The 56,123-nt window shown below is 73.3% G+C and carries 56 protein-coding genes (2 of these 56 running past the window's edge); 11 read left to right on the plus strand and 45 right to left on the minus strand.

The annotated features are described in order from the left end of the window. Nucleotides 1-1,000: the 5' portion of a heme/hemin ABC transporter substrate-binding protein gene (locus ACQP2H_RS18700; RefSeq protein WP_357534206.1), read on the minus strand. The gene continues 17 nt to the left of window position 1, outside the view; the window shows 1,000 of its 1,017 coding nt (coding positions 1-1,000); the start codon lies at nt 998-1,000; its stop codon lies off the left edge, out of view. After that, nucleotides 997-1,836 (minus strand): hypothetical protein, encoded by an 840-nt coding sequence (locus ACQP2H_RS18705; RefSeq protein WP_433228241.1) that lies wholly within the window; start codon nt 1,834-1,836, stop codon nt 997-999. The genes ACQP2H_RS18700 and ACQP2H_RS18705 overlap by 4 nt, the downstream gene beginning before the upstream one ends. A 195-nt stretch (nt 1,837-2,031) precedes the next feature. Between ACQP2H_RS18705 and ACQP2H_RS18710 the strand changes: the two genes are divergently transcribed. From ACQP2H_RS18710 to ACQP2H_RS18720, 3 genes are all read left to right on the plus strand, one after another. Next, nucleotides 2,032-3,540 carry an HtaA domain-containing protein gene (locus tag ACQP2H_RS18710; protein WP_433228242.1) on the plus strand — a complete coding sequence of 503 codons (1,509 nt, stop codon included), beginning with the start codon at nt 2,032-2,034 and terminating at the stop codon, nt 3,538-3,540. 71 nt (nt 3,541-3,611) lie between these two features. Then, the gene (locus ACQP2H_RS18715) at nt 3,612-4,763 is read left to right on the plus strand and encodes a WxL protein peptidoglycan domain-containing protein (RefSeq protein WP_433228243.1); all 1,152 of its coding nucleotides are present in this window, start codon (nt 3,612-3,614) and stop codon (nt 4,761-4,763) included. A gap of 109 nt (nt 4,764-4,872) precedes the next feature. Next, complete coding sequence (locus ACQP2H_RS18720) at nt 4,873-5,625, plus strand: hypothetical protein (RefSeq protein WP_433228245.1); 753 nt, start codon at nt 4,873-4,875, stop codon at nt 5,623-5,625. Nucleotides 5,626-5,820: 195 nt separating this feature from the next. Here the strand turns inward: ACQP2H_RS18720 and ACQP2H_RS18725 are convergent, their stop codons facing one another. From ACQP2H_RS18725 to ACQP2H_RS18760, 8 genes are all read right to left on the minus strand, one after another. Continuing rightward, complete coding sequence (locus tag ACQP2H_RS18725; protein ID WP_433228247.1) at nt 5,821-6,729, minus strand: TIGR03619 family F420-dependent LLM class oxidoreductase; 909 nt, start codon at nt 6,727-6,729, stop codon at nt 5,821-5,823. Continuing rightward, entirely contained in the window at nt 6,726-7,148 is a 423-nt protein-coding gene (locus ACQP2H_RS18730) for a MerR family transcriptional regulator (protein ID WP_219463012.1), read from the minus strand. The genes ACQP2H_RS18725 and ACQP2H_RS18730 overlap by 4 nt, the downstream gene beginning before the upstream one ends. A 103-nt stretch (nt 7,149-7,251) precedes the next feature. Continuing rightward, nucleotides 7,252-7,812: a hypothetical protein gene (locus tag ACQP2H_RS18735; protein WP_219463014.1), complete on the minus strand. Its 561-nt coding sequence runs from the start codon at nt 7,810-7,812 to the stop codon at nt 7,252-7,254. Nucleotides 7,813-7,841: 29 nt separating this feature from the next. After that, the gene (locus tag ACQP2H_RS18740) at nt 7,842-9,032 is read right to left on the minus strand and encodes a S1 family peptidase (protein WP_433228249.1); all 1,191 of its coding nucleotides are present in this window, start codon (nt 9,030-9,032) and stop codon (nt 7,842-7,844) included. Between the two features lie 379 nt (nt 9,033-9,411). Further along, complete coding sequence (locus ACQP2H_RS18745) at nt 9,412-10,305, minus strand: VOC family protein (protein WP_208570000.1); 894 nt, start codon at nt 10,303-10,305, stop codon at nt 9,412-9,414. Beyond that, nucleotides 10,302-10,631: a Dabb family protein gene (locus ACQP2H_RS18750; RefSeq protein WP_088647650.1), complete on the minus strand. Its 330-nt coding sequence runs from the start codon at nt 10,629-10,631 to the stop codon at nt 10,302-10,304. The genes ACQP2H_RS18745 and ACQP2H_RS18750 overlap by 4 nt, the downstream gene beginning before the upstream one ends. A 10-nt stretch (nt 10,632-10,641) precedes the next feature. Next, a complete protein-coding gene (locus ACQP2H_RS18755; RefSeq protein ID WP_219463020.1) occupies nt 10,642-11,178 on the minus strand; it encodes an aromatic-ring-hydroxylating dioxygenase subunit beta in 537 nt (178 codons plus the stop codon). Continuing rightward, nucleotides 11,175-12,548 (minus strand): aromatic ring-hydroxylating oxygenase subunit alpha, encoded by a 1,374-nt coding sequence (locus ACQP2H_RS18760; protein WP_208570002.1) that lies wholly within the window; start codon nt 12,546-12,548, stop codon nt 11,175-11,177. The genes ACQP2H_RS18755 and ACQP2H_RS18760 overlap by 4 nt, the downstream gene beginning before the upstream one ends. Nucleotides 12,549-12,857: 309 nt before the next feature. Between ACQP2H_RS18760 and ACQP2H_RS18765 the strand changes: the two genes are divergently transcribed. Further along, nucleotides 12,858-13,967 carry an acetamidase/formamidase family protein gene (locus ACQP2H_RS18765; RefSeq protein WP_433228252.1) on the plus strand — a complete coding sequence of 370 codons (1,110 nt, stop codon included), beginning with the start codon at nt 12,858-12,860 and terminating at the stop codon, nt 13,965-13,967. Nucleotides 13,968-14,214: 247 nt separating this feature from the next. On the opposite strand, the gene ACQP2H_RS18770 is transcribed toward ACQP2H_RS18765, so the two are convergent. The 7 genes from ACQP2H_RS18770 to fdxA are packed head-to-tail and all read right to left on the minus strand — an operon-like array spanning nt 14,215 to nt 19,844. Further along, entirely contained in the window at nt 14,215-15,114 is a 900-nt protein-coding gene (locus tag ACQP2H_RS18770) for a ribokinase (protein WP_219463024.1), read from the minus strand. Between the two features lie 5 nt (nt 15,115-15,119). Then, nucleotides 15,120-15,494, minus strand: a complete 375-nt coding sequence (locus ACQP2H_RS18775; protein ID WP_208570005.1) for a cupin domain-containing protein — start codon at nt 15,492-15,494, stop codon at nt 15,120-15,122. Between the two features lie 17 nt (nt 15,495-15,511). After that, on the minus strand, nt 15,512-16,465 hold the full coding sequence (locus tag ACQP2H_RS18780) for an HpcH/HpaI aldolase family protein (protein WP_433228255.1): 954 nt from the start codon (nt 16,463-16,465) through the stop codon (nt 15,512-15,514). 7 nt (nt 16,466-16,472) lie between these two features. After that, a complete protein-coding gene (locus tag ACQP2H_RS18785) occupies nt 16,473-17,639 on the minus strand; it encodes a hypothetical protein (RefSeq protein WP_219463029.1) in 1,167 nt (388 codons plus the stop codon). Next, a complete protein-coding gene (locus tag ACQP2H_RS18790; protein WP_219463030.1) occupies nt 17,636-18,556 on the minus strand; it encodes a fumarylacetoacetate hydrolase family protein in 921 nt (306 codons plus the stop codon). The genes ACQP2H_RS18785 and ACQP2H_RS18790 overlap by 4 nt, the downstream gene beginning before the upstream one ends. After that, a complete protein-coding gene (locus tag ACQP2H_RS18795) occupies nt 18,553-19,533 on the minus strand; it encodes an NAD(P)/FAD-dependent oxidoreductase (RefSeq protein ID WP_208570009.1) in 981 nt (326 codons plus the stop codon). The genes ACQP2H_RS18790 and ACQP2H_RS18795 overlap by 4 nt, the downstream gene beginning before the upstream one ends. Then, complete coding sequence (fdxA, locus tag ACQP2H_RS18800; RefSeq protein WP_219463032.1) at nt 19,533-19,844, minus strand: ferredoxin; 312 nt, start codon at nt 19,842-19,844, stop codon at nt 19,533-19,535. Before fdxA ends, ACQP2H_RS18795 begins: the two co-directional genes overlap by 1 nt. Before the next feature lie 212 nt (nt 19,845-20,056). Between fdxA and ACQP2H_RS18805 the strand changes: the two genes are divergently transcribed. Both ACQP2H_RS18805 and ACQP2H_RS18810 read left to right on the plus strand, forming a co-directional pair. Next, nucleotides 20,057-21,388 (plus strand): hypothetical protein, encoded by a 1,332-nt coding sequence (locus ACQP2H_RS18805; protein WP_433228258.1) that lies wholly within the window; start codon nt 20,057-20,059, stop codon nt 21,386-21,388. 49 nt (nt 21,389-21,437) lie between these two features. Continuing rightward, complete coding sequence (locus ACQP2H_RS18810; protein WP_208570012.1) at nt 21,438-22,247, plus strand: IclR family transcriptional regulator; 810 nt, start codon at nt 21,438-21,440, stop codon at nt 22,245-22,247. A 21-nt stretch (nt 22,248-22,268) separates the two neighbouring features. On the opposite strand, the gene ACQP2H_RS18815 is transcribed toward ACQP2H_RS18810, so the two are convergent. The 3 genes from ACQP2H_RS18815 to ACQP2H_RS18825 all read right to left on the minus strand — a co-directional run bounded on the left by ACQP2H_RS18815 (nt 22,269) and on the right by ACQP2H_RS18825 (nt 23,979). Next, nucleotides 22,269-23,024: an IclR family transcriptional regulator gene (locus tag ACQP2H_RS18815; RefSeq protein ID WP_433228260.1), complete on the minus strand. Its 756-nt coding sequence runs from the start codon at nt 23,022-23,024 to the stop codon at nt 22,269-22,271. 101 nt (nt 23,025-23,125) lie between these two features. Beyond that, nucleotides 23,126-23,578 carry a nuclear transport factor 2 family protein gene (locus ACQP2H_RS18820; protein WP_433228262.1) on the minus strand — a complete coding sequence of 151 codons (453 nt, stop codon included), beginning with the start codon at nt 23,576-23,578 and terminating at the stop codon, nt 23,126-23,128. Beyond that, nucleotides 23,566-23,979: a VOC family protein gene (locus tag ACQP2H_RS18825; RefSeq protein WP_240762839.1), complete on the minus strand. Its 414-nt coding sequence runs from the start codon at nt 23,977-23,979 to the stop codon at nt 23,566-23,568. The genes ACQP2H_RS18820 and ACQP2H_RS18825 overlap by 13 nt, the downstream gene beginning before the upstream one ends. Before the next feature lie 222 nt (nt 23,980-24,201). On the opposite strand from ACQP2H_RS18825, the gene ACQP2H_RS18830 reads away from it, so the two are divergent. Then, complete coding sequence (locus ACQP2H_RS18830; protein WP_433228264.1) at nt 24,202-25,230, plus strand: aldo/keto reductase; 1,029 nt, start codon at nt 24,202-24,204, stop codon at nt 25,228-25,230. A 337-nt stretch (nt 25,231-25,567) separates the two neighbouring features. On the opposite strand, the gene ACQP2H_RS18835 is transcribed toward ACQP2H_RS18830, so the two are convergent. The 12 genes from ACQP2H_RS18835 to ACQP2H_RS18890 form a co-directional block, all read right to left on the minus strand. Continuing rightward, a complete protein-coding gene (locus tag ACQP2H_RS18835; RefSeq protein WP_433228266.1) occupies nt 25,568-26,170 on the minus strand; it encodes a response regulator in 603 nt (200 codons plus the stop codon). Further along, nucleotides 26,167-27,405 (minus strand): sensor histidine kinase, encoded by a 1,239-nt coding sequence (locus tag ACQP2H_RS18840; protein WP_433228267.1) that lies wholly within the window; start codon nt 27,403-27,405, stop codon nt 26,167-26,169. Before ACQP2H_RS18840 ends, ACQP2H_RS18835 begins: the two co-directional genes overlap by 4 nt. 4 nt (nt 27,406-27,409) lie before the next feature. Beyond that, entirely contained in the window at nt 27,410-28,354 is a 945-nt protein-coding gene (locus ACQP2H_RS18845) for an alpha/beta fold hydrolase (protein WP_433228269.1), read from the minus strand. A 279-nt stretch (nt 28,355-28,633) separates the two neighbouring features. After that, a complete protein-coding gene (locus ACQP2H_RS18850) occupies nt 28,634-29,548 on the minus strand; it encodes an ABC transporter permease (protein WP_208570019.1) in 915 nt (304 codons plus the stop codon). Further along, nucleotides 29,545-30,933, minus strand: coding sequence for an ABC transporter permease (locus ACQP2H_RS18855; RefSeq protein ID WP_433228271.1), 1,389 nt, complete (start codon nt 30,931-30,933; stop codon nt 29,545-29,547). Before ACQP2H_RS18855 ends, ACQP2H_RS18850 begins: the two co-directional genes overlap by 4 nt. Then, entirely contained in the window at nt 30,933-32,525 is a 1,593-nt protein-coding gene (locus ACQP2H_RS18860; protein ID WP_308290808.1) for an ABC transporter ATP-binding protein, read from the minus strand. Before ACQP2H_RS18860 ends, ACQP2H_RS18855 begins: the two co-directional genes overlap by 1 nt. Nucleotides 32,526-32,562: 37 nt before the next feature. After that, nucleotides 32,563-33,642, minus strand: a complete 1,080-nt coding sequence (locus ACQP2H_RS18865) for a BMP family ABC transporter substrate-binding protein (protein ID WP_255597632.1) — start codon at nt 33,640-33,642, stop codon at nt 32,563-32,565. Next, entirely contained in the window at nt 33,639-35,114 is a 1,476-nt protein-coding gene (locus ACQP2H_RS18870; protein WP_433228272.1) for an amidohydrolase family protein, read from the minus strand. Before ACQP2H_RS18870 ends, ACQP2H_RS18865 begins: the two co-directional genes overlap by 4 nt. Further along, nucleotides 35,111-36,133 (minus strand): alcohol dehydrogenase catalytic domain-containing protein, encoded by a 1,023-nt coding sequence (locus tag ACQP2H_RS18875; protein WP_219463058.1) that lies wholly within the window; start codon nt 36,131-36,133, stop codon nt 35,111-35,113. Before ACQP2H_RS18875 ends, ACQP2H_RS18870 begins: the two co-directional genes overlap by 4 nt. A 173-nt stretch (nt 36,134-36,306) precedes the next feature. Continuing rightward, nucleotides 36,307-37,290, minus strand: a complete 984-nt coding sequence (locus ACQP2H_RS18880) for a PucR family transcriptional regulator (protein WP_433228274.1) — start codon at nt 37,288-37,290, stop codon at nt 36,307-36,309. Continuing rightward, complete coding sequence (locus ACQP2H_RS18885; protein WP_433228275.1) at nt 37,191-37,622, minus strand: hypothetical protein; 432 nt, start codon at nt 37,620-37,622, stop codon at nt 37,191-37,193. The genes ACQP2H_RS18880 and ACQP2H_RS18885 overlap by 100 nt, the downstream gene beginning before the upstream one ends. Next, complete coding sequence (locus tag ACQP2H_RS18890; RefSeq protein WP_357534169.1) at nt 37,619-39,088, minus strand: aldehyde dehydrogenase family protein; 1,470 nt, start codon at nt 39,086-39,088, stop codon at nt 37,619-37,621. Before ACQP2H_RS18890 ends, ACQP2H_RS18885 begins: the two co-directional genes overlap by 4 nt. A gap of 73 nt (nt 39,089-39,161) precedes the next feature. On the opposite strand from ACQP2H_RS18890, the gene ACQP2H_RS18895 reads away from it, so the two are divergent. Both ACQP2H_RS18895 and ACQP2H_RS18900 read left to right on the plus strand, forming a co-directional pair. Beyond that, the gene (locus ACQP2H_RS18895; protein WP_219463063.1) at nt 39,162-40,244 is read left to right on the plus strand and encodes an NAD(P)-dependent alcohol dehydrogenase; all 1,083 of its coding nucleotides are present in this window, start codon (nt 39,162-39,164) and stop codon (nt 40,242-40,244) included. Nucleotides 40,245-40,386: 142 nt separating this feature from the next. Beyond that, nucleotides 40,387-42,648: a cytochrome P450/oxidoreductase gene (locus ACQP2H_RS18900; RefSeq protein ID WP_219463066.1), complete on the plus strand. Its 2,262-nt coding sequence runs from the start codon at nt 40,387-40,389 to the stop codon at nt 42,646-42,648. Between the two features lie 133 nt (nt 42,649-42,781). Here ACQP2H_RS18900 and ACQP2H_RS18905 read toward each other — a convergent pair whose 3' ends face one another. Next, nucleotides 42,782-43,426 carry a TetR/AcrR family transcriptional regulator gene (locus ACQP2H_RS18905; protein ID WP_219463068.1) on the minus strand — a complete coding sequence of 215 codons (645 nt, stop codon included), beginning with the start codon at nt 43,424-43,426 and terminating at the stop codon, nt 42,782-42,784. A gap of 94 nt (nt 43,427-43,520) precedes the next feature. Between ACQP2H_RS18905 and ACQP2H_RS18910 the strand changes: the two genes are divergently transcribed. After that, the gene (locus tag ACQP2H_RS18910; protein ID WP_357534165.1) at nt 43,521-44,303 is read left to right on the plus strand and encodes a DUF4386 domain-containing protein; all 783 of its coding nucleotides are present in this window, start codon (nt 43,521-43,523) and stop codon (nt 44,301-44,303) included. Further along, nucleotides 44,243-44,728 carry a DUF4386 family protein gene (locus ACQP2H_RS18915; RefSeq protein ID WP_363823712.1) on the plus strand — a complete coding sequence of 162 codons (486 nt, stop codon included), beginning with the start codon at nt 44,243-44,245 and terminating at the stop codon, nt 44,726-44,728. Before ACQP2H_RS18910 ends, ACQP2H_RS18915 begins: the two co-directional genes overlap by 61 nt. A 15-nt stretch (nt 44,729-44,743) precedes the next feature. Here the strand turns inward: ACQP2H_RS18915 and ACQP2H_RS18920 are convergent, their stop codons facing one another. The 12 genes from ACQP2H_RS18920 to ACQP2H_RS18975 all read right to left on the minus strand — a co-directional run. Beyond that, nucleotides 44,744-45,811 (minus strand): TauD/TfdA family dioxygenase, encoded by a 1,068-nt coding sequence (locus ACQP2H_RS18920; RefSeq protein ID WP_219463071.1) that lies wholly within the window; start codon nt 45,809-45,811, stop codon nt 44,744-44,746. Between the two features lie 129 nt (nt 45,812-45,940). Next, a complete protein-coding gene (locus tag ACQP2H_RS18925; protein ID WP_255554102.1) occupies nt 45,941-46,066 on the minus strand; it encodes a hypothetical protein in 126 nt (41 codons plus the stop codon). An 86-nt stretch (nt 46,067-46,152) separates the two neighbouring features. After that, nucleotides 46,153-46,422 (minus strand): hypothetical protein, encoded by a 270-nt coding sequence (locus ACQP2H_RS18930; protein WP_219463073.1) that lies wholly within the window; start codon nt 46,420-46,422, stop codon nt 46,153-46,155. A gap of 77 nt (nt 46,423-46,499) precedes the next feature. Beyond that, complete coding sequence (locus tag ACQP2H_RS18935) at nt 46,500-47,645, minus strand: RNA polymerase sigma factor (RefSeq protein ID WP_433228277.1); 1,146 nt, start codon at nt 47,643-47,645, stop codon at nt 46,500-46,502. 3 nt (nt 47,646-47,648) lie between these two features. Then, nucleotides 47,649-48,056, minus strand: a complete 408-nt coding sequence (locus tag ACQP2H_RS18940; RefSeq protein ID WP_433228279.1) for a YciI family protein — start codon at nt 48,054-48,056, stop codon at nt 47,649-47,651. A gap of 140 nt (nt 48,057-48,196) precedes the next feature. After that, nucleotides 48,197-49,477: a sensor histidine kinase gene (locus ACQP2H_RS18945; RefSeq protein ID WP_433228281.1), complete on the minus strand. Its 1,281-nt coding sequence runs from the start codon at nt 49,475-49,477 to the stop codon at nt 48,197-48,199. Beyond that, nucleotides 49,477-50,118: a response regulator transcription factor gene (locus ACQP2H_RS18950; protein WP_433228283.1), complete on the minus strand. Its 642-nt coding sequence runs from the start codon at nt 50,116-50,118 to the stop codon at nt 49,477-49,479. The genes ACQP2H_RS18945 and ACQP2H_RS18950 overlap by 1 nt, the downstream gene beginning before the upstream one ends. A gap of 80 nt (nt 50,119-50,198) precedes the next feature. Next, nucleotides 50,199-51,464, minus strand: coding sequence for a cation:proton antiporter (locus tag ACQP2H_RS18955; RefSeq protein ID WP_433228285.1), 1,266 nt, complete (start codon nt 51,462-51,464; stop codon nt 50,199-50,201). Continuing rightward, entirely contained in the window at nt 51,461-52,798 is a 1,338-nt protein-coding gene (locus tag ACQP2H_RS18960; protein WP_433228288.1) for a cytochrome P450, read from the minus strand. The genes ACQP2H_RS18955 and ACQP2H_RS18960 overlap by 4 nt, the downstream gene beginning before the upstream one ends. Next, the gene (locus ACQP2H_RS18965) at nt 52,795-53,856 is read right to left on the minus strand and encodes an alpha-hydroxy acid oxidase (RefSeq protein ID WP_357534157.1); all 1,062 of its coding nucleotides are present in this window, start codon (nt 53,854-53,856) and stop codon (nt 52,795-52,797) included. Before ACQP2H_RS18965 ends, ACQP2H_RS18960 begins: the two co-directional genes overlap by 4 nt. Before the next feature lies 1 nt (nt 53,857). Continuing rightward, complete coding sequence (locus ACQP2H_RS18970) at nt 53,858-55,420, minus strand: FAD-dependent oxidoreductase (protein WP_374197507.1); 1,563 nt, start codon at nt 55,418-55,420, stop codon at nt 53,858-53,860. Further along, nucleotides 55,410-56,123: the final stretch of an aromatic amino acid ammonia-lyase gene (locus ACQP2H_RS18975; RefSeq protein WP_433228291.1), read on the minus strand. The gene runs 804 nt beyond the window's last position; only the last 714 of its 1,518 coding nucleotides appear in the window; the start codon falls outside the window, past its right edge; it ends in the stop codon at nt 55,410-55,412. Before ACQP2H_RS18975 ends, ACQP2H_RS18970 begins: the two co-directional genes overlap by 11 nt.

Genomic DNA, 56,123 nt, shown 5'->3' on the forward strand with positions numbered 1-56,123 from the left:
AGTGCAGCGCGTCGGCCAGGGCCCGCACCACCCGCCCGGATCGGGTGCCGAAGGTAAGCAGGACGCCGTCGTCCATGTCGACGACCCGACGGGCGGCCCCGGCCGGGGTCTGCCCCACCCCGGGGAGCTTGAGCAGGCCGTCGACGCCGCCGACGGACTTCAGCCCACCGCTCATCACCAGCAGCACGTCCGGGGCCGCGTTGATCAGGCCCTCGCTGGTCAGCGGGCGGAACTTCGCCAGGCCGATCGCGGTGCCGGCGTCCACTCCCCCGGCCGCCTCGATCATCGCGTCGGAGCCGGCGCCCCGCCCGCCGATCAGGTAGACCCCGGCGGTGCCGCGCAGATAGAGGAAGGCGACGCGGGGGGCCGGGCCGTCGGGCACTGCGGCGCGGGCGGCGGCGATCTCGGCCTCGATCCGGGTGACCAGCCGGTCGCCGGCCGCGCCGACGCCGAGCGCCGCCGCGATGGCCCGCACGTGCGCGGGGACGGCGTCGAGGCTCTGCTCGGCGGCGACCAGGACCACCGGGATGCCGGCGGCGCGCAGCTGCCGCAGCGTCTCGGGTGGACCGATGCTGTCGTCGGCGAGGATCACCGTGGGGGCAAGGGCGAGCACCGCCTCGGCGGACAGGTCGTGTCCGGCCGGGGTGACCACCGGCAGGTGCGCGGCGGCGGGGAAGGTGGTGGAGGTGTCCCGGCCGACGACGTTGCCGCCGAGCCCGAGGCTGAACACGATCTCGGCGATCGACCCGTAGAGGTTGACCGGCAGGATGCGGGTGGCATCGGTGACCGTGCTGGCGACGCCGTCGGTGGAGGTGACGGTCACCGGCAGGGCCGGGGTCGGCGGCGGGACCAGCGGGGTGACGTCGGTGTCGGGCAGCGTGGCGGTGACCGGGCCGCAGGACGTCGGTGCGGTCGGCTGCGCCTGCGCCGTCGGGTCGGTGCAGGCGGTCAGGCCACCGACGAGCAGCAGCAGGACGAGCGGCAGCGCGCGTCGGGTCACGACGTGGCCCGGCGACGACGACGGCGCAGGCCGGCGAGCAGCGCCACCCCGAGCACGGGTACGACCAGCACGGCGAGCCACCAGCGTCCGGTGTCGGAGGCGGCGCTGACCCGGGTCACCTGCGCCTGGTCGGTCTGCCCGACCCGGCCCGCCTGGTCGGTCCCGCCACCGGCCCCGGCGGGGACGCTCCCGTCGGCGGTCGCCGCCGGGCCCGCGCCGGTGGGCGCGGCGGCCCCGCCGGTCGGTGCCGCCGCCGGTGGGGTGGTCCGACCGGTGCCGCCGCCGACGCCGGTGGTCGCCGGGGCAGCGGCGGTGGTGGTACGCGCCGGAGTGGGCGCGGCGGCGAAGGTGATCGGCACCCGGACGTCCTGGGAACGGTCGGCGGTGCGGGTGTGGTCGGTCCGGGAGGCGACCACGCACCGGCGGACGGTGCAGTCCACGTCGCCGATGCGGGTGGCCACGGTGAGGCTGACCCGGAACGAGCCTCCGGTGCCGTACGGCACGGCCAGGCCCTCCCCGTAGGAGGGTGGGTTGGAGGAGATCCAGTGCGAGGCGCCGGTGCTGCCGGTGGTGTCGGCTCCGCCGCCGCACGGGCTGGGGGCGACGCCGGCTCCGTTGTCCACGCAGAACGCGACATAGATGCCCTTGGTGACGTCGTATCCGCTGCCGGTGACGGTCACCGTGGCCCCGTTGCGGCCCACCCCGGCGCTCGGGGTGACGGTGAGGGTCTGCCCGGTGGCGCCCCGACCGGTGCCGGCGTGGGCCGACATCGGCAGCAGGCCGACACCGACAGTGATCAGGACGGCGGTCAGGACGGCGCGACGCAGTGCTCGCATCAGGCTCCCCACATGACTGATCGGGCCGGCTGACACACCGACCGTAGCTAAGGTTTGCCTAACCTAAGCGAGAGATCCGCAGTTCACAAGGGGTTCTTCGGGTCAAGATCTTCAACCCACCGCCCACTGTGCTGCGGTAGTTAGGTTTGCCTAACCTCAACCACTGTCCGTATTGGGGACAACAGAGGGAGCAGCATGGTCAGATCCAGCACCGGCACCGGTCGGTGGCGGTCGGCGCGGTGGGCGGCGGTCGCCCTGCTCGGCGCATCGGCCGCACTCGTCGGGGTCAGCCCCGCCCAGGCCGCCGGGGCGGACATCCGCTCCGGCAGCCTGACCTGGGGATTCAAGGCATCGTTCCGCGCCTACCTGAACACCGGCAACGGCAACCCGCCGATCGCGGCCAGCGAGGGCGCCAGCATCAACAGCGACGGCACCTTCACCTTCCCGGCGAAGGGCGGGACGCACGACGCCGGCACCGGGGCCATCGACGCCCGGTACGGCGGGAAGATCGTCTTCTCGTACCCGGCGCACTTCTTCACCATCTCGTTGGCCAACCCGACGGTCGTCGTGACCGGTGGCACCGCCGCCGTCACCGCGGACGTCGACCTCACCACCACGGCGGCCGAGCCGGTCTCGGTCCGCCAGGCCACCATCGCCACCATCGCCGTCACCGACGGCAACCCCGGTGGCAGCGGCGGCACGGTGACCGCGACCGACCTGGCGGCGACGCTGACCGCCGAGGGCGCCTCGGCGTTCAACGGCTTCTACTCCGCCGGCTCCGCACTCGACCCGCTGTCGTTCACCTTCTCCACCGGTGGCGGCGGCGAACCGGCCGGCCCGGCGGTCGGCGTCACCCCGGCCACCGGGCTCGATCCGGCCGGGGCGACGATCACGGTCACCGGCAGCGGTTTCGACCCGGAGGCCAACGGGGCGGCGGGGATCTACGTCTCCTTCGGCCGCAAGGTCGACGAGCACTGGACGAACGCCGGCGTCCTCCAGGTCACCAAGTGGGTCAACAAGTCCAACGAGCCGACCGAGGCCCGCGACCGGCTCAACGCCGACGGCACGTTCCGCACCACCCTGCCGATCAGCGCGGTCTACACCGACCGCACCGGCACGTCCGTCGACTGCACGAAGGTCCAGTGCTATGTGATCACCTTCGCCGCCCGGGGCGCAGCCGACCGGAGCCAGGACACCTTCACCCCGGTGACGTTCAGCCGTACCCCGGCCGGTGGCGGCGACGCCAGCCAGCAGATCACCACCACCGTCACCGGTGGTGCGCTGACCCTCGGCGTGACCGGTTCCTCGGTCGCCCTGCCGGCGGTCAGCAACGGGCAGGTCACCACCGGGGCGCTGAACGCCGCCACCGTGGCCGACCTGCGCGGCACCAACGCCGGCTGGAGCCTGGTCGGGCAGGTCGCCGACTTCGCCTCGGCCAGCGGCGGCACCATCGCCGCGGACAACCTCGGCTGGACGCCGAGCGCCACCGTCGGCGTCGACGGCCTCGCCGGGACCCCCGGCGTGGTCACCCCGGGCGCACCCGCCGCGCCCGGTGCCGGCCTGGGCACGGCACGTGCGCTGTGCACCTCGGCCACCGGCGCGAGCAACGGCACCTTCACCTGTGGCGCCGAACTCCAGCTCGGGGTTCCGGCGTCCGCTGCGGCGGGCGACTACAGCGCGGTGCTGACCCTCACCCTCTCCTGATTCGGCAACACCCCGGTGGGACGGGCTCGCCACCCGCCCCACCGGGCCCGATCACCCTTGCGGAGCCCGGCATGTCCCTGCGTACCACCCTGATCCGGGCGAGCGCCGTGCTCGCCGCCGCGCTGTTCGTGGCGACGGCCCCGCCCGCGCCGGCCCCCGCCGCGCCCGCCCCGTCGCCCGGCCCGGCAGCCGGGGCCGGGGAGACCGGCGCGGCGCGCTGGGCCGTCCAGCCGTCCAGCGCCAAGGGCCCGACCGGGCGCAACTACTTCATCTACGACCTGGCCCCGGGCAGCACCCTGACCGACCACGTCGGCATCACCAACCTCGGCGACCGCCCGGTCACCTTCGACGTGTACGGCACCGACGCCTACACCTCCACCGACGGCGCGTTCGCCCTGCTGCCGGCGGACCGGCCGGCCACCGACGTGGGCTCCTGGATCAGGGTCGACCGGCGCGAATGGACGATTCCGGCGGGCAAGCGGGTCGACATCCCGTTCCGGCTCACCGTGCCGGCCAACGCCACCCCGGGCGACCACACCGGCGGGGTGATCGGTGCCGTCGCCCGGGTCCGGACCACCGCCGACGGGCAGCGGGTGCTGGTCGACCAGCGCCTGGCCGCCCGGGTCTACCTGCGGGTCAACGGCCCGGTCCGGCCGGCCGTCACCGTCGAGGCGGTCGACGTCTCCTACGCCAACCCGGTCAACCCGTTCGCCGGTGGCGACGTGGTGGTCCGCTACCGGCTGCGCAACGACGGCAACGTCCGGCTCGGCGGCAGCGCCACGGTGACCGTACGCGCGCCGTTCGGCAGGGAACAGGCCCGCACCTCCCCCACCGACCTGCCGGAGCTGCTGCCCGGGGCCACCTTCACCGTCACCGAGCGGATCACCGGCGTACCCCCGCTGCTGCGGCTGACCGCCGAGGTCGACATCGCGGCCACCAGCACGGACACCGCCCTGCCGCCGGTGGTCCGTACCGCCGGGGTGTGGGCTGCGCCGTGGCTGCTGCTGGCCCTGCTCGCCGGGGCGGCCGGCTGGGCCGGGCTACGGTGGTGGCGACGGAAGGCCGCTGCCGCCGGTCGACTGTCCACCCCGGACCCCGCCCCCGGTCAGCAGGACCCTGCCGACACCCCGCGACCGGCCGCGACCGCCTCCGCCGCGTCCGGCGCTGCCGCCGGGCCGACCCCGGGTGTCGACGCACGTCCCGACGCCCCGCCCGCCCGATGACCGGGCCGCTGCGTGCCGTCGCCCTGCTGGCCGTGGCCGCCGCGCTGGCTCCGGCCCCGGGACACCCGCCCCGGCCGGCACCCCGGCGGGCGGCGGTCCCGGCGTCACCGTGCCGGCAGGGATGCTGCGGGTCGGGCAGCGGATGCTGGTCGGCCTCGACGGCTGGCCGGCCGGCACAGTGCAGGCCGAGGTGTGCGGCAACGCGGCCCGGCGCGGCGCGCTCGACTGCGCGACCGGGGCCGCCACCCACGGGCAGGTGCCGCCGTCCGGCCGGGCCACCCTGCCGGTGCTGTTGGTCGCCCCGCCGGTGGCCTGCCCGTGCGTGCTGCGGGTCCGGACGCCGACGGGCACGGCCACCGCCGTCGCCGACCTGACGTTGGCCGGGGTGACCGCCCCGGCCGCCGCGCCCATCGCCCCGCCCGAGCTGACCCTGGTGGCGTTGCGTGCCGTCGACCGGTCCGGGCCGCGCGGCTGGTTCGGCCTGCCGGGCGAACTCGCGGTCCGGATCACCGTGCACAACACCGGCCCGCAGGAGATCACCGACCCGGCGTTCGCACTGACCGTCGGGCCACCCGGCCGGGCCCGGACCATCGTGGCCGCCCCGGCGCTGGGCACCATCGCCGCCGGGCAGACCCGGGAGTACCACGTCCCGGTGCCCACCGACGCGGCCCCGTTCGGCCGGTACGAGGTGGACGGCCGGATCGCGGTGCCCGGTCGGCCGCTCGCGTTCACCGTGGCGGCTACCCGGCGGCCCTGGGGTCTCCCGGTCGCCGCCGCCGTCCTCACGGTCGTGCTGCTGCTCACCCGGCCGGCACGACGCCCGACGCCCGACGCGACACCGGCGGATCCAGTCGACGAATAGCCGTTCGCGCAGGGTGCCTGGCCTGGGGTGGGGCCGTGCCCGCCGCCCCCGTACCCGTCGTACCCGGCCCGGATCTCGATTCGACCTTCGCCGCGCTCGGTCGACTGTCGTCCCACCGCCCTGAGGCGACGGGCCCCGCCCCGCCAGAGCCGGCACGCCGGGCGGGACCGACTCCGGTCGCCCGCCGAACGGCGGCTAGCGCGGGCCCGACCCGCTCGTGCGTCGCACCCGGGGCAGAATCTCGCCGGCGAGCCACTCCAACGCCGCATCCAGCAGGCGACCGTCGATCGGCATCCACAGCGAGCACATCGACACCCCCGCATCGCCGAGCCGGACCAGGTCCTCGACGATCGCCTCGGTGCTGGCGTCGGTGCCGCCGAGCAGCCGGCCCGGCGCGGGCCGGACCGCCGGCATTCCCGGCGGTACCAGGAACCCGACCGTGCTGATCTCGATCGTCGCCGGGTCACGTCCCGTGCCGTCGGCCAGTTCCTCGATCCGACGCCGGAAGTAGCGGGCCTCCTCGTGGTCGAGGCCGGAACCGTGCCAGCCCTCCCCGAACCGCAGTGCCCGCCGGATCGCCGCGTCGCTGTGCCCACCCACCCAGACCGGTGGCCCGCCGGACCGGTACGGGAGAACACCGATGCGGGTGTCACGCAGGCCGGCGAACCTGTCGTCCAGGTCTGCGGTGGTGCCGGCCCACAGGGCCTTCATGACCTCCAGGCTCTCGTCGGTCCGCCGGCCACGTAGCCGCAGCGGCACCCCCAGCGCGGTGAACTCCTGCGGGTTCCATCCGGTGCCGACGGCGACCGCCAGCCGCCCCGCCGACACGACGTCCAGCGTCGCGAGCTGGTTGGCCAGCACCACAGGTTGGTAGTAGGGCAGGACCAGAACGCTCGTCGCGATCCCCAGACGGGTCGTCGCCCCGGCGACCGCCGCCAGCAGGACCACCGGGTCGAAGCCGACGCCGTGCGGGTTCTCCAGCACGTGGTTGGCCATCAGGACGTAGTCCAGGCCGATCCGCTCGGCGTCCTGCGCCGCCCGGAGCACGGCGGCACCCGCGTCGCCCGGCCACGCCTGCGGTTCGAGGGAGAGTCCGAATCTCATCGTGACCACTCGTCGGTCACGGTTTCCCCGCCGCAGGCCATCGCCGACCTGGTCGCCAGGAGCTGCCGGGCGAGCCGCCCGCGCAGGTCCTGGAGAGCGGCGATCCGCCGGTCCAGGGCACCGAGCCGGTCGGTGGCGACCCGGAGCGCGTCGGGGCACCGGGGCAGGGTGCTCAACGGCTCGTCGAGGCACCCCTCATCGATCGAGAGCCGGATGTCCTCGATGGTGAGGCCGGAGTCGAGCAGCTCGTGGATGTTCCGGACCCGGACCACCGCCGACTCGTCGTACTCCCGATAACCGTTGGCGGCACGGCCCGGGGCGATCAGGCGCTGCTGCTCGTAGTACCGCACCGAACGGGCGCTGACGCCGCAGCGGCGCGCGAATTCTCCGATCCGCATGTCACTGGTCCCCTTACGCACCCGGCGATGCTAAAACCCTGACATTGATGTCACGGTCAAGTCATCACGTGCGGGCGTCACGGGGCCGACGCCACGCGCGCCGGCCCCGCCGTGGTCGACCTGCTCAGTTACTGAAGAAGGTGCACTGGAACGCCATGTCGTCCACCCGTACGGGGCCGCTGCCACCCAGCAGGGAGACCCGGACGAACACCTGGCTCGGGCCGTTCGCGTAGCTGGCCACGTCGTGCCGCCGCCAGACGGTGTCGGTGATCCGGACGGTGCGCAGCGCGAGGTAGGTCCAGCTCGCCGGATCGATCACCTCGACGTTGAGCACCGCCGGCCCGCTGACCGCCTGGACGAAGAACCCGCCGCCGCAGGTGGTGTTGTGCCCGGCGGTACGCGGCCGTACGGTGAGCAGCTTGCCCACCCCGGACCAGCCGCCGGCCGACGTGGTGAGAATGGCGTTGTTGGCACCGGAGCGGGCCTTCCCCGCGCCCAGCTCGAAGGCTCCGCTCCCGGCGCCGGAGCGGTGGAACTCCCACACCGCTGCCGGGCTGCTCTCGAACCCGTCGGTGTGCTGCCAGAGGTCCGCCTGGGCGGGGCCGACGGCCACGGTGAGGGCCACCGTCGTCGCCATGACGGCCGCGGCGGTGACGCGTGCGGCGCGGGTGAATGCGTTTCTCATCGCGGTCTCCTTGTGCTCGTCGCCGCTCGTCACGGCGCGCCGTAGATGACGACCTGGTACGTGGTGATCGCCTCTCCCACCGGCTGGTGCCAGGTACGGGGCGAGGAGTTGCACTGGCTGCCGTTGCGGTTGGCGTGCGAGTTCAGCCCGTACCCGGTGTTGGTGGCGAAGAGCGGCCCTCCGCTGTCGCCGCCGAGGGTGCAGATGTTGGTCTCGATCATCTGGCGTACGGTGCCGCCCGCGCCGTTGACCGTCACGTTGGTCTTGAGCACGGAGCCGCACCGGAAGCCGGTGGTCCGGCCCGAGTTGCAGACCGACAGCCCGCTCACGGCCGTCGCCCAACCGTGGATGCTGCGGCTGGTGTTGTTCCACAGGTTGATGGTGCCGGTGGCCCAGACCGACGGACCGTTCATCCAGATGAGACCGAAGTCGTTCTCCGGATAGTGGCTCTCCAGCGTCGGCCCGACGTCCTGCCCGTTGGGCAGCGTCCAGTGTGGGAAGCCCTGGGTGCAGTGGCCGGCCGTGATGATGTAGTTGAAGGTGTAGTCGGTGGCGGTGAAGCCGACCGAACAGCCGCCCATCGCGTCCCCGCTGGAGATCCCGACGTTCGGCTGGATCCGGCCGGTGCTGGTCTCGAACCGGACCGCCGAGCCGAACCTGCGCGCCGCCGAGCGTTGCACGGCGTTCCTCGCCCCCGACGCCGGCAGGCTCACCACCACCTGGTTGGTCTGCGGGTCCACCCCCCACGTCGTGTCGGGTTCACTCGCCGCGGCCTCCAGCGCGCGCTGGATGCCCTGGAGTTGCCGTTCGCCGCGGGCGACGAGGCGTGCCTTGGCGCCGGCGGCGGTCACCTTCGCGGCAGCCGCCGCGTCGGTGACCGTGACGACGAGGTTGCCGTCGGACAGGTACGCGCCGCCGGAGCTGGCACCCAGCTCGGTGGTCAACCGGTTGGCGAGTCGCACGTTGGCGTTCTCGACGCTGATCAGCTTCTCGGCGGCCGCACGGCTGATGCCGCGCTGCTCGGCGATCGCCTCGGCCATGTCCGGGGCCCCGCCCGCCCGGCCCCGGTCGGCGACGCCGCCGATGGAAGCCGGGGTTGCCCGGCCGTCGGTGCGGGACAGATCCACCCCGCCCCCGGGCCGGGCCGGACGGTCACCGGCCGGTCCGGCCGCTGCGGCCGTCGGGACGAAGGCCACCGACGTCACGGCGGCGAGTGCCACGGCGAGCAGGGCCCTGCGGCCTGGTCTTCTCAATTCCGGGTAACTGACGGCACGTTCTGACATTCACCGCTCCCATCGCGAGGGGACTGGTCGGCCGGGTCAGGAGCCGAACGCCCCCGGACCGGGACGGCAAGCCTCGCAACAGGCAGCAGGCTGCGAGCGGGATGCTGGACGCGACTGGACACACCCGGACACCGGGCATGAGCCCGAAAAGGCCCCGACCCGGGGACAAACCCGGGTCGGGGCCTTTCGTGTTCGTGTCCACCGCGGCTCGGACCCCGAACCCGCGGATCAGGAGGTCGAAGTTCCCTCGCCCCGCTGCACCGCGCCGACCGGTCGGGCGGGTGTGCGGCCCCGCCCGCCGGTCACGGGCGAGGGGTCAGAAGCGCGCCCAGTCGTCGGCGGCGGGCCGCCACACGTCGATGTTGCGCGGGTCGACCGCCATCCGGCGGGCCCGGTGGGTCTCGTGCTCCTCGGGGGTGAACACCCGGTGCCTGTCGCACAGCTCGTAGCGCGGCCCGTGCCGGGTGTCGTGCATGTAGAAGGCGATCGACGTCGAGGCCGAGTGGTTGACCAGGTCCGAGGCGATCGGGACCTTCTTGTACTGGGCCCGCGCCCGGCCGCGCATCACGTGGTCGAAGCTCTTCATCATGAAGCACAGGTGCGCGACGTAGAACTCGTTGTTGCGCTGGATCGCCAGGCTGTGGTGGTAGCGGTCCTCGCTGCGCAGGAAGACCGTGACGTCGCCGACGTGGTCGGACTCCTGGAAGCCGAGCACCTTGGTGTAGAACGCCAACGTCTCGTCGTACTTGTCGGTGGCGAGGAAGGGGTGCACCAGGTCCAGCGGGCGCAGCTCGATCAGCGGCGGCTCGGCGTACTCCTGGAACTCGGTGAACAGCTCGACGATCAGCCCGTTGGGGTCGCGGACGGCGAAGCCCCGCTGGACCAGGCCCTTGACCCGGTCGGCCAGCTCGAAGACCTCGTGCCCGGCGGCGGTGACCCGCTCGCGCAGGTCGTCGAGGACGGCGTCGTTCTCGACGCTGAACCCGACCGCCGTGGTCCAGGACTCGGTGCGCTGCGGCGCGGCGACCAGCTCGATGCTGTGGTGTTCGAGGTCGGCGCGCAGGAACGCGTACTCGTCGTCGTGCTGCTCCAGTTGCAGCCCGACGTGGTACTGGAGGAACTCGATGGAGGCGGCCAGGTCCGGCACCTCGATCCGGGCGTACTCCATGCCGTAGGGCCCACGGCGGCGGGCGGTGGCCTCGGTGGTCATCTGTGACCCCTCTCGATGGGCTGGGCGTCCCCGGCGGTGGGGAGACTGACGATGGCCTGACGCTCGATGACCGGCCGCCAGCGTTCCCGGACGAACCGCTCGTGCGAGTCGCTGTGCAGGTAGTCGAGCAGGTCCTGCTCGGTGGGGAACTCCACGACGAAGCCGTGGGTCATGCTGGTGTCGCGGGTGCTGACGTTGACCCCGCTGCGCCAGTTACGCATCGCGGGATACCGGCTCGGAAAGGTCTCCAGCTCGGCCAGGACGGACTCGGCCGCGCCGGGCGGCAGGTCGTCGCGGAACCGGAAGACCAGCATGTGGGTGATCATGGCGGCCGGCTCAGAGGATGAAGCTGAGTCGGGCGCCGGGATCCATCGACTCCATCACCGGCACGGCCCGGCGCAGCCGGAACCGCAGCCCGTCCGGGTCGACCTTGAGCACGTGCTCGTACCGGCCGACGTAGGTGTAGGCGCCGTTGTCGCGGTAGCGGTGGATGAGGAAGTTGGCGCTGATCCAGACGGTCTCCGCGCCGGCCTCCAGCAGCAGCACGTTGGAGATCATCCGGTGGGTCCGCGAGTGCGGGTTCTCGGCGTGCGCCTTGCGGCTCTTGAGCCGCTTGACCCGGGCCTGGATCAGCTCGTAGTCGTCGGCGACGAAGTACCCGGCGGTGGTGGCGTCCCAACCGGCCCAGTCGGTGGTCGGCACCTCCAGCCGGCCACCCGGCTCGATCAGGGTGAGCCACTCGTCGAGTCGCCACTCGTCGAGCAGTTGCGCCTCCCGGTAGAGGAAGTCCTCCACCTCGGCCCGGGTCACCTCGCGCGACTCCACCTTGACCACTCCCCCACGGCTCCCGGCCGTCGTTGACAACGCGCTCACTTGCCCGCACCCCCCGCGGCGGGTCCGGCGGCGGGCGTACCGGCCGGCGGGTCGCCGGCCACGCTGGTGCCCGCCCCGACGACCTCGGCCCAGCGCCGCCAGAAGCTGCGCATCGCGCCCTCGTCGATGGAGCGGCCCTGGTTGCCCTGCTTCTCGTTGGCCATGCCCCGGGACATGTCGCTCCAGTCGTGCGCGGGGTCGACCGAGTCGGCGGTCGCGGTGATGCCGCGCTGCACCGCCTCGTACGCCTCGATGTCGTCGGGGGTGGCCAGGCCGCCCGGTCCGACGAAGCTGACCATCGTCTTGATCCGCAGCGCGCGGACCGACTCCGGCTCGCCGACCTCGACGAACTGCCAGGCCCGCACGTCGGTGCGGTCGGCGGCGACGGGTTCGAGCTGCCGGATGGTCAGCGCCTCCAGGTCGAACAGCAGCAGGTTGGGGAAGACGAACAGGATGCGGCTGGCGTCGGCCACCTCGGCGGCGAGTTCGGGGCCGAGGCGGGCCTCCAGCTCGCGGCGCTTGGTGACGGTGCGGGTCTTCTCCTCGTCGCCGAAGCGGGGCTCCCACACCATGCCGATCCGGCCGTTGTGCCCGGTGAGCACGAGCAGCCCGTGGCCGCCGCCGAGGTCGTAGGCGTACTGGTCGTCGTCGGTGACGGCGAAGCCGGTCTCGCGCAGGTAGCCGACGAAGGTGTTGTGGGTGGGGGCGAAGTGGTAGCCGTCCATCGCGTTCTCGACGGCCAGCTTCCAGTTGCCCTTCACGCTGTAGAGCTGCACGCCCGGCAGGGTGGTCATGCCGTGCTCGCCGATCTTGGCGGTCAGCGACATGTAGTGCGCGGCCGGTCCGAGGTGGGTCAGCAGGTCCGGCACGTCCGGGTCGAAGGCGACGAAGACGAAGCCCTCGTGGATCTGGAGCCGGGGCACCTGCCGCAGGGCCATCGAGGCCCTGAAGGCGGGGTCGTCGGGGTACGCGTCGTCACCGGGCAGCGCGGCCAGCTCGCCCGAGTTGCTGAACGCCCAGGCGTGGTAGAAGCACTGGAAGAACTTCGTGTTGCCCTCGCTGTGCCGGCACAGCACGGTGCCCCGGTGGGTGCAGGCGTTGAAGAAGGCCCGCACCTGGCCGTCGGCGTCCCGGCAGAAGATCAGCGGTCGACCGCCGAGGGTACGGGTCTTGAAGTCGCCCGCCTTCGGGATCTCGGTCTCGTGACCGAGATAGAGCCAGGTGTGATTCCAGATCCGGTCGACCTCGGTCCGGAAGACCTCCGGATCGCGGTACGCCGAGCGGTGCACCCGGAACCGCAGCGCCTCCCAGTCCTCGTCGATCATCGCGCCGGTTGCACCGAGCGGACGTACCGGCGTCTGCTGCGCCATCACCTCACCGCCTTCTACGTCATGCGAGACAGCATCTCGCTACACGATGCTGCTACTCCGCCATGGCAACTGTCAAGAGCAGGGAAGACTCCGGCACCGGGTTACTCGCTGTTAATACGAACGCAACACGTACCTGCTGATTCGCCGGCCACGATGCCCCACATCCGACTCGGCCCGGCCGATCCGCCCCACGGCGATCACCGGCCCCGGATGCGGCCCGCGCACCCCGTCGCCGGCCGCCGGCCACCCGCACCGGGCAGCGCCGTCCCGTCGCACCGCCAGCCGGTGTCACCCCTCCCGGAGGATGTCATGCTCCAGCCGCACGATGGCCCGATCGGTGGAACCCACTACCTGCCCAGCACCCCGGACACCTGCCTGTGGGGCCGGCTGCCCAACCGGCGGCACGAACCCGTGCTGCGGGTCGGCTCCGGGGAGACCGTGACCATCGACACGCTCAGCCACGAGGGGATCCTGGAGGACCAGGGGCGCGATCCGGTCGGCTACCTCAAGCAGTTCGACGTACCCAGCGACCGGGTGCTCGCCGACGCCCGCGACCTGGCCGCCTCCGACGTCGCCCACGACTACGACGCCGACGGCCCGCACGTGGTCACCGGCCCGATCGCGGTGGCCGGGGCCGAACCCGGCGACCTGCTCCGGATCGAGGTGCTCGACCTGCTCGTCCGCGCCCCGTACGGCTTCATCAGCAGCCGGCACGGCTACGGCGCGCTGCCCGGGGAGTACCCGCTCACCCCGACCGACACCGGCCCGGACGGCGACGGCCCCCGGGAGTACGGCACCGTCAGCCACTTCACCGAGGTGATCCACCACGGCGGCCGGCTGTTCGGCACCCTGCCGTACGGCGACGGCCGCGCGGCCCGCTTCCCGCTCGCACCGTTCCTCGGCCTGATGGGCGTCGCCGTCGACACCGACGAGCCGGTCCACTCGGTACCACCCGGCGCGTTCGGCGGCAACCTCGACATCAACGAGTTGCAGGTCGGCTCGGCCCTCTACCTGCCGGTGCAGCTGCCCGGGGCGGGTTTCTACGCCGGTGACCCGCACTACGCCCAGGGCGACGGCGAGGTGGCGCTGACCGCCCTGGAGGCACCGCTGCGGGCCACCCTGCGGCTGTCGGTGATCCCCCGTGCGCAGGCCGGCCTGCTGCTCGGTGGGGTCGACGGGCCGTTCGGCGAGACCGCCACCCACTGGCTGCCGGTCGGCCTGCACGCCGACCTCGACGAGGCGATGCGGCGGGCCGTCCGGGCCGCCGTCGACTTCCTCGTCCGCACCCAGGGCATGCCCCCGCAGACCGCCCTGGCCTACCTCAGCGCCGCCGCCGACTTCGAGGTCAGCCAGGTCGTCGACGGGGTGAAGGGCATCCACTGCCTGATCCGCAAGGCCGACTTCCCGGCCCACTTCTGACCGACGGCCCCTGCTGACCGACGGCACGGGTCCCGGCCGGTGGCACCGCGCCACCGGCCGGGACGACCGGGAGGGGTCACCAGCGGGCCCGGGTCACCGCACGGTGCACCGGCGAGGCCCACAGCGGCACCGCCGCCACGCCGTCGCCCCCGACCGGGACAGACCGGGGGCGACGCGCAGCCGGCCGGAGCCGGGCCGCTCCGTCGCCGGAAACAGCACGACGGGCGGCAGGATCAGGGAGAACAGGTCAGGCGGCCGTGGGCACCTCGGCTCGGCGGGGCGCGGCGGCCATCGCCCCCGCCCGGGTGACGGTGACCGCCGCCGCCCGGCTCGCCCACCGGGCCGCCTCGTCGATCGCCGCGCCGTCGAGCAGCGCGTCGGCCAGGGCGGCACAGAAGGTGTCCCCGGCACCGGTGGCGTCCACCGCGTCGACCTGCTCCGCCGGCACCAGCCACTGCCGGTCGGTGGTCACCACCAGCGCGCCGTCGCCGCCGAGGGTCACCACCACCGGCCCCCGGGTGCCCAGCGAGCGGGCCATCGCGGCCAACCCGTCGACCCCGACGTCCGGCGTCGGCGCACCGGCCAGGGCGGCCAGCTCACCCCGGTTGGGCACCAGCACGTCGACCCGGGCCAGGGTCGCCGGGTCGACCGGGCGGGCCGGGGCCGGGTTGAGCACCACCAGGCCCTCCGCCAGGCGTACCGCCTCGGCCACCACCGCGGCGTCGACCTCCTGTTGCAGCAACACCGCCCGCGCCGACCCGAGCAGGTCACGCAGGGGCGCGAGGTGCTCGGGCGCGAGCCACATGTTCGCCCCCGAACTCACCGCGATGGTGCTGTCGCCGTCGGCGGTGACCAGGACGATCGCCTGCCCGGTCGGCCGGGGAGCGCGCAGCACCGACTCGGTGGTCACCCCCTCGGCGGCGATCAGCCCGAGCAGCCAGTCCCCGTCGGCGTCGATGCCGACCGCGCCGACCATCGCCACCCGGCGACCCAGCCGGGCGGCGGCGACCGCCTGGTTGGCGCCCTTGCCGCCGCCGGTACGCCGGTGGTCGGCCGCGCCGAGCACGGTCTGACCGGGGGCGGGCAGCTCGTGCAGCGGCACCACCACGTCCACGTTGAGGCTGCCCACCACGACGATGTCGGTCATCGCGGTCAGCCCTGCCCCGGACGCCAGGCGTGCGGCAGGAAGTCCGCCCGGGGCGGGGCGAAGACGTCCACGTTGATGCACGGGCCCTCGGTCGGTTCGATGTAGTGCTCCGCGCCCCGCGGCACGAGCAGCAGCGAGCCCGGCCCCATCGGGTGCGGCACGCCGTCGACGTAGTAGTTGCACCGGCCGCCGAGGATCAGCACCAACTGGTCGAAGTCGTCGTGGTGGTGCGGGTTGAGGTCCATCCCGACGGCCAGCTCGTGCCAGGCGAAGAGGACCTCGTCGGTGGCGTACACCTTGCGGCGTACCCCGGGCCGGACCTCGGTGGCCGGGATGTCGTCCCAGTTGACCGAGATGCCGTACAGCTGCGGATTGAGCATGTGAACGCGTCCCCTTCTCAGGCGGGTCGGGCAGGTGCGGCGAGCCGACGCAGGCCGGCCCCGAGCAGTTGCAGGTCCGAGCCGACGACGAGGTACCGCGCGTCGGTCAGGCCGCAGCCATCCAGCGTTTCGGCGGAGCGCTCGGCGACCCAACCGCCGAGGGCGACCCCGGTCGCGCGGGCCGCGTCGGCGATGTCCCCGGTGCGCCGCAGCAGCGGCCCCCGGTCGTCGGTGGTCGACAGGCCCAGGCTCACCGCCAGGTCGGTGGTCCCGACGAAGCCGACGTCCACCCCGGTCAGCAGGGCGGGCAGCGGGTCGTCGGTGGTCGCCGTCTCGATCTGCGCCACCAGTACGGGCGGGTGCTCGGCCTCCGCCGCCAGGTACCGGTCGAGGCCGTCACCGCCGTACCCCGCCGACGGGTGCGCCAGGCTGATGCTGCGCCGCCCGTGCGGGGCGTACCGGCTGGCCGCGCGCAGCGCCTCGACGTCGGCCCGGCGACGCACGGTCGACAGCTGCACCCCGACGGCCCCGGCCTCCAGCAGCCGGTTGACCTGGCCGGGGTCGACGGCCGGGACCCGGACCAGCGCCGGCAGGCCGGCCAGGGCGGCGAGCCGGAGCTGGTCGGTGGCGGTGCGCTCGTCCAGCCCGGAGTGCTCCAGGTCGACCACGACGAAGTCGAGGCCGGCGCGGGCGGCCAGGGCGATCACGTCGGCCCCGGGCAGCTTGACGAAGGTGCCGACGAGCTGCCCGCCGTCGCGCAGCGTGCCCCGCAGCCGGGCCCGGGCGGCGTGCACGCCGGTGGGCGGCGTCGTCCCGGCGGACGCCGCCCCCGCTGCTGGCGGCCCGGCGGACGCCGGTGGCGTCGACCCGCCGGACGCCGGTGGCATCGACCCGGCGGACGCCGAACCCGGTGGCGTCGACCCGGCGAACACCTGCGCACGCCCCGGCGGGGTCGGCTCGACGGCGGACATCAGCGGGTCACGCCCCGGTGGCGGGCAGGCCGCGCCACGGCACGGTCGGCACCTGCTCACCGGCGAGCAGTACCACGGCCGGGTCCAGCCGGGGCGCGGTGATCTTGTTGCCGGCGGCGTCGGGCAGCACCGCCTCCTCGGCCTCGGCCAGCACGGTGACGTGGGCCGGGCCGCCCTCGACCAGGCTGCCGTAGCCCTCGGCCTCCAGGCCGGTCAGCCGGGCCGGTGCGGAGGTCACCCGGGGCACCAGCTGCTCCAGGGTCATCCCCATCGCGCGCAACTTGGCCATGCTGGTGACCAGGTCGAACACCGGGCCGCGCCAGTTGCGGGCGCTGGTGTCGGAGGTGACCACGTCGGGCAGGAAGCCCTGCTCGATCGCCGGGCGGGCGACGGCGAAGCTGAGATTGCTCTTGCCGTGGGCGGACTCGAACAGCACCCCGCGCTCCCGGGCGGCGTACACCTCGGGCAGCACGGTGCCGTCGTTGAGGATGCCGTACGGCTTGCCGGTGTAGCAGTGCGCCACGACGTCGCCAGGGCGCAGCAGGGGCAGGATCACCGGCAGCGGCTCCGGCGTCTCCCCGATGTGGATCATGAGCGGCAGGCCGGCCTCGGCGGCGAGCGCCAGGGACCGCTTGAGCAGCGGACGCCAGTCCATCCCGACGACGTCCTCGGAGAGCCGGATCTTGAAACCGCGCACCCGGTGCGGGTTCGCCTCGGCCACCGCCAGCGCGTCCTCCGGGACCAGCGTGCCCGGGTTGATCAGCTCACCGAACCGGAAGTCGATCAGGCCGAGGACCGAGACGTTGAGGAAGTTGACCAGCCGCATCCGGGCCGGGACGGCGACGTACTTCTCGAACGCGGCGAAGGTGGACGCGCCGACCGTGCCGGCGTCGCAGGCGGCGACGACGCCCCGGTGCAGGTGCGCCTCGTCCGGCGGGGCACCGACCTTGGAGACCTCGGCGAAGATGTGGGTGTGCGCCTCGACCAGGCCGGGCAGCACGTACTGCCCGGTGCAGTCGATCACCCGGTCGGCGTCGGCGGCGAGGCCGGGCGCGATCCGGGCCACCCGGTCGCCGGTGACCGCGACGTCGGCTACCCGACTGGCCCCGGTCTCGCCGTCGAACACCTGGCCGCCGGCCAGCACCAGGTCGTATCGGTCGGAATTCTCACTCATGACATCGGGCTCTCTGTGCGAAGCGAGTAGGTCGACGCGCTGACGGCGGCCGGCGCGGGATGGTCCGGGCCCTCGGCACGGAACCGGGTACGCAGGGGCAGCACCCCGGCGACGGTGACCTCGACCTGGTCGCCGGGGCTCAGGAAGCAGCCCCGGTCCTGGCCGGTGCCGGTCGGGGTGCCGGTGAGCACCACGTCACCGGGCTCCAGCACCACGTAACTGGTGATCCAGGCGAGCAGGTCGGGCACCGGGAAGATCAGGTCGGCGGTGCTGGCCTGCTGGCGCAGCTCCCCGTTGACGGTGGTGCGTACCCCGATGGCCTCCCGGTCGGCGACCGCGCCGAGGCCGAGCACCGAGGCGCCCAGGGCGCCGAAGCCGGGGAAGCTCTTGGCCAGGGTGGGGTTGCCGGTGGCGGCCATCACGTCCCGGGCGGTCAGGTCGTTGGCGGCGGTGATCGCGGCGAGGTGCGCCCAGACCTGCCCGGCCGGGGTGTGGTGCATCCGCGTACCGACGACCAGGGCGACCTCACCCTCGTAGTCGGACTGTTCGCTGACCGAGCCGGGCAGCGGCACGGTGTCCCCCGGGCCGGAGCCGGCGCTTGGCGACTTGAGATAGAGCACCGGTCGGGTGGGCAGCGCCCGTCCGGTGGTCCGGGCCTTGCAGTGGTAGTTCAGCCCGACCCCCCACACCGCCCGGGTGCCGGACAGCGGGGCGCGCAGGTCGCCGACGAGGGTCTCCAGCGGCAGCCGCCGCCGGACCCGGGCCTCGACGGCCGGGGTGAAGCCGAGTCCGGCGCGCAGCATGGCCGCCACGTCCGGGTACGGCAGGTCGAGCAGCTCGACGTCGTCACCGACGATCCGGCCCAGCCCGTACCGGGTGACCACCAGGTGCGCGTCGGCGGGCCCCGGGGCGGTCATGCCGCGTCCGAGGAGTGGCCGGGAACGGTGCCGAGCGCCGGGTTGACCAGCGGAGCCAGGTTGTTGACGGCGGCGGCGGCCTCACCGAAGCCGACCGAGATGAGGCGTACCTTGCCGTCGTAGTCGGTGATGTCGCCGGCGGCGAAGACCCGGGGCAGGTTGGTGCGCATCGACCGGTCCACCGCGATGTGCCGGCGACGCATCTCCAGCCCCCACTGCTCCATCGCGCTGAGGTCGGCGATGAAGCCGAGCGCGGCCACCACCGCCTGGGCGGGCAGCGTCTGGCGGCCCTCGCCGCGCACCTCGGCGATCTGCACCGCCTCGATGTGCTGCTCCCCGTCGATCCCGCAGACCTCGTACGGGGTGAGCACCCGCACGGTCGAGTCGTGCAGCTGGGTGACGCTGTGCTCGTGGGCACGGAACTGCGGTCGCCGGTGCACCAGGGTGACGCTGCTGGCGTACGGCTCCAGGGCCAGCGCCCAGTCGACGGCGGAGTCGCCGCCGCCGACCACCACGACCTCCTGCCCGGCGAGTTCCTCGAGCCGGGGTACGAAGTAGCGCAGCCCCCGGCCGAGGTGACCGCTGCCGACCGGCAGCTCGCGGGGGGTGAAGGTGCCGATGCCGGCGGTCAGCAGCACGGCGGCCGCCCGGACCTCGGTGCCGGTGTCGGTGCCGATCAGCACGTGGTCCTCGGCGCAGGTCAGCTCGATGGCGCTCTGCCCGAGCAGGAAGGTCGGCTTGGCGGTGGCGGCCTGGGTGAGCAGGGCGTCGACGAGTTCCTGGCCCCGAACGGCGGGCAGTCCGGCGATGTCGTAGATCGCCTTCTCGGGGTAGAGGGCGGCGATCTGCCCGCCGGCCTCGGGCAGCGAGTCGATCACCGCCACGCTCATCCCGCGGAAGCCGGCGTAGTAGGTGGCGTAGAGCCCGGCCGGGCCGGCGCCGACGATCGCGAGGTCGACCTCGTGCCGCTCGGCCATCAGCTGGCGCTTTCCGCGACGGCCGGGTGGTCGTGGCCGACCCGGCCGATCTTGCGGGCGCCGCCCGGGGTGCCGATCTCGGAGAAGAACTCGGCGTTGATCGGGCCGAACCGGGCCCGGTCGGCGGGCAGGTCGTCGAAGTGGAAGATCGAGGTGACCGGGCAGACCGGCTCGCAGCGCCCGCAGTCGACGCACTCGTCCGGGTTGATGTACATCATCCGGTCGCCCTCGTAGATGCAGTCCACCGGGCATTCCTCGACGCAGGACCGATCCTGTACGTCCACACATTCGTCGGTGACCACGTAGGCCATCGGTCCTCCTGCGGTTGGGTCGGCCGGCCACATCCGAGCCGACGCGGCAGGTCGGGGCGCGCAGCCGATCCGGCGTGCCGGGCCCGTTCCGCGACGTCGCCGGATGCGGGGGCGATGTCGTTTGGTGTCAGGCCACGCTAGAGACCTGGCCCAGAGTATGTCAACATACGAGACGTCATCTTGAATGAAGTCACGCAGGCGGGAGGAACCGGATGGACGACGAGGTGCCGGCGACCCTGCGCCACGCCGCCGAACGGGCGGTCGACGAGGCCACCCTGCTCGACGCCCTGGCGGCGCTCACCGCGCAGCCGACCCCGTACGGCCGGGAACGGGCCACCGCGCACCGCGTCGCCGACTGGGCCGCCACCCGCTGGCCCGAGCTGTCCTGGCGGGTCGACCCGGTGCCGCGCACGGCGACCACGCCGGACAGCGCCAACCTGGTCGGCGGCTCCGACCTCGGCGACCGCCCCGAGTTGTTGATCTACTCGCACCTGGACACCTCGCTGACCGGTGCCACCGACTTCGACGCCCCGATCACCGGCCGACGGACCCCCGCCCCCGCGCTGGAGCTGTCCGGCCCGGCCCGCGAGGTGGTCAGCGGCTTCGGTCTCGGGGTGGCCCGGGCGGCCGCCGCCGCCGCCCTGGTCGGTTACGCCGCCGCCGCCGAGGCCTGCCGGGCCGCCGGCCGGCCGCACCGGCTGACCCTGCTGCTCGCCGCCACCGGCACCCACCGCGACGATCCCACCGCCGGGCCGGACGACGGGGTCGCGCCGGCCCCCACCGTCGGTGGGGTGCTCCACCACCTGGACGACCGGCCACTGCCGGCCGCCGCGATCGTGGCCAAGACCAGCCCGGGCATCCTCACCGCCGAGCCCGGGGCGATGTTCCTGCGGGTACGGCTGACCAGCGGGTTCCATCCCGCCCTGTTCCGGGACACCGCCACGCCCCCCGGCGGGCTGCTCGTCCACCTGGGCGTGCTCGTCGAGGCGCTGGAGGAATTCCGGCAAGCACACCTGGCCCGTCGGGCCGACCCGGACGCACCGGTCGGCGCGGAGTTGGGCATCGGGGCGGTCCGGGCCGGCCAACCGGGCAAACCCGACCTGCTGCCCGGGGTGGTCGACATCCACCTCTACCTGACCACGGTGCCCGGCGACGACCCGCGGCAGATCACCGACGCGCTGCGGGCGACCCTGACCCGGCGGCTGCGCGACACTCCCCTCGCCGGCTGCGGGGTGACGGTGACCGGCCACCCGGCCCACCCGTCCGCCGCCACCGCAGCGGACGCACCGATCTGCCGGCACGCCGGGAAAGCCTGGCTCGCCGCGTTCGGCCGGCCGGCCCCACCGGTGCGCGGCTGGACCGGCTCGACCGACGGGGTGGTGCTGCGGCGACGGGGGGTGCCTACGGTACGGCTGGGGCCACCGGCGCTCCCGCCCGATCCGACCGATCCGCGACGGGAAAGGTATGCGGTGCCGGAACTGATGCGCTTCGCCCGGTTGTACGCCGACATCGCGCTACGCCACCAGCAGGCATCGACAGGCTGACGTGTCATATGCCATGATACTGTCTCACTCTGCGCACAAAGGAATCCAGATGGCGGACGATGCCCCTTCGCCGGTCAAGAGCGCTGATCCCAGCTCACCGGCGATCCAGACCGTGCAGCGCGCGGCGGTCATCCTCAACGCGTTCACGGCGGCACGTCCGCGCCTGAGCCTCAACGAACTCACCGCCAGCCTCGGCACCAGCAAGGCCACCGCGCACCGCTACACCAAGGCGCTGCGGGAGAGCAACCTGCTGCGCTACGACGAGCGGGAGGGACTCTACTCCCTCGGGCCGCAGATCCTGACCCTCTCCGCCGCCGCCCGCGCGGCGATGCCGGTCATCAGCATCGCCGGCCCGCGCATGCAGCAACTGGTCCGCGAGATCGACGAGACCGTCGTGCTCAGCGTCTGGGACGGCGACACCGCCGTGGTGGTCCGCGCCGACGACAACACCGACCGGGTCATCCGGGTCAGCGTGCGCACCGGCTCCCGGCTGTCGCGCACCGAGTCCGCCCAGGGCCGGGTGTTCTGCGCCTTCCTCCCCGAGGCCGACGTCCCGGGGCTGGCCGCCGAGATCGCCGCCTCCGCCGAGCTGCGCCGGGAGGTCGACAAGATCCGACGCACCGGCATCTCGGCCAACACGCCCTCGGCCAACGGGGTCCGCAGCATCGCCGCGCCGATCTTCCGGGGCAGCACCCTGATCGCCGCCATGGCCATCGTCGGCACCACCACCTCGGTGCCCGAGGGCACCGACAGCGCGCTCGCCATCGCCCTGCAACGCGTCGCCGCCCTGGTCACCGCCGAGCTGGGCAGTGGCGGCAACGGCCACCACCCCCCGGTCGGCAGCAACGGTCACCGCTGACGGGCGGGCAGACCCCGGGCGTCAGCTCGCGCCGAGCGCCTCGGACAACTCCCGCGCCACCAGCCGAACGCTGTCCGCCGCAGCCGCCTCCACCGCGCCGGACAGCGTCGTGCTGGTCCCCAGCACGGCCAGGGCAGCCACCACCTGGGTACGCTCGAACACCGGCGCGGCCAGCACGCGTACCCCGAAATCCTCCGGGGAGTTGGCGGCGAAACCGTCCCGGCGGACCTGCTCGACGACCGCCCGCAGCCCCGCCGACAGCCGCAACTGGCGGGCCACCGCAGGCGCCTCGGCGGCCGACAGGTAGGCACAGAACACCCGACCCTGCGCCGAGCGCAGCAGATCCAACGGCGAGCCGGTACGCACACTCAACCGCACGTCACCGCTGGTGTTGTCCATGCAGCGGACCACCGTCGGCACCTCGCCGTTCCACACGCTCAGCACCGAGGTCTGGTTGGTCAGCCGGGTGAGCCGGTCCAGGTACGGCTCGGCGGCGGTGACGATGGGCAGCGCCGCACGGGCGGCGGCCTCCATCGCCAGCACCTGCGGCCCGAGCGTGTAGGTGGCGGTGGCCACGTCGAAGCGCAGCAGGTTGGCCGCCCGCAGCGCGCGGGCGTACCGGTGCGCGGTGGCCCGGCTGATCGCCAGGTCGGCGGTCAACTCAGCCAGGCTGAGCCGGGGCCGCTCGACGGAGAACGCCTGGAGGATCGTGGCGGCCCGCTGCACCGTCTGGATCGCCGGCGCGTCACCGGCCGACTCGTCGACTCCGCCCGTCACCGCGTCACCTCGCACTCGCCGTCCACCGAAAGGCGAACTCTACCGAGCACGGACCGGATCCGGCGACACGGACACCACCGCACGCCGGATCCGGAAGCCGGCTACGCCGGGCCGCCCGCCCCCGAACCGGGGACGGGCGGCGGTTCGGGTGCGCCCGCGAGCTGACGGTGCACCTCGCCGCTGTCCCAGTAGTCGACCCGGTGGGCGATCAGGCCGTCGGCGTCGACCCGGAACCGGAACACGCCACGGATGCGCACCGGTGCCCGGCCGGCCGAGGCCAGCCGGAACGACATCCGGTACGCCACCGCCGCCCGGTCGCCGTCGACCAGCAGCTCCTCCACCTCGTAGCGCAGGTCGACGAACTCGGCCAGGAAGCCGTCGAGCCGGGCCCGGTAGCGGGCCCGGCCGACCACCGTCCGGCCGAGGGCGGCGGTGTGCTCGTTGACGAAGTCGGCGCTGACGCAGCCGGCCACGGCATCGGCGTCGTGGGCGTTCAGCGCCGCCAGATACCGCTGGACGGCGGCGCGGGTGGACGCTGCGGTCAGCTCCCCCACCGACGCCGCACGGTGTCGAAGACCTGCTGGTCGTGGGAGATCTCGATGACGTTGCCGTCGGGGTCCTTCAGCGCGCAGATGTAGCCGACCGGCGGCGGCATCTGGCGCGGCTCCCAGTGCAGGCAACCCAGCTCGCGGGCCCGCCCGGCGATCTCGTCGACGTCCGACCGCTGCGGCACCTCGATGCCGATGTGCGCGAACGGGTGCAGCAGACCGAGCTGGCCGCCCTTGTCCTTGTTGAACGAGACCAGCACCAGCACGAACGGGGTCTCGACCTGCTTGTCGTTGGAGAGCCAGACGCTCTCCCCGTCGGCGTCGGCGAACCGCTCCACGACCACCAGCGGGGTGAGTGTGGTGTAGAACGAGATCGCCTTGTCGAGGTCGCCGGTAGGCAACGCCACATGCGTCCATCGGGCTTGGGTCAGGCCGGTCGCCACTGTTACCTCCACCGTACCGAAATGTCCATCACTATCGCGTTCACCAGCCTATTCACTGTTCGGCGGCGGGGTCGATGTGCCGGGGACACAAAGCCGGCGCGTCCGCTTCGACGCGCCGGGACGGTGCCGGCGGCCGGCCGACGTGCCAGCGTGGGGGCACATCGCGTACGGGAGGTCGATCGGATCATGCAGTACCGCAGACTGGGCGGGACCGGGGTCGAGGTGAGCACCCTCTGCCTCGGCACCATGATGTTCGGCGCCTGGGGCAACACCGACGAGCAGGAGTGCCACCGGATCGTCGCCGAGGCGCTCGACGCCGGGATCAACCTGGTCGACACCGCCGACGTGTACGCCCACGGCGAGTCCGAGGAGATCCTCGGCCGGGCGCTGCGCGGCCGGCGCGACGACGTGGTGCTGGCCACCAAGTTCCACGAGCCGATGGGGGACGACCGTAACCGGCGCGGCAACTCCCGCCGCTGGATCCGGCAGGCGGTGGAGGGCAGCCTGCGCCGGCTGGGCACCGACTGGATCGACCTCTACCAGGTGCACCGGCCCGATCCGCTGACCGACGTCGACGAGACCCTCGGCGCGCTGTCCGACCTGGTCCGGGAGGGCAAGGTACGGATGATCGGCACCTCGGCGTTCCCCGCCGAGCAGATCGTCGAGGCGCAGTGGGTGGCCGAGCGTCGACAGCGGGAACGCTTCACCACCGAACAGCTGGGCTACTCCATCCTGACCCGGGGCGTCGAGGCCGCCGCCCTGCCCACCAGCACCCGGCACCGGCTCGGCGTACTGGTGTTCAGCCCGCTCAACGGCGGCTGGCTGACCGGCAAGTACCGGTCGACGGCCGTACCCGCCGACTCCCGCGCCGGGCGCAACGGCGACCACTTCGACTTCCGCGACGCCGCCGCCCGGGACCGCAAACTCGCCCTGGTCGACGAGCTGGCCACGCTCGCCGACGAGAGCGGCCTCACGCTGATCGAGCTGGCGCTCGGCTTCGTGCTGAGCCACCCGGCGGTCACCAGCGCCATCATCGGGCCGCGCACCCTGACCCAGCTCCGCAGCCAACTGCCCGCCGGGGAGCCCGCCGGGCTGCCGGCCGACGTGCTGGACCGGATCGACGCGCTGGTCCAGCCGGGTCACGACGTCAACCCGGCCGACGCCGGCTACCGGGTGCCGGCGCTGACCGACCCGACCCTGCGCCGCCGCCCCTGACGTCCCCACCGACACCCGCTGGGGCGGTCGGCGGAGGTTGCCGCACGGGCAGTCGGCGGAGCCGCCGCCGGGGCGGTCAGCGAGGCGGTCAGCGGGGTCTGCGCCCCAAGATCGCGCTCGAACCCGGTTGTAGTGGCCTCGCCCGGAGGCCACTACAACCAGGAACTAGCACGATCTTGCCCGTCGGCCACGGGCAGCGGGCAGCCAGCAGCAGCAGTGGGGTCACGTGATCGACTCAGTGTCGCCGATGTTGCGGTGTCGACGGCGCTTCGATACCGCTATATCGGCGAAACAGCGACAGCAAAGGCGACGAGCGAAAAGCAGAGGCGACGGGTGCTCAGATCCACCCCTGCTCCCAGGCGATCGTGGCGGCGGCGGTGCGCGAATCGACGTCCAGTTTCGCCATCGCGGACGAGATGTGGTTGCGGACGGTGCCGTGGGCCAGGCCGAGCTGCCGCGCGATGTTCTTGGTGGGCAGGCCGTCCCGGGTCAGCCTCAGCACGTCGATCTCCCGGGGCGTCAGCGGGCTCTCCTGCTCGGTCAGTGCCGACGCGGCGAGGCGGGCGTCGATGTAGCGCTCCCCGGCGGCGACCGACCGGATGATCCTGGCCAGCTCCGACGCCGGGGTGGACTTCGGCACGAAGCCGTGCACCCCGGCGCTCAGCGCACGCTTCAGCGTCCCCGGTCGGGCATGTCGGGTGACGATGACGGCCTGCGTCGCGACGAGACCCAGCAGTCGTCGGGCGGCGTCGACCCCGTCGAGTCCGGGCATTTCGAGATCGAGCAGGGTCAGGTCGGGCCGGTGGGCGACGGCAGCCGCGACGGCGGCCTCGCCGTCGGCGACGTCCGCGACGACCTCGATGTCGGCCTCCAGGGAGAGCAACGCCACCAGCGCGCCCCGGATGAGTTCCTCGTCGTCGGCGATCACGATCCGGATCACCGGCGGGTCCCCCGTCGTCTCCCCGGCGGGGTCGGCTCCTGCGCAGCGGGCCCCGGCGCGTCGGCGGCGGGCACCGGGATGCGGACGGTCAGCGTGAAGGTGTCGTCCTCGCGGGTGGTCTCGACCGTCCCGCGTTGGGCCGCGACGCGTTGGGTGAGGCCGGCCAGGCCCGTTCCGTCCGGACGCGGCACGCCCGCGGCGTTGTTGGTGACGGTCAGCCGGTACTCCGCCGCGACCCGGACGAGTGCGATGGTGGCTTCGGTCGCCCGGCTGTGTCGGAGCACGTTCGTCACCGCCTCCCTGATCGCGACGGCGAACACCGCGCCGAGGGCCACCGGCAGGTCCGGTGTCCCGATGTGGGCCGCACACCGGATGCCGGCGGAGCGCAGCACCGCCGCCGCGTTGCGCGCCTCCGTCGCGACGGTGACGGTGCGGTAGTCGTTGACGACGGCGCGGGTGTCGTCGAGGGCCACCTGCGCGATCCGGCGGATTTCGGCGATCTCCCCGCCGGCCCGCTCGGGCTGGCCGGGCAGCAGCCGCTCCGCCAGTTCACTCTTCAACGCGATCACCTGGAGGTTGTGGCCCTGGATGTCGTGTAGGTCGGTGGCGAACCGGAGCCGCTCCTGAGCCACCGCCAGATCGGAGGCGAGCCGGCGGGCGTGTTCCAGGCGCAGCACCACCTGCTGCACCCAGACCGCGCTCAGCGGCAGCAGGGTGAACACCGCGAGGGTGCTGAGCACGATGGCGTCGGCGACCGCGTCGGGCGGCGGCCCGACGCGCGACGGGGCCAGCACGCCGACCAGGCCGCCGAGACCGATCACGGCCCAGGAGCCGAGGATCACCGTCGCCCGCCACCGGCCCCGGACCAGACAACTGAGCACCCCACCCGCCGTCGCCAGGGTGAACGCCCACCCCCAGCCGGCGAACGGTGGCACGACGGCCAGCACCCACACCGCGCCGGACAGCGCCAGCAGCACCAGGACGAGCGGATGGCCGGGCGGCACCTCGTCGGGGCCCCGCAGCAGCAGGGGAATCGCGGCTAGCCCGGCCAGGACGGCGGCGGCCGTCGCGACCACCAGGGCGACCGTCCGTGGGCCGCTGGCCACGCCGACCCCGAGCAGCACCTGCACGACGCCACCGATCAGCATGCCCAGCCCCAGCGAGAGCACCGTGAACAGGCGCATCGCCCGCAGGTCGGCGGCCACTCCCGGCGCACCCTGCCAGGTGTCCGTCACCGGCTCAGCGTAGCGACCGGGCCGTCAGGAAAGCCCTGGTCTGCTGGGCGATCTCCGGCGACAGCGTGTGGTGCAGGTAGTGGTCGCCGGTCAGGAGGACCACCTGACCGGTGTCGACGCTCGCCGCCTGCCGCTCGTGCAGGGCGACCCAGTCCGCCACGTCGGTGTCGTTCGACCGGACGAACAGCAGGACGGGCAGCCCCTTCGGGAAGGTCTTCCCGCTGACCGCGGCGAAGTTCGCCGAGACGTGCTCCATCTCGTTCACCATCGTCGGGGCCGCCGCGTTCTTCGCGCTGAGCAACCGCAGCTGCTTCCTCGTCCGCTCGTCGTAGGGCAGGCCCGCGTACGGGTCGTCGGTGATCGCCGCCAGCGCCCGGGTGATGCCGAGCTTGCTCAGGCCGACGATCACCCCGGTGGGGATCGGGTCGTCCCAGCCGGGCTGGTCGGGGACGCTGCTGTCGATACCGACGAAGGCGACGAGTTCGTCGGCGTAGCTGGCGGCGTAGGTCAGCGCGTAGATCCCGGCGATCGAGTGGCCCATCAGCACGTAGCGGTCGATGCCGAGGTGCCGCAGCGCCTCGTGCACCTCCCGGGTGATGTTCGCGGCGGTGCGGTCGGTGTCGGTGGGGTCGCTCAGGCCGGTGCCGAACGGTTCGACCGCGACGACCCGGTAGGTGCTCCGCAGTTCCGTGATCAGCGGCTGGAAGTCGAGCGCGGGGGCGGCGGTGCCGAGGCCGGGCAGCAGCACGATCGTCTCGACACCGTTGCCCTCGACCACCACGTTCATCTGCTTGCCGTCCACGGGCACGAGTTGCCCGTAACGGGTGATCGAGGAGGCTTCCGACTTCGTCGCCACGACGTTCACCACGGCGGTGGTCGCGAGCAGGAGCACCGGCACGGCGACCAGGACACCGAGGGTGGTGAGCACGACTCGCAGGGGCTTACGCATGGGTTCTCATTTCGGATCGGCGGCGCATCCGGATCGCTCCCGTGATGCCTGACCAGCCAATCAAGCGCGCGAGGCGCTGCGGAAGTGTCCTGCTGTCACGACCGGTCGTGACAAAAAGTCATGGTATGCCCCCGGGACCCCCGGGTCCTCGTGATCAACGAGATACGACCACCACGGCGGGCGGGTGCCGACCCGGAAACCCACACGGCGCAGCGACCGCCACCGGAGGAGGGTGGCCGCTGCGCCGTGTGGGCGGACCTGGAGTCGGGGAGTCCCCCGTCAGGTGGTGCCGCGTTGGAACGGTTGGGCCAGCGCCCGGGGTTCGCGGTGGGTGGTGGCGAACACCAGCATCGCCAGCAGGGCCAGCAGGTAGGGCGCGGCGATCAGCAGCTGCGAGTTCATGGTGACCCCCAGCGCCGGCAGCGCCAGCCGCATCGCGTCGGCCAGGCCGAAGACGACACAGCCGATCAGGGTACGGCCCAACCGCCACGCCCCGAAGATGACCGCCGCGATGACCAGGTAACCCCGGCCGGCGGTCATGTTCTGGTTGAACGAGCCGACCTCGCCGACCGCCAGGTAGGCCCCGCCCAGCCCGGCGAGCAGCCCGCACCAGAGCAGCGCCTGTCGCCGTCGCTTGTTGACCTCGATCCCGCTGACGTCGGCGGCCTGCGGGTTCTCCCCCACCGCCCGCAGCTCCAGCCCCCACCGGCTGCGCTCGACCAGCCACCAGGTCAGCGGGATCACCGCGAGCAGCAGATAGACCGGCCAGCGTTGGACGAACAGCATCGGGCCGACGATCGGGATGTCGCGCAGCACGGGGATGTCCACCTGCCAGACCTGGTGGCCGGTGAAGGTGCTCACCGTGATCAGGTAGCTGGTGAGGCCCAGCACGAGCGCGTTGAGCACCAGGCCGACGACGAACGTGTTGATCTGCACCCGGTGCGACAGGATGCCGTGCACGAACGCCACCGCCACCCCGACCAGCGCGCCGGCCACCAGGCCGATGGTGGCGCTGCCGGTGGCGCTGGCGACCGCGATCGAGCCGAACGCCGCGCCGAGCATCATCGCCTCGACGGAGATGTTCAGGGTGCCGGCGCGCTGGGCGACGTACTCCCCGCAGGCGGCGAAGGCCAGGGGCACGGTGAGCCGGGCCCCGCTGGAGAGGATGGTGGCGATGTTGTCGGCGGCGCTCATGCCAACCTGCCTTCCATGGCGTCCTTGGTGCCGGCGGTCCCGGCGTCGCCGGGGTCCGCCGGTGGCGACGCGGCGGCCCGGGGTCCGGGCACCGACGCCGCCGATCCGGCCGGGTCCGACCCGGCAACCGGGTCTACCGGGGACGACCCGGAGGCCGGGTCGGTCGACGCGGCAGCGGCCACCGGAGCCGTCGGGGTGGTGGCGACCGGAGTCGCCGGGGTGGCAGCGGCGGCGGTCGGTGCCGTCGGGGTGGAGGTGGGGGTCGACGGCTCGTCGGCCAGGCGACGTCGGCGCAGCATGCCGATCACCACCGGGGGTGCGACGAAGGCCAGCACCAGCAGCGCCTTGACCACGTCGACCAGGAACGACGGCACGCCGGTGGCGGCCAGGAAGCTGCCGCCGGCCCGCAGCACGCCGAACAGCACCGCCACCGGGATGGCCAGCAGCGGATTGTTCCGGGCCACCAGGGCGACCAGCAGGCCGTCCCAGCCGATGTTGAGCGACATCCCCGGCTGCAACCGGTTGGTGCCGACCGGGCTGGTCAGCAGCAGCGCACCGGCCAGACCGGCCAGCGCCCCGGAGATCGCCAGCGCGATGCCGCCGAGGGCACCGACCCGCACACCCGCGTGCCGGGCCGTCGCCGGGTTGAGGCCGACCATCTTCAACCGGAAACCCCAGCGGGTACGCGCCATCACCAGCGCCAGCACGACCGCCACCATGACGGCCAGCACCAGACCCCCGTTGAGCTGGAGGTTCGGGTATTCGCCCAGGGAGGTGAGCCGGGCGTTCTCGGGCACCGGGTTGGACTGCGGGGACAGCGTGCCCCGGCCGAGCCGGGACTCCTGGAGCAGCCACGGGGTGTTCACCGCGAACGAGATGAGCTGCTGGGCGAGGAACGTCATCAGCATCGTGCTCACCACGATGTTGACGCCCCGGAACCGGTACATCAGGGCGCTGAGCCCGGCCCAGATCCCGGCGCCGACCACCGAGGCGAGCAGCACCAGGACCAGCAGCAGCGGTCCGGGTACGGCCAGCCGCAGGCCGACCCACGCGCCGGCGAGCGCGCCGATCAGCACCTGCCCCTCCTGGCCGATGTTGAAGAAGCCGGAGCGGGCGCTGACGCAGGCCCCGACCGCGACCAGCAGCAGCGGCGCGACATAGAGCAGGGAGGTGGACCAGGCCGCCGGGGAGGCCATGCTGCCCTGGTAGAGAGCCTTGGTCGAGGCGGTCGGCGAGCCGCCGGTGACCGCGATCAGCAGGGCGGACAGGCCGAGCGCGACGCCGATCGTGGCGACGGTGGCGAGGCCGACCTGCCAGCCGCCGGGGCCGGGGTTGAGCCGGCGCAGCAGCCGCTGGCCGGTGCCGTCGATACCGAGGGTGGCCATCAGTGACTCACCCCGCCGACCAGCATGCCGAGCCGCTCGGCGGTGGCCTCGGCGGTGGGGAGCACCCCGACGATCCGGCCGGAGGAGATCACCGCGATCCGGTTGGCCAGGGCCATCACCTCCTCCAACTCTGTGGAGATCAGCAACACCGCCACCCCTTCCGCGGCGGCCTGCCGCAGCCGCACGTACATGTCTTCGATCGCGCCGACGTCCAGCCCGTGGGTGGGTTGGGCGGCGACCAGCGCCTTCGGGCCGGCGGACAGCTCCCGGGCCAGCACCACCCGCTGCTGGTTGCCGCCGGAGAGGCTGCGCAGCGGGGTGTCCGGGGAGGGCGCCACGATGTTGAACTCGGTCATCTGCTGCTGGGCGATCTTGTGCATCCGCCGCCGGCTGAGCACCCCCCGGGTGGTCACTCCGGCGAGGGACTTCATCACCAGGTTCTCGGCGACGCTCATGTCCAGCACCACACCGGAGTGGTGCCGGTCCTCGGGCACGATGCCGAGGCCGGCGTGGTGCAGAGCGCCGGGGCGGACCAGGTCGACCGGCCGGCCGTCGATCTCGACGGTGCCGGAGTCGGGGACGAGCAGCCCGGACAGCAGCTCACCGACGGTGGCCTGACCGTTGCCCTCGACGCCGTACAGGCCGACGATCTCGCCGGGGGCCACGTCGAGGCTGAGCCGGTCCAGCACCGGCAGGCCGCCGATGAGCAGGGTGACCTCCCGCAGCCGCAACGCCGCGGGCTCGTCCTGCGCGGCCGGGCCGGGGGCCGTCGGGGGCACCACCGCCCCGTCGGCCTCGCCGACCGGCGCGGGGCGCTCGACCGGCAGCAGGCCCAGCGCCGCGCTCTCGGACTGCAACGACACCTCCCGGCCGACCATCTGCCGGGCGAGTTGCTGGGCGGTGGTGTCCTTCGTCGCGCCGTGGAACGCCACCGCGCCGCGCCGCAGCACGGTCACCCGGTCGGTGGCCGCCATGATCTCGGCGAGCTTGTGGCTGATCAGGATGACCGCCCGCCGTTCCGCCTGCACCACCCGGCGCAGCACGGTGAACAGCTCCGCCGACTCGGCCTGGGTGAGCACCGACGTCGGCTCGTCCAGGATCAGGATGGACGGGTCACGGCGCAGGCACTTGATCAGCTCGACGCGTTGCCGTTCCCCGGCGGAGAGCCGGTCGACCCGCACGTTCGGGTCGATGGGCAGCCCGTAGCGGCGGGACACCTCCTCGACCTGGGCGCAGGCCGCCGCCCGGTCGATCCGCCCGGTGTCGCCGAGGATGACGTTCTCCCAGACGGTGAGCGGTTCGATCAGGCTGAAGTGCTGGTGCACCATGCCCAGCCCGAGGTCGGCAGCGACCTGCGGACTGTCGATCTCGACCGGTTCGGTGCCGCGCGTGATGGTGCCGGCGTCGCGGTGCACCAACCCGAGCAGGATCTTCATCAGGGTCGACTTTCCGGCCCCGTTCTCGCCGAGCAGGCCGTGGATCTCGCCGGGTCGTACGGCGAGATCCACGGCGTCGCAGGCGACGACCGGACCGTAACGCTTGCTGACTCCGCGCAGGGTGAGAGCCGGCGTCAGCTGGTCGTCAACGTCCACAGTCCGTTTCACCTCGTTGGTCGTCGGGCAGCGGGAATCAGGAGCCGAGCTTGGCGACCGTCGCGGCGGTGTCGGTCTTGCCGCTGGCCACGTCGGCGACGAAGGCGTCCATCTTCTGGGTCTGCTCCGGGGTCGCCTTGCAGATCTTGACGGCCGGGTACGGGTCCTTGCCCAGCTCCCACTTCTTGGTGGTGCCGAGGGTCATCTCACCCTTGGCGAACAGCTCCAGCGCGGCGGCGAAGTACGCGCCCGGGTCGAAGATGACCGAGATGTCGAAGCGCGGGTCGGTCGAGTCACACCGGTCGGTGCCGGGGGTCAGGGTGAGCGCACCGCCGGTGTTGGCCAGCTTGGCGGCGGCGTCGGTGGCCCCACCCAGGTACGGGTAGACGACCTTGACGCCCTGGCTGATCTGCGCCTGGACGGCCTCCCGGGCCTTCGCCGAGTCGTTGAAGTCACCGGTGTAGGTGGTCACCAGGGTCGCGTTCGGCACCACCATCCGGATGCCCGCCTTGTACGCCTTGGCGGCGTTGACCGAGAAGTCGGCCTCCATACCGGTGACGAACCCGGCCTTGGTGGCGTTCTTCTGCTGCATGACCAGGCCGGTGGCGTACCCGGCGGCGAGCATGCTCTGGTTGGGGTCGTCGCTGGACAGCGTCACCCGGGGACTCTGCGGGATGTTCTCCGACGACGGCACGTACCAGGAGGTCTTGGCGCAGACCGGCTCCTCGGAGGCCGGGATGGCGTCCTTGAGCTCGGACGCCCCGAGCGCCACCATGTCCACGCCCTGCTGGCACAGCGCGCGGGCGGCGCTGAGCGCCTCGGTCGGCGGCACGTTGCCGCGCTTGATGACCTGCCAGCCCTTTTCGGTGGCGAACTTCTCGGCACCGATCACGAAGCTCTCGTAGTAGCCGTTGTCGTTGATGTCACCGGGGCTGAGCACCCCGATGACGACCTTGCCGTCGCCGTTGGCATCCGGCTGCCCGGCGGGGGCCGTACCGCTGCTGGCCGAACCGGCCGCCGACGGTGCGGTCGCGTCGTTGCTCGCGCAACCGACCAGGGCGAATCCCAGCGCCCCGGCGAGCAGCGCCGCCGGACCCCGACCAATCCTCATTGTCATGGTGCTTTCCCTTCACGTGGGGTCGGCGCACGGCCCGGCACGGACCGGCGCGCGGAGAACTCGGTCGCTGGCACGGTGGGCCAGCGAGGGGGGATGTCGATGCCGACCCGGCGCAGCAGGGCGGCCCGACGCTGGGCGGCCTCCTCGCGCAGGGCGTCGACGTCGACGGTGGTGATCCGCCGGTCGCGGACCACCAGCCGGCCGTCGACCAGAACGTCCCGGACGGTGTGCCCGGCCGCACCCCAGACGAGCTGGGTGGGCAGGTCACCGCGCGGGGTCCAGGGGATGGTCCGGGTGTCGAGCAGCACCAGGTCGGCGACCTTGCCGACCTCGATGGAGCCGGTCTGCGCCGCCAGCCCGACGGCTGCGGCGCCGTCGACGGTGGCCAGGGCGAAGACCTCGTCGGCGCGCAGCGGGTCGGGAACGCCCCGGTCCCGCTCCAGGCCGGCGAAGAGTCGGGCGGCCCGCCACAGGTCCGGGGTGTCCCCGGCGTTGTGCGAGTCGCAGCCCAGCGCGAGCCGACCGCCGGCCCGGTGCAGCGCGGTGTGCCGGCCGGCCCGGGTGAAACCCTGGCCGAGCCGCAGGTAGGCCCCCGGGCAGGAGGCGACCGCGGTGCCGGTCTCGACGAGCGCGTCGACCTCGGCGTCGTCGAGCCACACCGCGTGGCCGAGCAGCAGCCGGGGGCCCAGCACGCCGAGGTCGGCCAGGTGCCGCACCGGCCGGGCCCGGCCGGCGGCGGCGTAGGCGGCGGCGTCCTCGGGGCCGGGCGACAGGTGCCAGGTCATGCCCACGTCGAGCCGGTCGGCCAGCTCCGCCGCGCCGGTGAACAGCGCGTCGCTGACCAGGTCGTGCCCGACCAGGGTGATCCAGCCGGTGACCAGCGGGTCGCCGGCCAGGGCGGCGACGGTGTCGGCCTGCACGGCGAGGGTGTCGGCGGCCGGCCGGGCGTAGGGCACGTCGGGGGCGTCCCAGCCCCAGCCGCCGACCCGGGCCCGGATGCCGGCGGTACGCAGCCCGGCGGCGACCCGCAGCGGGTGCGCCACCGTGCCGGGCTCCAGCAGGGTGGTGACCCCGTAGCTGAGCGACTCGACGGCGGTGAGGGTGGCCGACAACTCGTCGTCGTCGCCGGTGACCGCGCTGTGCAGCGGCACGATCCAGTCGAAGATCGCCTGCTGGGCCGGGACGTCGTCGGGGATGCTGCTGCGCACCAGCGGGTCGGCGGTGGTGTGCTGGTGGGCGTTGACCAGGCCGGGGACGACCACACAGCCGGTGGCGTCGAGTTCGGGACTGCCCGGGTACGCCGCCCGTAGCGTCGCCGCCGGGCCGATCGCGGCGATCCGGCCGTCGACCACGGCGATCGTGCCACCGGGCACGACCGCCCGGTCGGCCGCCATGGTGACGATCTCGGCGTCGACGATCAGCAGGTCGGCCGGGCGGAGGTCGGCGGTGCCCGCCGTCGGGGTGGTGGTCATGGCCGGACGAGGATCTTGCCGATGAGGTCGCCGGACTCCTGCCGGGCGTACGCCTCGGTCAGGTCGGCCAGCCGGTATTCCGCGCCCCGGACCACCCGCAGGCCACCGGTGAAGTAGGCGTCGAGCATGTCGGCGAAGTCCGCCGGGCTGTACGCCCCGGCCCCGAGCAGCCGCAGCCCGCGCCGGTAGACGTCGGAGAGGGAGAAGCTGACCTGGTCGCCTGTGGTGTTGCCGAGCAGCACGATCCGACCGCCGGTGCGCAGGCTGGCCAGCGAGGTGGCCCAGGTGGCGGTGCCGACGTGGTCGACGGCCAGGTCGACGCCGTGACCGTCGGTGTGCTCGAGCACCCGCTCCACGGTGTGGTCGTCGAGGTCGAGCACGTCCGCGCCGAGGTCCGCGGCGACGGCCCGCTTGGCTTCGGTACGCGCCACGGCGAGCACCCGGGCGCCGGCCCGGCGGGCGAGTTGGATGGCGGCGATGCTGACCGCGCTCGTGGCGGCCTGCACCAGCACCCACTCCCCGGCGCGGACCTCACCGACGCGGTGCACGGCGTGCCAGCCGAGGCTCCACGCGGTGGGCAGCGCGGCGGCGTCGGCGAGGTCGACGTGGGCGGGCACCCGGTGCACGACGGTGGCCGGGACGGTGACGTACTCGGCGAACCCGCCGGGGCGGTTGCCACCGACCACGGCCAGTGTCGGGCAGTAGCCCGGTTGGCCGTTCTTGCAGGTGGCGCAGGCTCCGCAGCCGATGGTCGGGTCGATCAGCACCCGGTCGCCGGGGCGTACCGTGGTGACCTGCGGCCCGACGGCGTCGACCTGCCCGGCGACGTCCATGCCGCCGACGTGGGGCAGGGCGAAGCCGGGGAGCAGGGCGGTGCGCCGCTGGAGCAGGTCGAGGCGGTTGAGGGCGGCGGTGTGCACCCGGACGACCACGTCGCCGGCGCCCGGCTCGGGGTCGGGCAGGTGCCGCAGGCTCAGCACCTCGGGCCCCCCGAAACCGGTCTGGACCATCGCCCGCATCGCAACCTCCCCCATGGTCTACCAGTCAATATGGCGTCTTGCATTGTGATTCTCGTTGCTTGGAGACGTACTCTGCCTGCGGCGCGGCGGCGTGTCAACGGCTTGCCGCAAAAGAGGCGGAACGGTTAACGAAGCAGGTCGTCCAGGCCGTTCACAGGCCACCCACCAGGGGATCAACCGGCCTCGGACGCGGCCAGCAACTCCCGCGCGGCCAACGCCGTACGCAGCACCGCGACCGTCTGCGGATCGAGCGGGTCGACCCCCAACAGCCGCTTGATCAGACCGACCCGGTAGCCCACCGAGTTGCGGTGCAGGTGCAACCGTTCGCTGACCGCCTGCCGGCTGCCCCCGGTCGCCAACCAGCAGTCCAGGGTGCGCAGCAGGTCGTCGCGGTGCGCGATCGGCCCCAGGTGCCGGTGCACGAACCAGCGCAACCGCTCGTCCGGCACGGCCAACAGCACCTGCGCCAGCCCCGCCTGCCCGAACGGCAGCTCGACGCGCTCGTCCGGGGCGCGCAGCAGCAGCCGCAGCAGCCGGTCCGCGTCCCGGAACGATTCCGCCGTCCGGGCCGGCCCGGTCACCAGCGCACCGGCGACCACCCGCACCTGCCCGGCCCCCACGATCTGGTCCAACCGGACCCGCAGCCGGGTCACCTCGCGCTCCACGTCACCGTGCAGCAGGGTCCAGGCCCGCCGCCCCTCGGCCAGCACCGGCCGGTCCAGCCAGCTCAGCGCCGACGCCCAGCGGCGCTGCTGCGCCCCGGTGTAGGCGATCCCGGCGACGGCGTGCGGCTGGTCCAACCGCCAGCCGTGCGCCGCACCCGCCCGCAGCAGCTCGGCCTCCCCGGGTCGCAGTGGCCCGGCCCCGCCGGCAGCGGACGGCCCGGTCTCGCCCGCCTGCGGCAAGCCGGCCTCGCCCGCCCGGAGCAGCCCGGCCCCGCCCCCGGCGGGTCCGGCTGGCGACCCGGTGGGGTCGCCGAGGCCGTCACGCAGGGCCCGCAGCACCGTCGCGGCGTCCCGGACGGCAGGCGGCGGCGACTCGTGCCGGACCGCCTCGATCAACAGTGCGGTGGTCGCGGCCCCCGCCAGCGCCAGTTGCCCGGCCGCGACCGGCTCGGCCAGCAGCAGCGCGCCGAGCCGGCGGGACCCCGCACCCACCGCCACCGCCCGACCGGTCCACCCGTCGACGCAGCGGACCAGGGTCGGCACCCCGTTCCGGCCCGGCCGGTGACCAGGGCGCGGCGCACGTCGTCCGGCGTGGCGGCGCAACGGGGGCCGTCCGCGCCGTCGCTGGCGGCGAGCAGCTCCCCCGATTCGGCCACCAGCCGGCAGGCCGCGCCGGTCCGCTCCGCCACCGCGGCCAGCAGCTCCGGCCAGCCGGCGCCACCGAACGCGAGTTCGGCGAGCCACTGGGCGAACGCGGCCGGCGCCGGCGCGGCGGCGACGGCCAGCCGTGGGCGGGCCGCCGCCAGCTCACCCGATCGGCTCACGCCGACGGTCGGTCGAGCAGCCGGACCGCGACGGCCTTCTCCTGGGTGTACTCGCGCAGCGCCGCGTAGCCGCCGCCCCGGCTGAAGCCGCTCTCCTTCTGCATGTTGAACGGGAAGCCGATCACCCCGGCGTCGTGGAACTGGTTCACCGCGACCTGCCCGGAGCGAACCAGCCCGGCCACCCGCAGCGCCCGGGACACGTCACTGGTCCAGATGCAGGCCAGCAGGCCGAAGTCGGTGCCGTTCATCAGCGCCACCGCCTCGTCGACGCCCCGGAAGCCCTGCACCGCCAGCACCGGGCCGAAGACCTCCTCGCGGACCAGCCGCATGTCCGAGTCGACCTGGTCGAAGACGGTGGGGGCGACGTACCAGCCGTCGTCGAACGCGGCGGTGGCCGGCTCGCCGCCGGTGACCAGCCGGGCCCCGGCGGCCGGGGCCTCGGTCAGGAAGCCCCGGACCCGCTCGTACTGGGCCTGGCTGACCAGCGGGCCCATGTCGAGGTCCTGGTCCCAGGGGCCGGTCCGGACGGCCGCCATGCCGGCGGCGACCCGCTCCACCACCTGCGCCCGGATCGACTCCTCGACCAGCAGCCGGGAACCGGCGTAGCAGTTCTGCCCGGCGTTCTCGGTGATCGACGCGATGATCGCCGGGATCGCCACGTCCAGGTCGGCGTCGGCGAAGACCACGTTCGGGGACTTGCCGCCCAGCTCCAGCTTGACCGGCACCAGGTGCTGCGCGGCGGCCCGCATGACGGCCCGGCCGGTCACCGTCGAGCCGACGAAGCTGATGTGGTCGATGTCGGGGTGCCCGGTGAGCGCGACCCCGGCCTCGGGGCCGAGCCCGGTGACCACGTTGAGCACGCCCGGCGGCAGCCCGGCCCGGCGGCCCAGCTCGGCCAGCGCGAACGGCGACAGCGGCGCGACCTCGGACGGCTTCAGCACCACCGTGTTGCCGGCGGCCAGGGCGGGGGCCACGTTGGCCGCGGTGAGCACGGCCGGCACGTTCCACGGGATGATCACCGCGCAGACGCCGTACGGCTCGGGCCGGGTGTAGCCGAAGTAGTCAGGCGTACGGGTGGGCAGGGTGACGCCGGTGAGCTTGTCCGCGGCCCCGGCGAAGTAGTCGACGATGCCCTGGGTGATGTACATGTTGAGCCGCCCGCCGGAGCGGGGTTTGCCCACGTCACGCGACTCGTACGCGGCGAGTTCCTCGACGTGCTCGCCGATCAGCGCGGCCCAGCGCGAGAGGATCGCGCCGCGCTCGCTGGGCGAGGTGGCCGCCCAGCCGGGGGCGGCCCGCCGGGCGGCGGCGACGGCGTGGTCGACGTCGACCGCGCGGGCGCGGGCCACCGACTGGATGGTCTCCCGGGTGGCGGGATCGAGCACCGGTAGCTCACCGCCGTCGGCGGCGGCGGTCCAGTCGCCGTCGATGAGCTGGCGGGCGGTGGGAATGTCCAGGTCAGCCATGTGCGAATCCTTGACCCTCTACGTTTCGCATGTCAAGATGCAATCTCGCTTTGTGAGTCACTAGGGAGGGCGCGTGCGGATCACAGCGGCGGTGCTGGAGAACGCTGGAGGGCCGTTCACCCTCCAGCAGATCGACCTCGCCGACCCCGGGCCGGACGAGGTGCTGGTCCGGGTGCACAGCGTGGGGATCTGCGCCACCGACCTGGAGTTCGCCAACTTCTTCCCCACCCCGGCGGTGCTCGGCCACGAGGGCAGCGGAGTGGTCGAGCAGGTCGGCGCGCGGGTCACCGGCGTCTCGCCGGGTGACCACGTCGCGATGAGCTTCACCTCCTGCGGCGACTGCCCGCTGTGCCGGGGCGGAAACCCCGCCTACTGCCGCCAGTTCGACGCGGTCAACTTCACCGGCCGGCGACCCGACGGCAGCTCGGCGCTCTCCCGCGACGGGCAGCAGGTCAACGGCCACTTCCTGGGCCAGTCGTCGTTCGCCACCCACGTGGTCGCCCCGGCCCGCGCGGTGGTGCCGATCAGCAAGGAGATCGACCTGGGCGTGGTCGGCCCGTTCGGCTGCGGTTTCGGCACCGGGGCCGGCGCGGTGCTCAACGTGCTGCGCCCGGAGGTCGGCTCCTCGCTCGTCGTCTTCGGCGCGGGCGCCGTCGGCGTCGCGGCGATCCTGGCCGCCCGGGTGGCCGGTTGCGCCGTCGTCGCGGCGGTCGACGTCAACGCCGGCAAGCTCGACACGGCCCGACTGCTCGGCGCGACCCACGGGGTGAACTCCACCGACGGCGACCCCCGCGAGCTGCTGACCGCGATCGCCCCGCACGGCTTCGACGTCGCGATCGACACCACCGGTCGGGAGGACGTGCTGCGCCTGGCCGTCGAGTCGCTCGGCCCGCTCGGCCGCTGCGGCGTGGTCGGGATCGGCCCGAGCGAGCAGATGAGCTTCGAGTGGCGCAGCGTGCTCAACGGCCGCAGCATCACCGGCATCATCGGCGGCAGCAGCCTCCCGCAGGTGTTCCTGCCCAAGCTGCTGGACCTGCACGCCGCCGGCAACTTCCCGGTGGACCGCCTGATCACCCGGTTCCCCTTCACGCAGATCAACGAGGCGGTGGCGGCGCTGCGGTCCGGCGAGGTCGGCAAGGCCGTACTGACCCTCTGACCGGCCGACATCGACGTTTCTGCATCTTATCGTGAAACGTTGTCTCGCTATGTGAGCGACATTACCCTTGGCGTCAGACCCACACCCAGTGGCGCGGCTGGGCAACACCGCGCAGCGTCCCGCACCTGTGGAGCACGTCCCGATGACCGAACAGCAGCGCACCGCCCCGGCCGCCGCGCAGACCGCGACCGCAGACCGGCCCGTCGCGCCCTTCGACCACCACTCGGCCGAGTGCAACACCGACCCGGTGGGTTACTACCGGGAGTTCCGGCAGACCTGCCCGGTGGGCCGGACCGACGCGCACGGCGGCTTCGTCTACACCACCCGGTACGCCGACGTGGTCCGGATCGCCCGCGACGACGACACCTTCTCCTCCGCCCGCGCCACCGCCGGGGGTGACGGCACCGCCATCGTCATCCCCCGGGGCCCCGGCCTGGAGCAGTACCCGATCGAGCTGGACCCGCCCGCCGCGACCGGCTACCGCGACCTGATCAACCCGCTGCTCACCCAGGACGCGGTCGCCGAGCTGGCCCCGATGGTCGCCCGGCACACCACCCGCGTGGTGGACGCCTTCATCGCCGAGGGGTCGGTGGACTTCGTCCGCGACCTGACCAACCCGCTGCCGGCCGCCGTCACCCTCGACTGGCTGGGCTTCCCCGAATCCGACTGGGCCAAGCTCGCCGGCCCGATCCACGACATCTTCGCCGCGCTGCCCGGCAGCGAACGCGCCGTACGCGGGGCCGCCGGCCTGGCCTACCTCGACCAGCGCATCCGCGAGCTGATCGTCGAGCGGCGGGCCGTGCCGACCGGCGACGCGGTGAGCTACCTGGCCGCCCAGCGCCGCCCCGACGGGGAGCTGTTCGCCGCCGACGAGCTGGTCTCGGTGATCGGGCTGCTGATCGCGGGTGGGGTGGACACCACCACCTCGCTGACCGGCTCCACCCTGGTGCACCTGAGCCGGCATCCCGACGACCGGCAACGCCTGATCGAGTCCCCCGACCTGCTGCTCACCGCCACCGACGAGTTCCTGCGGGTGTTCGCCCCGTCGCAGTCGATGGCCCGTACCGTCCGCACCGACACCGAGGTCGGCGGCTGCCCGGTCGCCGCCGGTGAGCGGGTGCTGATCCCCTGGGTCGCGGCGAACCACGACCCCGTCGTCTTCCCCGAGCCCGAGCAGCTCCGGTTGGACCGCGACGCCGCCCGGCACCTGAGCTTCGGCATCGGCAGCCACCGCTGCGCCGGTGCCCACCTGGCCCGGCTGATGTTCCGCGAGATGATCACGCAGGTGCTCACCCGGCTGCCCGACTTCCGGGTGGTGGAGGAGGGCCTCGTCGCCTACCCCACCCGGGGCAACCAGAGCGGTTGGGATGCGATCCCGGCCGTCTTCACCCCGGGTCCCCGCCGCGACGCCGACGCGGCGGGGACCCGGCCCACCGCCAGCCTGACCGGCGACCGGGAACTGGTCATGGCGGCCACCGCCACCGCCACCGACGAGGTGCTGGAGGTATGCCTGGCCGACCCGACCGGCGCGGAACTGCCACCCTGGGCGCCGGGTGCGCACCTGGAGGTGCGGCTGCCGTCCGGGCGGGTCCGGCAGTACTCGCTGTGCGGCGACCCGGCCGACACCCGGCACTACCGGATCGCGGCGCTGCGCGAGCCCGCCGGCCGGGGCGGTTCGGTGGAGCTGCACACGCTGGCCCGAGCGGGCGTCGCCCTCTCGGTACGCGGCCCACGCAACCACTTCCCGCTCGTCGACGCCCCCGCTTACCTCTTCCTCGCCGGGGGCATCGGGATCACCCCGATCCTGGCGATGGCCCGCGAGGCCGACCGCCGGGGCGTGCCGTTCCACCTGGTGTACGGCGGGCGTACCCGCGCCTCGATGGCCTTCGTCGACGAGGTGACGGCGCTGGCCGCAGACCGGGTGACCCTGCTGCCACAGGACGAGGCCGGCCTGCCCGACCTGCGGGCGCTGCTCGACGCCACCGGGCCGGGCACCGCCGTCTACTGCTGCGGACCGACCGGCATGATCGACGCGGTGGAGCGGGTCTGCGCCGAGACGGACCGGTCGGGGCAGTTGCACGTCGAGCGGTTCACCGCCGGTGACGACCTCGAGGTCGCCTTCGACCCGGCGGCGAACACCGAGTTCGAGGTGCACCTGGCGCGGACCGGGGCGACCCTGCGGGTGCCGAGGGACCGCCGGATGATCGACGTGCTGCGCGAGGTCGTGCCGGGCCTGACCTACGACTGCGAGAAGGGCTACTGCGGCGCGTGCGAGACCCGGGTGCTCGCCGGCACACCGGAGCACCGCGACTCGCTGCTCACCGATGAGGAGCGCGCGGCCGGCCGGAGCATGATGATCTGCGTCGGGCGGTGCCACTCGGAGCGGTTGGTGCTGGACCTGTAGGTCCTGCCTGGACGGCCGGCCCGGTCCCGGGGTCGGCCGTCCAGGCGTCCGCCTCCGGGCTGGAGGTCCCGGCCGCACCACGTGGCGCGGCCGGGGCCTCTGATGCGTGCGGCCCGACCGGAGCCGGTGGTCGTCAGGCCGCGTTCGCCAGGGCGTCGAGGATCAGGTCGAGGCCGAAGGTGAACTGTCCGCCGAAGTCGTAGCCGGGCTGCCGGACGTGTTGGGTGGCGAACTCGACCAGGTGCGGGTAGTCGCCCGCCGCGAAACCCGCCATGATCGCATCGGCGACCTCGGTGGCGGAGTCGCCGCCGTCGAACGGCAGTGACGCCTCCTGCAACACGAAACCGAAGACGTACGCGTCGATGACCGCGTAGGCGTGGGCCGTCATCGGCAGTGAGAAGCCCCCGCCCCGCAGCACGCCCAGCATCCTGTCGTGGTGGCGCAGGGTGGCCGGGCCGGGGCTGGTCCGGGTCTCGATCAGGGTCAGCGCCCAGGGGTGCCGGGCGAGGACCGTCCGGGCCGACAGGCAACGCCGGCGCACCTCGGCCCGCCAGTCGCCGCCCGGCGCGGGCAGGTCGATCTCGGCGAAGACCCCGTCGACGAGCGCGTCGAGCAGCTCGTCCTTGTTGCGGATGTAGTGGTAGAGCGACATCGGTTTGGCGTGCAGCGCGGCGGCGAGCGAGCGCATGGTCAGCGCGCCGAGACCGTCTGCGTCGGCGATGGCGACGGCGGCCCGCAGCACCCGCTCCCGGCTGAGCTGCCGCACCGGTTCGCCCACCTGTCGCTCCCCTGACACCCGGTTGACCGCCTGCACCGCCCACCGTACCGTACTAAGTAAGTCGTACTTAGTACGAAGAGCCCTGGAGGCGACGATGTCCCTGCGTGTGGCCGGTCGGTGGGCCGGCGCGTTCTTCCTGGCGGCGTTCGTCGCCTACGGCGCCGGCAGCGCGCTCGCCGGGCACCCGGCCGGGGTGGTGCTGGTGCTGGCCAACTCCGTGCTGGTGGCGGCGATCGGTGCGCTGGCCTTCCGGGCGCTGCGCCGGGTGCACCCGGGCGCCGCCTGGGTCTACCTGGTGGCCCGGGGCGCGGAGGCGTTCCTGCTCGCCGCCGGCATCGTGCTGCGGGACCGGTTCGGCGACGGGGCCGGCGACCTCGCCTACCAGCTGGCCATGCTGGCGCTGGGACTGGGCAGCGTGCCGTTCTGCCTGACCCTGGCCCGGCGGCACTGGCTGCCCCGCTGGCTCGCACTCTGGGGAACCGTCGGCTACGCGCTGCTGGCGGTCGGCGCGGCAGCCGAGCTGGCCGGCATGGCGGTCGGGGTCGCGCTGGCCGTCCCGGGCGGGTTGTTCGAGATCCTCTTCGGCCTGCGGCTGCTCACCCGGGGCTTCACGCCGCCCGGCCCCGCCACTGCCGCCGCCACCGGAGCAGGCACGTTGACCAGCGCCAGCGGTGCAGACGCCCCGGCCACCACCGGCGGTGCAGCCGTGCCGAACAACACCGGCGGAGCAGACGGGGCGGGAGCGGACGGGTCCACGTGCTGGTCGGCTGGGCGCTACGGGCGCCGCTCAGCCGCACCCGGCCCACCGTCGCACTGCTGTCGGCCTGGTGCCGCACCGGGTACGCGGTCGTCCTCGCCGTGGCGCTCACCCACCTGATCGCCGTCGCCGGCCTGCTGCGCGACGGCGCGGGAACCGACCGGCTCGCCGCCGACGGGCCTCCACGACTCACCGACTTCCAGCAGGTCTGGGACCTGGGCCTGCTGCTGTTCGGCGTCCACCTGCTGCTGGTCGGATGGCTGGCCTGGCGGTCGGACACCGTGCCGACCTGGGTGGCGGCGCTGGTGGCGGTCGCCGGTGCGGGCTACCTCGCCGACTCGGTCGGGTCGCTGCTGTCGGCCGACCAGCCGGTGCAGGTCTCCGGGGTCACCTTCGTCGGCGAGGTCGTCCTGATGGGCTGGCTACTCACCTACGCCGCCCGCCACCGCTCCCCCGGTGCCACCCCACCCGACGATGCACCGGGTGCCGACCGCACGGGGACGGCCCGCCGCGCCACGACACTGGGGCGCTGCGGGCCGTCCTGACGAGGGGCCGGTGGGTCAGTTGCCCCACTCGAAGTTGGGCTCGACCGCCTCGGCGATGTGGAACCGGCCGCCCGGCGCGATCTCGCTGCCGCGCTCGGTCACCACGTGCTTGCCGAAGCCGCCCACCAGCGGCCGGCCGACGTCGCGCTTGAGCCACAGCCGCAGCAGGTGCCGGCGGCGCTCCGGCTCCGGGAAGTCGACGTAACCGGTACGCGAGTGCAGGGCGGCGTAGTTCAGCAGCCACTGCACGTCACCGGGCTGGAAGTCCATGTCCAGGGCCAGGCCGGGAGCCTGGGAGACCTCGTCGTAGAGGTGCAGCAGCTCGATCTGCGCCTCGGTGAGGCGGGGCACCTCCGGGTAGTCCTGCGCCGAGAAGATCATCGAGGTGCCGGCGTAGGTGCTGAAGATGCCGTCGACGTAGCTGCAGATCGGCGAGGTGTAGGTGTGGGCCGGGGCGTCCGGGTCCTGCCGGTGCCAGTCCCAGTGCCACGGCTCGAACAGCAGCGGCGCGAGGTCGGGCCGGCGGCGCAGGATCTCGTTGTAGATGGTGGTGCCGCTGACCAGGCTGCTCGCCCCGCCGGCCTTGGCCGCCCGCAGGCACATCAGCGCGACCACGTCGGAGCTGTCGGAGTGGAACGGCAGCCGGTCGCGGACCCGCGACGGCAGGGCCGACGGGTCGTCGAGGGTCTTGTTGGAGGTGGCGATGACGTGGTCGAGCACGTCGCCCATCTGGTTCTGCCCCATCGGCACGCCGAGGTGCAGCCCCATCAGGTAGAAGATCGCCCCGGCGAGGGTGTCGCCGTACTCCTCCGTGCGCAGGCCCCGGACCAGGATGAAGCCACGTCCGCTGTCGAGCTGGCGGGCGCACTCCTCGTTGAGCCCGGCACAGGCCGCCAGCGGGTAGTCGGCGGCGGTCACCGTACGCAGGTCGGGGTTGTCGGCGACGAACTGACGGCCGACGGTCTCCAGCTCGGCGCGCTCGGCGTCACTGAGCTGGTAGACCCATTCGGTCGAGGTACGCAGCTCGTCACCGCGCCAGGCGGACGGGCCGGAGATGGGGGCGAGATCGATTGCGGTGGTCATGATGGTGCGCTCCGAGGGTCGGTTCTGCGGAAAACGGGTCAATGTCCCGGGGCGGCGGTGCCGCCTACCGGGCTGATCAACGACGTGGGCGATCGCCGTGTCCCGGTAGGGAGACGGCGTGCCTGTCCATCAGAACGGGGTCTGCGGGTCCCCGGCGGCGGTCCCGGGGCGCATGCCCTCCCGCGGCGGGTGCACCCGCAACGGCTCCTCGTAGCCGCGCACCAGCAATCCAGAGCCTTGCGGAACTCGGATCATGGCGTTCTCCTGCGGCTGGCGATGATCGGTCCAGGCTAACCAACGCCCACCGCAACGTCAACAGAGACACCATCTCGCAATACGATCTACTCTCGTCCTCGGACGGCCCGTCGCGCCGTACCGCCCCGGGCGACCACCAGCACGCCCAGCAGGACACCCGGCAGCCGGCGACGCGGCACCCGCCGGGTGACGTGGGTCAGCGGCACCGAGACGACCGCGACCGTGACCGCGTAGCCGGTGACGAGCAGCCCCGCGTGCGACACGGACACGTCCAGGTCGGTGGCGACCAGGGGCAGGATGCCCACCGGCAACGTCTCCAGGGCGACGTCGAATGCGGCCACCCCGAGAGCAGTCAAGGGTATCAATGAAAGGGTCCCGTCCCGGGTCGACGGCACCGCCGTCAGCCCCGGGTGCCGGGCGGGCGCACCGCAACTCAGCCGGGCGGACGGGCGTTGAGGCGGGCGGCCTGGCGGATCAGGTGGTCGCGTTCGGCGAGGTGGGCGGCCCGGTCGGCGGCCTCGGCGTACCACCGGGCCGCCGTCGCCCGGTCACCGGCCCGTTCGTGCAGGTACGCCGTCACCGCCGCGTGGCGGGGCACCGACGGGTCCACCGCCGCCAGGGCCGCCAGCCCGGCCCACGCCCCGTCGGCCTCCCCGACGGCCACCGCCCGGTTGAGCCGCACCACCGGGCTGTCGGTCAGCCGCACGAGTTCGTCGTACCACTCGACGATCTGCACCCAGTCGGTCTCCCCGGCGGTGCGCGCGTCGGCGTGCAACGCGGCGATGGCGGCCTGGGCCTGAAACTCACCCAACCGGTCCCGGGCCAGCGCCGCCTGCAGGATGCGTACCCCCTCGGCGATCAGGGCGGTGTCCCACCGGCTGCGGTCCTGCGCCGCGAGCGGGACCAGGCTGCCGTCCGGCGTGGTCCGGGCCGCGCGGCGGGCGTGGTGCAGCAGCATCAGGGCGAGCAGCCCGGCCACCTCGGGGTGGTCGACCATCGCCGCGAGCTGCCGGGTGAGCCGGACCGCCTCGGCGGCGAGGTCGACGTCGCCGGAGTAGCCCTCGTTGAACACCAGGTAGAGCACCCGGAGCACGGTGGCGACGTCGCCCGCCCGGTCGAGGCGTACGCCGGACACGGTGCGCTTGGCCCGGCTGATCCGCTGCGCCATGGTCGCCTCCGGCACCAGGTACGCCCGGGCGATCTGCCGGGTGGTCAGCCCGCCGACGGCACGCAGGGTCAACGCGACCGCCGAGGACGGGGTCAGCGACGGGTGGGCGCACAGGAAGTAGAGCTGGAGCGTGTCGTCCACCCCCGACGCGGGGCCGGGGGCCGGTTCCTCGACGACGAGGTCCTCACGCCGACGCCGGGCGGCGTCCGCCCGGCCCGCGTCGAGGAACCGGTGCCAGGCCACGGTGACCAGCCAGCCCTTCGGGTCCCGGGGCGGGTCGGCCGGCCAGCCGTGGACCGCCTGGACCAGGGCGTCCTGCACGGCGTCCTCGGCCGCCGCGAAGTCGGCCCCGCGCCGGACGAGCACCCCGAGCACCTGCGGGGTGAGCCGGCGCAGCAGGTCACCGTCCACCGGTCAGTCGGTGATGGTCGGCGGCTCGGTCAGGAACGGGCGCAGCTCCAGCCACTCGTGGATCGGTCGCCCGCCCGCCCCCGGGGCGGCCGACAATTCCCCGGCCAGCTCGACGGCACGCTCGTAGCTGTCCACGTCGATCACCATCCAGCCGGCGATGAGATCCTTGGTCTCGGCGAAGGGCCCGTCGGTCACCGCAGGACGCCCCGGCCCGTCGTACCGGACGAACGTCCCCTCGGGGGCGAGCGCCTGCCCGTCGACGAACTCCCCGCTGCCCTCCAGCCGGGCCGCGAAGTCGTTCATGTACTGAATGTGGGCCGTGATCTCCTCGGGCGTCCACTGGTCCATCGGGACGTCGTTGACCGCGGCGGGGCCGCCTCGGTAGTGCTTGAGCAGCAGGTACTTCGCCATCGGGTGTCTCCTCGGTGCCGGTGCGACCACCATTCTGGCCGCATTCACCCCGGGGACGACGCCGGTCCCCCGTTCTCGACATCCCGGCCGGGATTTTTTCCCGGCAGCGGACCGGCGCGGCGACGGCCGTACCGCCCCGCTCACCGCTCCACGAGCTGCCGTACCCGCAGACGTCGGATTCCCGAGACCCGCTCCGTGGGGGCGGACGGTCGGGTGGCGGGCAGACGGACGGTGAAGACCGCCCCCCGGTGCGGCCGGCCCTCGGCCTCGATCGTGCCCCGGTGGCTCGTGACCACCTCCTGGAGCAGGGCCAACCCCAGCCCGAACCGGTGCTCCCCGGCACCCCCGCCACGGTGGAACCGGTCGAAGATGCGCCGCGCGTCGGCCTGGTCGAAGCCGTCCCCGCTGTCCGCGACCACGAACTCGGCGTAGTCGCCGCCACTGCGCAGCGACACGTCGATCCGGCCACCGGGAGGTGTGTGGGCGAGCGCGTTCGCGAGCAGCTCCCCGGCCACCCGGCGCAGCGCCGACTCGACCCCCGGCACCGGCAACGCCTCGCCGGGCAGGTCCGCCGCGACAGTGACCTGGCGTTCGGCGGCCCGGTCCGCCTCGGCGGCGACGGCCGCCCCGACCAGCGCGGTCAGATCCACCGGCGGGTACGCCCGGCGGTCGGCGGGCGCGGCGGCGAGCTGGGCCGAGAGCAGCAGGTCGTCCACGATCTCGCCGAGCCGGCGGGTGCCGCCGATCAACCGGTCGAGATCCTCCAGGCTCGCCGCGCCGCCACCGGTGCGGGCCCGCCGCGCCATCAGCTGGGCGCGGATGTGCACCTGGGCGATCGGGGTACGCAGCTCGTGGCTGGCGTCGGCGATGAACCGCCGTTGCCGGGTCAGCGCCTCCGCCAGTGGCGCGACGGCCCGTCGACCGACGAGCGCACCGGTCAGCACGGCGACGAGCAGCCCGACCGCCGCGGCGAGGCTGAACGCCAGCAGCAGGTGCCGACGGTCGGACAGCTGGAACCGCGCGTCGAACACCGCCTGGACGACCAGACCGTCGTTTCGGGACTCGGTGCGGACGTGGTAGGTCGTGCCGTTGCGGGTGACGGTGGTGACCTCGGTGACACCTGTCGCGGCCACCGACGTCAGCGCACCGGTCAGCGGAAAGCCCGGCGGCGGTGGGTTGAGCCCGGTGTCGGTGATCAGGCCGTTGTAGCGGAAGATCCAGCTGCACGCGGGCGGGCCCGGGATGGTGGCGTGCTGGGTGCCCCACGCCAGCTCCCGGTGGATCTGGGCCTCCTGGCTGCGCACCAGCACGGCGTACGAGATGCCGCCGGCCAACAGCAGCAGGGCACCGATGGCCAGCCCGACCAGCAGGCCGATGCGCAACCGGGCGCGGCGCACCATCGCCTGCTCCACCAGCTCCATCAGAGCGCTCCGAGCCGGTAGCCCAGCCCGTGGACGGTGCGGACGACCGTCCGGCCGAGCTTGCGGCGCAGGTAGTAGACGTAGGTGTCCACCATGGATGCCGCCGCGGTCTCGTCGAAGACCCGGCGGCGCAGCTCCGCCCGGGAGTGCACGAGGTTGGGCCGGGCCGCCAGTACCCGCAGCAGCTCGAACTCCCGGGCCGACAGCGCCACCCGGGTGCCGTCGGCCAGCACCGCGTCGCGGGACGTCAGGTCGAGCAACCCGGCCCCGATGCGCAGCACGGTGGTGGCCTCGGACGCCCGCCGGCACAACGCCCGGATCCGGGCGCTCAGCTCGTCCAGGTCGAAGGGTTTCATCAGGTAGTCGTCGGCACCCGCATCCAGCCCGGCGATCCGGTCGCCCACCGTGCCCAGCGCGGTGAGCATCAGCGCGCGGGCCGGGACCTTCCGCGAACGCAGCCGGGTGACCAGGTCGAGCCCGTCGAGCGCCGGCAGCATCCGGTCGATCACCATCACGTCGTAGGTGCGGGTCAGTCCGAGATGCAGACCCCGCTGGCCGTCCGAGGCGTGGTCGACGAGGAACCCGTCACCGACCAGCGTCTCGGTGAGCAGGCCGGCCAGTTCCTCGTCGTCCTCGACCAACAGCAGACGGTTCGATCCTCCCCCGGGCATGCGTCCACAATCGCACAGAGTAAGGCTAAATAGTGACAGCTATCTTTTTATCATTTCACCACCGCGAGGGTCTGGGGTCGGACAGGGGTTTGCCTACGGGCCTCCCGGTGCTCGATCCAGCTCAGCAACGGAGTCGTCATCATCGTGGTGACCAGCGCCACCACCACCAGCACGGTGAACAACGAGGCGTTCACGATGCCCGCCTCCAACCCGACGTTGAGCGCGATGAGCTGCATCAGACCCCGGGCGTTCATCAACGCGCCCACCCGCAACGCGACACCCTGCGACTCGCCCCGCACCCGGGCCGCCGCCCAGCAGGCACCGAACTTGCCGACGATCGCCACCGTCACGCAGGCCACCGCGAAGAGCAGCACCGGCGCGCTGCCGAGCAGCCCGAACTCCGTCCGCAGCCCCGAATAGGTGAAGAACAGCGGCAGGAAGACCGTCGCGGCGACCGGGGTGAGGGTGTCCACCACCCGGTCGGTGTTGTCGGTGCGGGGCATCACCACCCCCACCGCGAACGCGCCGAAGACCGCGTAGAGCCCGATCTCGTCGGTGTACCAGGCGACCAGGAAGAGCAGGGCCACCGTGCCGAGCACCCGGGCGCCGTCGTTGAGGCGGGGACTGGTCATCAGCGCCGAGGTCACCCGCCGCCCGCAGAGCCAGAGCGCCAGCCCGAACAGGACCGCGCCGCCGGCGGTGACGATCGCCGGCCCCGCCCGGCCGGAGGCGAACGCCAGCACCACGGCCAGCATGATCCAGGCGACCATGTCGTCGAGCGCACCACTGGCCAGGGACAGGGTGCCGTGCCGGGTCCCGGCCTGCCCGCGTTCGGTGATGATCCGGGCCAACATGGGAAAGGCGGTGATGGCCAGCGCCACCCCGACGAACGCTGCCGACACGCCGATCGACGTCCCGCCCGCCCGCATCGGCACCGCGTCCGCAGTCACCAGGACCAGCCCCACCCCCAGCACGAGCGGCGCGGTCACCCCGGCCAACGACACCAGCCCGGCGGTGCCGACGAGACCGGTGACCCGGTGGGCGCTGAACGCGTACCCGGCCTGGAACATGAACAGCACCAGACCGACCTGGCCCACCACGTAGAGGACCGGCAGCAGCGCCGTCGGGAACAGGGCGTCCTTCACCTCCGGCAGGACGAACCCGAGCAGCGACGGGCCGAGCAGCACCCCGGCGAGCATCTCGCTGACCACCGCCGGCTGGCCCACCCGGCCGAGCAGCCAGGCCACCGCCTTGCAGAAGATCAGGATCACCGCGACCGCGATGAAGAACCGTGGAGCCAACTGGGTGGGGGTCACCGGACCGCCTCCTCGAAGTAGCGGGTGCACAAGCGTTGTCGTCGGGCGTCGACGACCATCCAGGCGCCGAACACCAGTTGCCGGACGCTGCGTCCCACGTCGGCCCAGCGGTCCCGCCACCGCATCGCGGCCAGCCGCAGCCGTCCCGGGCCGGGGACACCGGCCGGGGTCAGGTACGCCGGGCCCCGGCTGGGCAGCGACCGGCTGTGCGCGGCCGACGACGCCAGGGCGTACCGGCGCAGCACCTCACGGGTCGCGGCCCGCATCATCACCGGCGCGACCCCGCGCGCCGGGCAGGCCCGGTTGGCGGTGACGCCGTAGGGGATGAAGCGGGCATCCCGGCGGGTCAGCGTCCGCCACCGGTCCGGGTCGAACCGCTCGTCGCCGGCCGGCCCGCTGCGCTGGAACGCCAGGTAGTTGAAGAGCAGCACCGACCCGGCGGGCAGGGTCACCCCGGCGGGCAGCGCGATCGGCGCGGAGGTGATCCGGTGGGCGACCCCGAAGAGCGGATGCAGCCGCAGGGTCTCGTCGATCACCCGGTCCAGGGCGTCGTCGTCGTCGAGGCCCCGCTGGAGATCCGGATGGTTGGCCAGCGCCAGCAGCACGTGCGACATCGCCTCGGACATCTGCACCACCGCCGTGGTGCCGAACGCGCCGTGCAGGTACCAGGCCGTCTCCTCGGCGGTGAACGGCGGCGGCAACGTCACCGGGCAGGTGCCCGCCTCGACCCGCCCGCGCAGGTACCGGGTCAACGGGGCACGCCGGTCCAGGTGCCGCAGGCCGGTGCACTTCAGCGCGGCGGCCACGTCGGCGGCGTTGGCGACGAACAGCGCCCGGACCTCCCTCGGGCACACCTCGCCGAAGATCAGCTCGTGGTAGACCTCCGCCCACACCGGCATCATCAGGTCCCGCAGCCGCACGTGGACCCGCCCCGCCGGCAACTCGTCGAGCACCCGCCGGGTGGCGGCGGTCGCGAGGGCGTCGGCACGCTGCGGGCGCAGGGCGAGCACCCGCCGGGTCACCCCGGCCACCGCCCGGTAACGCTCCCCCGGCTCCAGGTGCTCCTGGTGCATGTGCGGGCCGGGTGACAGCCAGTACCAGAACAGGTCGGACAGGCCGGCGCCCCGGCTGCGCCCGTCCGCCGCCGGATCGGCGTACAGCCGCTCGAAGTCCTCCACGCCGACCAGCGGACCCGGCACCGGGATGCCCTCCCCGCCGTTGACGCGGGCGAAGACCCACTGCCGCAGCCGCACCACCGCCGAGGGCAGCCACCGGGGCAGCGTCCAACCCACCCCGAGCACGACCACCGCGCCCCACACCACCGGCCCGCTCACGCCGACGCTCCCGTGGTGACGAGATCGGCGCTGAGGTCGCCGGGTCGGGCGACGCCGACCAGGGCCAACGCCCGGTCCAGGTCGGCGCGCAGCAGGTCGAGCACGTGCCGTACCCCGGCCGCGCCGGCCACCGCCAGCCCCCACAACACCGGACGGCCGACCAGCACCGCCGTCGCCCCGAGCGCCAACGCGACAAGCACGTCCGTGCCGCGTCGCAGGCCCCCGTCGACCAGGACCGGCAACCGGCCGTCGACCGCCGCCACGACGGCCGGCAACGCGTCCAGGGTGGCCGTCACCCCGTCGAGTTGCCGGCCGCCGTGGTTGGAGACCAACACCCCGTCCACCCCGTGCTCGACGGCCAGCCGGGCGTCCTCGGGGTGCAGCACCCCCTTGAGCAGGATCGGCACGGTGGTGAGCCGGCGCAGCACGGCGACCAGCTCCCAGCCCACCCGGGCGTTCATCTCGATGTCCCGGACCCGGCCGTTCGCGTCACGCATGTTCTCGCAGACCATGCCGGCGGGCAGGTCCACGAAACCGTGCCGCAGGTCGCGCTCGCGCCGACCGAACACGGGCGAGTCGACCGTGACGACCAGGGCCCGGCAGCCGGCGGCCACCGCCCGCCGTACCACGGTGGTGGTGAACTCCAGGTCGGTGTGCGGGTAGAGCTGGAACCACAGCGGCCCGCCGGCCGCCGCGATCTGCTCGACCGGCCGGGTGGCCGCCATGCTGACCACCATGACCGTGCCGGCCTCGGCGGCGGCGCGGGCGGTCGCCACCTCCCCCTCGGGGTGGGCCAGCCGGTGGAACGCGGTCGGTGCGACCAGCACCGGCATCGACAGCGCACTACCGAACAGCGAGATCCGCAGGTCGCGCTCACCGGCACCGCGCAACACCCGGGGCCGCAGCCAACGCCGGCCGAAGGCCGCCTCGTTGGCCCGCAGGGTCCGTTCGTCGTCGGCCCCGCCCGCGAAGAAATCCCAGTGCACCGGGTCGAGCCGACGCCGGGCGGCGGCGGCCACGTCGGCCAGGTTCAACCCCACCTCGTCGGCGGCCGGCACGTCAGTCCCCGGCCCTGCGCAGGCAACGGTCGACGAACGCGGCCAACGGTGTCACGTGCACCTGCGGCCGGTCCCACCGGTTCTCCAGGTTCTCCGCCAGGTGGTGGGTCGCGACGACCTGCCCCGCCCGGTGGTGGCGCACCACCGGATGCAGGTATGCCGCGTCGTGGGCCTGACCGACGACATCCTGGGCCACCCGTTTCACCGTCACGTCGAACGGGTCCACCTGGTCGTGCTCCGGGCCGTACTCCAGGGTGACCACGAAAGCGTCGGAGTAGTCGTGGTCGACGGTACGCAGACCGGCCTCGGCGAAGTACGCCACCGGCACCTCCTCGTGGTAACGCGCGTCGGCGTCGGCGACGGTGACCACGTCGGCGAGGACGTCGAACTGCTGCCACAGCGCGGAGGTGCGGTTGACCCGGGCGATGATCGCGTCGGTGATCGCCGCACCGGTGGCGTCCAGCTTCTCCGCCGGCCACGGCGCATCCGCGTACCGCCGTTCGAGGATCTTGTGCAGGGCCCGCACGGCGTAGCGGAAACCGTGGATGAAACCGTTGGTGGAACGCTTGAAGTCCCGTTCCTGGGTGATGGTGCCGGCGAAGTACAGGCCGGGGACGTTGACCGACTCCCACGCCGGGGTCTGCGCCGGGAAACGGTCCCGGATCGCCAGCTCCGGCCGGCAGGACTCGTCGAAGATCGACGCGTCGAACGCGAACCCGGTGCAGGCGAGCACCCGGTCGTAGCGCAGTTCCTTGGTGACCTCGTCGGCCCGGGAGAACGCGAACGTCACCAGGTAGCCGTCGGCGTCGCGGGTGATCTGCCGGACGGTGCCGTCCAGGATCGCGTTGGCCGACTTGAGCTGGTAGGTGTCGAGGAAGTTGTTGTTCACCGCGCGCAGGTGCCCGACGTAGTGGGTGCGCCAGGCCAACCGCACCGAACTCGGGCCGGCCAGGTGGATCAGCGTGGTGGTCTCCATCAGGCTGTCCGCGGTCTCGAAGGCGGAGTTGCCCTTGCCGATGATCAGCACCTTCTGGTCGAGGTAGTCACGCGGGTCGACGGGCATGTCCGCGTACTGTTCGGCCAGCTCCAGCCCCGGGATGTCCGGCAGGTACGGCCGGGACACCCCGGTGGCGACGACCACCCGCCGGGCCCGGAAGGTCTCCCCGGCGTGCACCTCGAAGACGCCGTCCACCTTGGACACCGAAGTCACCCGGCTGCCGTAACGCACCTTGACCCCGGTCTTCGCAGCGAAGTCCGCCAGGTAACGGACCATCACGTCGGCGTCCGGGAAGTACCGCTCGGTGTACGTGGTGAACCGCAGCGCCGGATCGTCGGTGAGCAGCGAGTTCCAGTCCAGCCGCAGGTTGAACTCCGGGTCGTCGGAGCCGGTGTGCGGCTTGTTGATGGAGATCAGTTGCCGGTGCCGGGGATAGGTGGCGAAGAACGCGCCCGGGATGTCCGCGCCCTCCAGCACCAGGTAGTCGCGCCGGCCGTCGGCCTCCAGCAGGGCCGCCAGTTGCAGGCCGGCCGGCCCGGCCCCGATGATCAGATAGTCAAGCGTCACGACGGCCATCCAGGGTGAGAGGGGTCAACGGAAGTTCGAGCGTGTCCATGACGTCGGCGGCCCGCCGCACGTCACCGTCGAGCGGCCGGTCCGGATCCACCGGGGGGATCGCCTCCACCAACGCCGCCAGCGCTTCGCCGCAGCCCGGCGCGGTGGGCGTCCGGGCACCCACGTACGCGGCCTGTCGCAGCCCCAACGCGAGCGACCCGACGATCAGCCGGAGCAGCCCGGCCTGGTCCCAGACCCGCAGGGCGGCCTGGGTGCCGAGCGGGATGACGTCCTGGTTGTGCAGGTTGGTCGGCAGGCTCTGCATGCTCGCCGGCATGGCGTCCCGGCGGATCTCGGCGATCAGCGCGGTCGAGGCCAACTGCACCCCCTGGAGCCCGTGCTGCTGCCCCGGGCCGGCGGCCAGCATCGGCGGCAGGCCACCGTTGCGGTGCGGGTCGACGAGCAGGTCGAGTTGCCGCTCGGCGAGGTTGCCGACCTGCGCCACCACCATCGACAGCAGGTCGGCGGCGAACGCGGCCGGCTGGCCGAAGAAGTTGCCGCCGTGCACCACGAGATCGTCGTCGGGAAAGAACAGCGGGTTGTCGCTGACGCTGCCCAGGTCGGCGGTGACCACGGCATCGACGTGGCGCAGCGCGTCCTCGGCCGCGCCGAGCAGCTGCGGCGCACACCGGATGCTGTACGGCTCCTGCAACGG

It is taken from the genome of Micromonospora sp. CA-248260 (genome assembly GCF_050942205.1).
Lineage (GTDB): Bacteria > Actinomycetota > Actinomycetes > Mycobacteriales > Micromonosporaceae > Micromonospora > Micromonospora antibiotica.

Coding starts and splice junctions, on each gene's coding strand:
- ACQP2H_RS18705 (WP_433228241.1), bottom strand. CDS start 1,836: ATGCGAGCACTGCGTCGCGCCGTCCTGACCGCCGTCCTGATCACTGTC.
- ACQP2H_RS18710 (WP_433228242.1), top strand. CDS start 2,032: ATGGTCAGATCCAGCACCGGCACCGGTCGGTGGCGGTCGGCGCGGTGG.
- ACQP2H_RS18715 (WP_433228243.1), top strand. CDS start 3,612: ATGTCCCTGCGTACCACCCTGATCCGGGCGAGCGCCGTGCTCGCCGCC.
- ACQP2H_RS18725 (WP_433228247.1), bottom strand. CDS start 6,729: ATGAGATTCGGACTCTCCCTCGAACCGCAGGCGTGGCCGGGCGACGCG.
- ACQP2H_RS18735 (WP_219463014.1), bottom strand. CDS start 7,812: ATGAGAAACGCATTCACCCGCGCCGCACGCGTCACCGCCGCGGCCGTC.
- ACQP2H_RS18745 (WP_208570000.1), bottom strand. CDS start 10,305: ATGACCACCGAGGCCACCGCCCGCCGCCGTGGGCCCTACGGCATGGAG.
- ACQP2H_RS18750 (WP_088647650.1), bottom strand. CDS start 10,631: ATGATCACCCACATGCTGGTCTTCCGGTTCCGCGACGACCTGCCGCCC.
- ACQP2H_RS18760 (WP_208570002.1), bottom strand. CDS start 12,548: ATGGCGCAGCAGACGCCGGTACGTCCGCTCGGTGCAACCGGCGCGATG.
- ACQP2H_RS18765 (WP_433228252.1), top strand. CDS start 12,858: ATGCTCCAGCCGCACGATGGCCCGATCGGTGGAACCCACTACCTGCCC.
- ACQP2H_RS18770 (WP_219463024.1), bottom strand. CDS start 15,114: ATGACCGACATCGTCGTGGTGGGCAGCCTCAACGTGGACGTGGTGGTG.
- ACQP2H_RS18775 (WP_208570005.1), bottom strand. CDS start 15,494: ATGCTCAATCCGCAGCTGTACGGCATCTCGGTCAACTGGGACGACATC.
- ACQP2H_RS18780 (WP_433228255.1), bottom strand. CDS start 16,465: ATGTCCGCCGTCGAGCCGACCCCGCCGGGGCGTGCGCAGGTGTTCGCC.
- ACQP2H_RS18785 (WP_219463029.1), bottom strand. CDS start 17,639: ATGAGTGAGAATTCCGACCGATACGACCTGGTGCTGGCCGGCGGCCAG.
- ACQP2H_RS18790 (WP_219463030.1), bottom strand. CDS start 18,556: ATGACCGCCCCGGGGCCCGCCGACGCGCACCTGGTGGTCACCCGGTAC.
- ACQP2H_RS18795 (WP_208570009.1), bottom strand. CDS start 19,533: ATGGCCGAGCGGCACGAGGTCGACCTCGCGATCGTCGGCGCCGGCCCG.
- fdxA (WP_219463032.1), bottom strand. CDS start 19,844: ATGGCCTACGTGGTCACCGACGAATGTGTGGACGTACAGGATCGGTCC.
- ACQP2H_RS18805 (WP_433228258.1), top strand. CDS start 20,057: ATGGACGACGAGGTGCCGGCGACCCTGCGCCACGCCGCCGAACGGGCG.
- ACQP2H_RS18810 (WP_208570012.1), top strand. CDS start 21,438: ATGGCGGACGATGCCCCTTCGCCGGTCAAGAGCGCTGATCCCAGCTCA.
- ACQP2H_RS18830 (WP_433228264.1), top strand. CDS start 24,202: ATGCAGTACCGCAGACTGGGCGGGACCGGGGTCGAGGTGAGCACCCTC.
- ACQP2H_RS18845 (WP_433228269.1), bottom strand. CDS start 28,354: ATGCGTAAGCCCCTGCGAGTCGTGCTCACCACCCTCGGTGTCCTGGTC.
- ACQP2H_RS18850 (WP_208570019.1), bottom strand. CDS start 29,548: ATGAGCGCCGCCGACAACATCGCCACCATCCTCTCCAGCGGGGCCCGG.
- ACQP2H_RS18855 (WP_433228271.1), bottom strand. CDS start 30,933: ATGGCCACCCTCGGTATCGACGGCACCGGCCAGCGGCTGCTGCGCCGG.
- ACQP2H_RS18865 (WP_255597632.1), bottom strand. CDS start 33,642: ATGACAATGAGGATTGGTCGGGGTCCGGCGGCGCTGCTCGCCGGGGCG.
- ACQP2H_RS18870 (WP_433228272.1), bottom strand. CDS start 35,114: ATGACCACCACCCCGACGGCGGGCACCGCCGACCTCCGCCCGGCCGAC.
- ACQP2H_RS18875 (WP_219463058.1), bottom strand. CDS start 36,133: ATGCGGGCGATGGTCCAGACCGGTTTCGGGGGGCCCGAGGTGCTGAGC.
- ACQP2H_RS18890 (WP_357534169.1), bottom strand. CDS start 39,088: ATGGCTGACCTGGACATTCCCACCGCCCGCCAGCTCATCGACGGCGAC.
- ACQP2H_RS18900 (WP_219463066.1), top strand. CDS start 40,387: ATGACCGAACAGCAGCGCACCGCCCCGGCCGCCGCGCAGACCGCGACC.
- ACQP2H_RS18910 (WP_357534165.1), top strand. CDS start 43,521: ATGTCCCTGCGTGTGGCCGGTCGGTGGGCCGGCGCGTTCTTCCTGGCG.
- ACQP2H_RS18920 (WP_219463071.1), bottom strand. CDS start 45,811: ATGACCACCGCAATCGATCTCGCCCCCATCTCCGGCCCGTCCGCCTGG.
- ACQP2H_RS18925 (WP_255554102.1), bottom strand. CDS start 46,066: ATGATCCGAGTTCCGCAAGGCTCTGGATTGCTGGTGCGCGGCTACGAG.
- ACQP2H_RS18940 (WP_433228279.1), bottom strand. CDS start 48,056: ATGGCGAAGTACCTGCTGCTCAAGCACTACCGAGGCGGCCCCGCCGCG.
- ACQP2H_RS18945 (WP_433228281.1), bottom strand. CDS start 49,477: ATGGAGCTGGTGGAGCAGGCGATGGTGCGCCGCGCCCGGTTGCGCATC.